Origin of the sequence: Pseudoduganella sp. OTU4001 (assembly GCF_038440195.1) — a bacterium.
In the GTDB taxonomy this organism is placed as follows: domain Bacteria; phylum Pseudomonadota; class Gammaproteobacteria; order Burkholderiales; family Burkholderiaceae_D; genus Rugamonas.
Genome location: NZ_JASATG010000001.1, coordinates 57,672 through 112,367, shown reverse-complemented (window position 1 = coordinate 112,367; position 54,696 = coordinate 57,672). Strand labels below are relative to the sequence as shown.

Genomic DNA, 54,696 nt, shown 5'->3' with positions numbered 1-54,696 from the left:
GCCTACCGCTCCGCCATGACGCCATGGCTGGCCACGCGCACAGCGCCGCCGGCCGCCGTGCCGGTGCAGCTGGAAGCCTTTACCGGCATCGGCGCCGCCACCTGGCAGGCCAACCTGAACATCCAGCCGGGCTACGTGCAGCGCAATATCGTGCCGGGCAATATGCTTGTGGGGCGCTACGACGCGCGCGTGCTGGCGCCGCAAGCGAGCCAGCTGGCGAGTGGCGGCGATCCCTCGCTGGCGGTGGTGAACCAGGCTTTTGTGAGCGGGGTGCGCAGTTATCTGAGCGATGTGCTGCACTACACGGCCGGGTCGGTCTACCAGCCTTTCAATGACTTGGTCGAGAGCTGGAATTTCAGCCACGACGGCAAGGCGGTGCCGGATACGGTGCCGGACCTGGCTTCCGCCATGACGCTGAATCCGGCGCTGAAAGTGCTGTCGCTAAGCGGTTATTACGACCTGGCGACGCCGTTCCACCAGACCGAGCTGGACCTGGCGCGCCTGGGCGCCAACCCGAATATCGTGGTCCGCAATTACCAGAGCGGGCATATGGGCTACCTTGATAACACGGCACGGCGTGCCGCGCGCACCGACCTGGGCGCGTTCTACCAGATGGGCAAGTAAGGGAGAAGTAAGGAGATGGAAATGAAATTTGCAATCGCAGCTTTCGCAGTGCTGGCGGCGACGGCCACCATGGCGCAGGCCGCGGAAGACGCGCCGCTGCTGCCGCGCACCGAGCCTTACGTGCCGAAGGCGCAGCGTATCCCGTCGCGCGAAGCGCCCGCCGCCGGAGCGGAGCTGCGCGCGCAGGCCATGGCCAGGCTGCGCGAGCGTTTCGACGCCGCCGACAGCGACCAGAGCGGGACGCTGACGCAGCAGGAAGCCGCCAAGGCGGGCCTGGGCTATGTTGAAAAGAATTTCGAGGAGATCGACCGCGCGCACAATGGCGCGGTCACGTTTGCGGACGTGCAGGCCTTCCTGCGCCGCCGCAAATAATCAGATCAGGCTTTCGAACACAATCTTCCACGACCCGCCTTCACGCGCCCAGTACTGGCGCTTGCGCTGGGTGGAGCGGGTCTTGCCGATCTTCGATTCCAGGGTGAAGGTGCTGACCAGCATATCGTCGCGGCTTGGGTAGCGGAAGATGGTCATTTCGCTGAGCGTGACGCTGAGGCCATTCACGCTGGCCAGCGGGCGCAGTTCCTTCTCGAACCAGGTCTTCAGGTTTTCACCTTCCGCCGATTTGAACTTGCCGGAGTAGTTCTTCAGCAGGCGCTGGTTGTCGGCGCTCACCAGGTCGGCGCGCCATGCTTCCACCAGGCGGGCCGCGGTATCGCGCTCCGCATCCCATTTGGCCTTGCTGACGAATTCCTGGTGGTCGGCGATCACCACCGGCGTTTTGCCGATGTCGACCGATTCTTCCAGGCGGCGCAAATCGTCGTTGGTCAGCACCACGCAGCCGTCGGAGGCCAGCGGCGGGCGGCTGTAATTGTCCGACGGCGTGCCGTGCAGGAAGATGCCGGAGCCGCTGCGGCCATTCAGGCGGTCCCACTCGTTCGGGTAATTGATGCGCAGCGCGCTGGCGCCGTAGAAGTCGGGCAGCTTGGCGCCGGAGACGCGGCCGGTAATGTAGTACACGCCGAGCGGGGTTTTCTGGTCGCCTTCACGGAACTTGTCGACGCCCAGCTTGCCCTGGGTGATGTAGTAGTCGGTGATCAGGCGCAGCTGGCCGTTGGCGTTCTGGTAGACGTAAAGGCGCGATTGCGTCGCATCGACCACCAGCACATGGCGCATATCGCCGCGCAGCTGCAGCACGGAGCGCGGCAGCAGGTCGGCGCCGGGGCGCGCCACCAGCGATTGCAGGCGCACGCGCGCTTCGTCGCGCAGGTCTTTCAGCTTGTCGGCCGGGGCGTTCAGGCCGGCGCCCATCTGGGTCACCGGTTTGGTGTGCATCAGCAGCAGGTCGCCGCGGATCATGTGGCCGACGCGGAAGTTGGGGTAGGCTTGCACCAGCGCATCGGCCTTGGCCATCGCTTCATTGAGCTGGCTGGCGCGCAGGTCCTTGTAGATCTCGAGCAGCATGATTTCCGCATCCTGCCGCGCGCGCGGGCTCTCGGCTGGATGGATGGACTTGGCCATGCCCGCCGGCGCCAGCAGGGCGCACGCTGCCAGCAGCGCGGCGGCTGCCCCGATACCGGCCCGTTTCGACTTCACCATCAGCTCCCCGACTGCTCTTGCTTGATCAGCCAATTCTTGCCTTGCTTCTCCAGCACCAGCGTTTTGCGGCTCGTGGTGCTGAGGCGGTCCGAGACATACTTCTGTCGGAATTTCACGGTCGCGGTATTGCCGTTGACCGTGATTTGCGGCGACTCGATGGTCACCTTGATATGGTCCTTGCCCTGGATACGGTTGGTGCGGTCCGCCTCCCAGGCCTTGCGGTTCTGGCCCTTCGGGGTCTGGAAATTGCTGCCGTATGCGTTCAGGTAGCCTTTCATGTCCTGCGAGCTCCAGGCTTTCGCCCAGGCGCTGACGGCTTTACTGACGTCGTCCGCAGCGTCGTCGGCTTTGATTTCTTTTTCGGCCTTCTTCGGCGGCTCAGCCTTTGGTTCAGGCTTCGGCTCGGTTTTTGCCAATTGTACCGCTGGCGCTGCCGGCTTGGCTGGCGCCTGCGCTGGTGCCGTGACGGGCGGCGCCACCTTAGCCGGCTGCGGCGCGGCCTGCGCGACGGCTGGCGCCGGAGCCGGCGCAGCTTGTGCCGGCGCGGCCGCTACCGCGACCGGCGCCGCGCCATTGCCGCCCTTAGGCGTCAGCGTGCGCACCATGGCCAGCTTCGACTTTGGCGGCGCCGGCTGGTTGGTGTCGAGCAGCTGCATCGCCTTATCATAGGACTGGCTGGCCAGCTTGGCATAGACGTCGCCCAGGTTTTCATGGGCGGTGGCGTAAGTCGGGTTGGTGCGGATAGCGCGTTCCAGCGAAACCCGCGCCTTGTCGTAATTCCCGGCTGCCGCATGCAAGACCGCCAGGTTGTTATAAGGCTCCGGCAACTCCGGATAATCTTCCGTCAGCTTTTGGAAAACATTAATTGCATCGGCGGTTTTGCCCTGTTCGGACAATATCATTCCTTTGAGAAATCTCAACTGGGCATCTTTCGGCCGTTGCGACAGAGCAACATCAACCTTCGCCAAAGCGGCGCCCAATTGACCGCCACGCATCATCTTATTGATGTCGGATACCTCGTCGGCATGCGCACTGCTCAACGCAATCAATAGCGCAGCCCCTAGCGCAAGGGCGGAACGAGAGGAAAATTGCAAAGCCTGCATTTATTGTTTTGCCGACGGGAAATAAAGCCACATTTTATCAAATATCAGGCGCGTGAATATACTGAAGGTATGGACTTGAACATTACGCAAGAGGCCGACGGATATACCGCCGAGGGCTTGCCGCTGAGTATTTTTACTCTTGGTAACAGGCACGGTATGACGGTAAAGATCAGCACGCGCGGCGGGGCGCTGCTGAGTGTGCATGTCCCGGATGCGCATGGCGTGCTCACCAATGTCCTGCACGGCGGGCTGGCAAACGGCGGCATCCACCTGCTACCGGCGCCGGGCCGCGCGCTGCATCGCCTGGCATGGCACGCGGTGCCGCTGGTGGAAGACGCCAGCGTCGGCGTACGGCTGGTGAGTCCCGGCGCGCCTGCCGTGGTGGCGATCTACCGCCTGGATGACGCCAATGCCCTGACCCTGCACTGCGAGGTGGCGCTGCAGGCGCCGGCGACGCTGTGCCTGCCGATCTGCTTCAACCCGGGCGAGCACCGGCTGCGGGTGTCCGGTGACGGCGAGCATCCGCGTTCGGTCAGCGAGCTGCCCGCGACGGCGCGCTACCTGGCCGGGGAGGACGGCCTGCGCGCTGTGCTGCTGCTGGCCGATGGCCTGGCAGGACGCCAGCTGGAACTGGCGGGCGACCTGGCCAGCCTGCGGGCCAGCACCAGCGAAATACCGGGTTGCCTGCTGCTGGAACCTGCACTGGCAGCGCCCGGCGGGGAAGTGGCATTCCGGTTCAGCGCCCAGGCTTAAGGTAAATACAATGTTAATATCGTGACTCCGCCATCACCGAGCCATGATTTATGAGTATTGTGTTCTCGAGCCTGAATCACGCCCAGCGCGTCCCGCTGGCTGCCGAAATCCATTCGCGCCCCTTCCTGGCGCTGGAGGCGCCAACCCTGTTGAGCCATTTCGCCATCATCGGCGAGCAGGAGCAGCAAGAGCTGCTGGCGGAGCTGTGCGGACATTTCGGCGTGAGCGCGCCGGGCCCGGGCGGAAAGTATTTCAGCCATGATTTCGGCCGCTTCCGCCTGAAGTGGGAGCTGCATACCGAATTCGCCACCTTCACCTTCGCCGAAAGCGTCGACAGCATGCCGCTGCCGGAGGAAGCCTTCGCCAGCATGCCCTCGCGTCATTTGCCGGAACAATGGCTGCTGCGTTTGCAGGGCAGGGTGCTGGTGGCCTCCCACGTGGTGCTGGCACGTCCCGGCGGCGCGCAAGCCGCTTTTGCCGCCAGCCTGCAGCGCATGTTCCAGGGCGCGCCGCTGGCTGGCAGCCAGGTGATGAACGGCGGCGAGCTGTGGACCGATTTCGCCATCCACGCCGATGGCTTCAGCCGCTTCGTGATCTGCGATACGGTGATGCATGAGCAGCAGGCCGGCCGCCTGGTGCAGCGCGTGCTGGAAATCGAAACCTACCGCATGATGGCGCTGCTGGCATTGCCGCTGGCGCAAGCCGCCGTGCCCGAATTGAATGCGGTGGAGTCGGAACTGGCCACCCTGGCCGGCGCGCTGGTGGAAGCCGATGGCAAGGTTGATGACGGTTCGACCGAGCAAAACCTGCTGGACCGCATTACCCATCTCGCGGCGCGCATCGAAAAAGTATCGGCCGACACCAGCTACCGCTTCGCCGCCGCCAAGGCCTATTTCAGCCTGGTCATCGCGCGCATCGACGAATTGCGCGAATTGCGCATCGAAGGCACGCCGACGGTGGAGGAGTTCATGGACCGCCGCCTGGCGCCCGCCATGAAGACCTGCGAGGCTGTGGCCGCACGCCAGCAGGCGCTGGCAGGCCGCATCGCCAACTGCAACGACCTGCTGCGCACCCGCGTCGGCATCGTACAGGAGGCGCAGAACCGCCAGATCCTGCAATCGATGAACGCCCGCGCCGCGCAGCAAGTGCGCCTGCAGCAGGCGGTGGAGGGCTTGTCGGTGGCGGCGATCTCGTATTACGTGATCGGCTTGATCGGCTATTCGGCCAAAGGCGCCAAGGTGCTGGGCTGGGTCGGCAATCCGGAACTGGTGATGGGCGTGCTGGTGCCGGTGGTGGCGGTGGCCGTTTGGATCGGCCTGCGCTGCATGCACAGGCGCCTGCACCACGGATGATGCGGCGCACGACCGCTATCGCAGCCGTGGCGGCGTGCGTGCTGGCCGGCATGCTGGCCGCTTGCGCGCCGATGCCGGCGCCCCGCGCCGCCGCCACGCCGGTGACGGTCGGCAGCTTGCGTTTCATCGGCGAGCAGCGCGTGCCGCACCGCGCGTCTTTCAGCGGCACTGAACTTGGCGGCTTCTCCGGCCTTGACTACGACGCCGCGCGCGGGGAATGGCTGATCGAAACCGATGACCGCTGCACACACAATCCCGCCCGCTTCTACGACGCCGCGCTGGATTTTGATGCGCAGTCGTTTGCAGCCGTACGCTTCCTTGGCGTGCACTACTTTCTGCATTCCGACGGCATGGACCTCGGCACCAGCGCGGCTGGCTGCCAGCGGGTAGACGTCGAATCAATCCGCATCGACCCGCAGGACGGCAGTATCTGGTACTCCAGCGAAGGCGACCGGCGCGACGGGCTTGATCCCTTCATCCGCCACGCCACGCGCGACGGCGCCTTCCTGTCCGAGCTGCCGCTGCCGGAAAACTTCCGCGTGCACAAGAACGAAGAACGCGGCTCGCGCTACAACGCCGCCTTCGAAGGCATCGCGTTCGCGCCGGATGGTCAGAGCCTGTGGGCCTCGCTCGAATGGCCGCTATATGAAGACGGCCCGATCCCGACGCCGCAGCACGGCGCCGTGGTGCGCATGACGCAGTTCCAGCGCGACGGCGCGGTGCTGCGCCAGTTCGCCTATCCGCTCGACGCCATCCCCGCCGAACCAGCGCCCGGCAAGGCCGCCGAAAACGGCGTGTCCGAGATCCTCGCCATGGGCAACGGCGAATTGCTGGTGCTGGAACGCGCCTCGGTGCAGGGCGCCGACGGCCGCCACACCAACTACATCCGCCTCTACGCCACCGACACGCGCGGCGCCAGCGACGTCAAATCGCTGCCCGGCCTCGCCGGCGCCCAGTACACGCCCGCCCGCAAACGACTGGTCCTCGACTTCGCCACCCTCGGCCGCCCGCGCATCGACAACCTCGAAGCCATGGCCTGGGGCCCGCGCCTGCCCAACGGCAACGCCACCCTGGTCCTCGCCAGCGACGACAACTACGGCAAGACCCAGGTCAGCCAGTTCTTGCTGTTCGAGGTGCTGCCCTGAGCAATCAAATCACACCGTAAAGGTGAAGCATGCCTAACAGTGCACCGAACACGGCAAGCGAAAGCCCCACGCTAGTACGGCGTGAGCGTTGTGCCAGGGAGGAGAGGCCTGCATGCAGACCCTCAGTCAGCTTGTTGATATCTGTTTGATGCTCTTCTGCTTGCAGCTGCAATTGCGAAGCAAGCTGGGACAGGCCTGATTCGAGGGCTGCGCTTCTGGATGCGTGGCGCGTTTCATTCTCTTGCAGTGCCGCCTTGCTCGATTGTGAGTGCTCTCGCAGTTCTTTCTCCAGCGCGTGAACCAGAGTGGTCGTATTGAGGCCCTGTCGCTCCAAAGTCCTGGTGCGCTCATCGACGTGTTGCACCATACTGTCTTTGGTCGCCTTGATTTCTTTGGCGATCTCAATCAGCTTTTGCGCGCCTTCGTCGGTCAAGCCCTTAAGTTCAAAGTACTCTTCGACCAGTTTCTTCAACTGGGCGGACTGCTCGGCCAGCGTGTGATGCTGCGCTTGCAGTATGGCTGCCTGTTCGGCGATGCCATCGGCCTGTTCCTTCAGCCTTTTCTGCTGCTCGTTCAGCTGTCCCTGCTGCTCTTGCAGCTTCTTTGATTGCATGATGCTGATCAGCATTAGCTGCCCAATGGTTTTGGAGAACTCGGCCTGGACTTCGGTCGACTCCATCTGCGCATCGCGCAGTTTGTCGTTATGCCACCACCGCGTGAGCCAATTCTTTTGCTCGTACTCCGACCTGAACTCTTTAAATTCGTCGAGCCGTTTGTAGTTTTCGCTGAATGAGCGGTAAATGCCGGCCAGGTCCAGCTGTTTCATGGACTCGTTGCTAATTTCAATGGTCGCAAGTTCGTGAATGATTTGAGACATGGGAATTTCGGTGTTTGATTTGGGTTATCCGAACAAGGCGTCCAGTTCGTCGGTTACTGCTTTCAAGCGCGTACGCTGCTTGCCAACGCAGTCCAGCATGGCTTGATGTGAATCGATGCAGCTGGCGGCACTAAGTGAGGCCGTCTCCAACTGGAACGAAATATTCAAAAAGCTTTCCTGCATTGCGCCGTATTCCGCTGCGCAGATTTCATATTGGCTTGAGTTGTCGAATTGATGTTGAAGCCACTGTTGCAGGCGCTCAGTGACCATTACCTGGGCGTTGGCATTCGCCTCCTGTGCGGCAAGCAGTTCGGTGCCGGTTGAACTGAGCCAATCGAACAGCCGGTCAAGGCCATAAATGAGCAGTGCGCCGGCGATGCCCGTCATGATCGCGGTCAATGCTGTGGCCAACACGTCCGCAATGGGCGCCAGGACAGGAATGCTCATGATGAATCCTTTGACGGATTCTTCCAGCAGCAAGCCTATACCCGTGGTAATTACCGTCGCGAAGACTTTGCTGACTTCGCGCGCGACTTCCAATGCGGGCATATCTTTCGGCGGATTCAGCAAGAGCTTGATCGCCTTCCAAAGGCTGCGCATGCTTTCGCGAATGATGGTGACGATCTTCTTTGATGTAGTGATCAAATTATTGATCAGGAATGTCAGCAAGTTGCTGACGAATCCCTGGATGCCACCCTCGATGGCGGCATCCAGGGCAGCTTTGAGCTTGCCGATCACGCGCGCCATTACCCGCTTAAGGCTTTCTACCAGCCTGTCAATCAGGTTGGAGGCAGAATGCTTTTCGTTCAACAGCAGCTTGACTTCTACGAAGCTGCCGTTGACAAATTCGTGCAATACAATGCCAAGCGCCTGGCGCAGGGCATTTGTTCCGGCCTCCTTTGCACCGGCCGAAAATAATTCACCAGCCAGCCTTTTATGCTGTTCACTCTGAAGGTAGTCACGTGCCTGTTTGTCGGCGGCTTTGATGCGCTCGATATCTTGTGGCGTCAAGCCGTGCTTTTTGACGAACTCCGGATCAGCCAGGCATTCATCCCAGGATTTTTCCCCCTTTGAGGTATTCAGCGAGGCCTCGATGAACGCCATGTTTTTGGGATCGTTGAGCATCTTCTTGCGCTCTTCTTCAGTGAAGCGCAGATGCATGGCTTTGTTCTGATGCGCCTCTTTCAGGGAAACAGTGTGGTCACCGTGGATTTCCCCTTTGGTCATTGGCTTCCCGGTGGCCGCACTTGCAACTTCACCGCCGGCATCGAGGGTTTTATTGATCTGGGTATGCGTCGCCCCACGGGCGCCTTTATCGTCCCAATGCTTTTGCCGGACTTGCTGGCTATAGTTTTCGTTCGCGAGTTCGAAATTTTTTTCGTGCAGTTCATCCGGGAACACACCCTGTTCGGCGTTATGGACGGTGGCCACATTGCCGCCGTCCTTGTCGTTGAACATGGCGGGCGTCAGGCCGAAAGGCCCGATGATCTGGCGTAGTACCTCCTGCTGGCAACTGTCCAATAGCTGTTGCAAGCGTTGATCACGAACGTTCACTGCGGCTCCCGAAATCGATGGTAAAAAGATTCTATGTGGAAAATATAATTTTATCAATGAAATGCCATATTATTCCATTTATTGGAATGGTCAATTGTCTTCGGTGTGGATTCTAATTATTGGAGACATGGATCACACTTTCATCACTACTTGAAAGGAGATCCAAATGAAGCTGTACTACCACCCAATTTCCGGCCACGCCCACCGCGCCCACCTGTTCCTGTCCCTGCTGGGGCTGGACTATGAGCTGGTTGAAGTGGACCTGATGAAGGCCGAGCAGAAGACCGAGGCCTTCCTGAAACTGAATCCTTTCGGCCAGGTGCCGGTGCTGGAGGATCACGGCATCGTGATCCCCGACTCCAACGCGATCCTGGTCTACCTGGCCACCCGCTATGGCGATTCGAACTGGCTGCCGAAAGACGCGGTAGGTGCGGCCAATGTGCAGCGCTGGCTGTCGGTGGCGGCGGGGGAGATCGCCAGCGGTCCGGCCACGGCGCGCATCATCAACCTGTTCAACAAATCGACCGACCCGGCCGACGCGATTGCGCGCGCCCACCGCATCCTGGCGCTGATCGACGGCACGCTGCATGGCCGCGAGTGGATCGCGGCAGGCTGGCCGACCATCGCCGACGTGGCGCTTTACAGCTATATCGCGCGCGCTCCGGAAGGCAATGTGGACCTGGCGGCTTACCGCAACGTGAACGCCTGGCTGGCGCGGGTTGAAGCACTGCCGCGCTTCCAGCCCTTCATCAAATCACCAGTCGGGTTGGCAGCATGAACGGGCCCTGGCACGCAGGCGAGATCGCGCTGCAGGACACGCTCGGCGTCGCGGCACGCATGGACGAAATCGGCCGCAAGGTGATCCGCAACTATATGCCGGACCAGCACCGCGACTTCTTCGCCCAGTTGCCGTTCGCGGTGTTCGGCAGTGTCGACAACGAGGGCCGGCCATGGGCCACGTTGCGTGCCGGGGAAGAGGGCTTCATGTATTCGCCGGACCCGCAACGGCTTGAGCTGGCGCTGCCGTCCGAGCCGGACGACCCTGCCCAGGAAGGCTTGCGCGACGGCGCCGCGGTCGGCATGCTCGGCATCGAACTGCACACACGCCGCCGCAACCGCTTGAACGGCCGCTTGCGCGCGCTGGGCGGCGCGCAGTTCGAAGTCAGCGTCGGCGAGTCGTTCGGCAACTGCCCGCAATACATCCACCAGCGCGATTACCATTTCGAGCGCATGCCGGGCGAGCCTTCGGGGCTGCCGGCGCGCAGTCTGCCGCAGCTGGATGCGCTGGCGCGCGACCTGATCGGACGGTCGGGTACCTTCTTCGTCGCTACTTATTCGGGCGAAGGGGAAGACATGCGGGTGGACGTGTCGCACCGCGGCGGTGCGCCCGGCTTTGTCCAGGTCAAGGCCGACGGCACGCTGCTGGTGCCCGATTACGAAGGCAACCGCTTCTTCTCCACGCTGGGAAATATCCTGCTGAACGGCCGCGCGGGGCTGGTGTTTCCGGACTTCGACAGCGGCGGCCTGCTGCAAATGAGCGGCACGGCGCGCGTTGTGCTGGACGGGCCGGATCAGCGGCACTGGGAGTTCACGCCGCGCGATATTGTGTGGCGAGAAGATGCATTGCCGCTGCGCTGGGCGCTGCAAGCGCGGTAACTCTGCTACCATGCCCTGCATGGACAGGGCTTCTCCCGCTTCGCCGGGCAGGACCAGGCTGGACGCATTCACTGCGGTGTATGAGCACAGCCCCTACCTGGCTTTCATGATGGATGCCGATGGCAATCTGCTTGCCGCGAACGCGCTCGCGCGCCGCCTGGACGAAGCGCTGGGCGCCGGCGGCAAGGCATTCGGCCTGTTCCGCAGTTGGGCCGCGACTGAGCTGCGCGACGACGCCATTCCCGAGGCAAAGCAACGCGGCGTTTGGCGCGGCGAGCTAGCGCTGCGTGAACAGGAGGGCGATGCCGTGCCGGTATCGCTGGCGATGGAATACTATGCTGGCCACGACGGCCAGCCGGAATGCTTCCGCTGCATCGTGTCGCCGTTGCCGGAAGCCGATTCCTACGGCTCGCGGCTGCGCTTCAAACGCCTGTTCGACCGCCATCCCCATCCCATGTGGGTGTACGACCTGGAGAGCTTGCGCTTCCTGGTCGTCAACCGCGCGGCGACCGAAGTGTACGGCTATACCGAAGAGGAATTCCTCGAGATGACGATCGAGGACATCCGACCGTCGCACGAGCTGGAGCAGCTGCGTGCCGATCTGGCGGCGACGCCTTCCGACGCTGCGCAGCAAACCAGCAACTGGATTCACCGCTGCAAGGACGGGCGCCTGATCCAGGTCGAAATCTCCTCGCACCCATTGATGCTGGCGGGCCACAAGGCGCGTTTTGTGTTCGCCCACGACGTGACGGACCGCGCCCGCATCGAAAAAGCGCTGCACGAGTCGCAGGAAATGACGCAGCTGGTGGTTGACCACATTCCGCACCAGATCTTCTGGAAAGACCTCGACCTGCTTTACCGTGGCTGTAACGATGTCTTCATACGCGCGGCCGGGTTGTCCAGCCAGGCCGAGGTAGTGGGTAAGAGCGATTTCGATTTCCCCTGGTCGCATAATGCGGAGCGCATCCGCGCCGACGATGCGCAGATCATCGCCAGCGGCGTACCGCTGCTGAACCGGGAAGACCATTTGCTGTTTGCAGACGGCAGCGTGCACTGGTTCCTGATCAACAAGCTGCCGCTGCACGACCTGGCCGGCAAGACCATCGGCCTGCTCGGCACCATCGAGGATGTGTCCGAGCGCAAGCAGGTCGAGCTGATGCTCCAGCTGCATAACCGTGCACTCGAATCGAGCGTCAATGCGATTGCCATCACCGCCATCCACGACGGCAGCGATGCCATCGACTACGCCAACCCGGCGCTGGCCGAACTGACCGGCCATCCCGCCGCCAGCCTGGCGGGGCACAGCCTGGAGTCGCTGCTGGCCGACCCGGAAGACGACGCGGCCCGCACCGCGCTGCATGAAGCCATGCACGCCCAGAGCGAAGTACAGCTGATGCTGAAGGGCCGCCATAGCGACGGCCGTACCTGGTGGGCGCAGCTGCATGTGGCGCCGGTGGGCGGCAGCGGGGGCTGGCACAGCCACCGCGTCTGCGTGCTGACCGACATGACGTCCACCATGGACTACCAGGCCCAGCTCGAGCACCAGGCCAACCACGATGCGCTGACCGGCCTGCCGAACCGCAACCTGTGCGGCGACCGGCTGGTGCAGGCCATCAGCTATGCCCAACGCTATGGCCACACGGTGTGGGTGGTGTACCTGGACCTGGATAACTTCAAGCTGGTCAACGACAATATGGGCCATGCCGCCGGCGACGAGCTGCTGCGCACAGTGGCCGGCCGCTTGCGCGACTGCGTGCGCGATACCGACACCGTGGCGCGCATGGGCGGTGACGAGTTTGTGCTGGTGCTGCTGGACGGCCAGGCTGCGACGCCGTCGCAGGCGGTGCTGCGCAAAATCCTGGACACCGTCGCCGCGCCGGTCCAGCTGGCGGGGCAGGAGCAGATGATCAGCTGCAGCATGGGCGTATCGCTGTATCCGGCCGATGGCAGCGATCCCCAGCTGCTGATGCGCTATGCCGATATCGCGATGTACCGCGCCAAGGAGAGTGGCCGCAACCAGGTGCAGTTCTATGAGCCGGCCATGCATGCGCGCATTGTCGAGCGGGCGTCGATCGAGAACGAACTGCGCGGCGCCCTGGCGCGCGGCGAAATGTTCCTGGTCTACCAGCCCAAGATGAACGTGGCCACCGGCGAGATTTCCGGCGTGGAAGCGCTGCTGCGCTGGCAGCATCCGACACTGGGCCTGGTGCCGCCGGGCCGCTTCATCGGCGTGGCGGAGGAGACCGGCCTGATTGTGGCGCTGGGGCGCTGGGTGATCCAGACGGCGTGCGCCCAGAACAAGGCCTGGCAGGACGCGGGCTTGCCGCCGCTGCGGGTGGCGGTCAACGTGTCGGCGCGCCAGTTCCGCGACAGGAACCTGGCCGACGATGTGGTGGCGGCCCTGCACAGCACCGGCCTTCAGGCCCAGTACCTGGAGCTGGAACTGACCGAAAGCATGATGATGCAGAACGCCGACGAGGCGGTGGCCACGGTGCAGCGCCTGAAGAAGGTCGGCGTCGGCCTCTCGATCGACGATTTCGGTACCGGCTATTCCAGCCTGGCCTACCTCAAGCTGTTCCCCATCGATTACCTGAAGATCGACCAGTCCTTCGTGCGCGATATGCTGGCCGACCCCACGGTGGCGGCTATCGTGCGCTCCGTGATCTCGCTGGGCCACAGCCTGGACTTCCGCATCATTGCCGAGGGCGTGGAGACGGAGGGCCAGCTGGCCTACCTGCAGCGCTACCAGTGCGACGAGGCGCAGGGCTACCATTTGAGCCGCCCGATTGCGGCCGAGGCGTTCGCGGCGCTGCTGGCGCAGGAGCAGCCGCGCAAGCCCGCGCTGGGCGAGAACGAACGGCGCAGCGGCACCTTGCTGCTGCTGGATGACGAGCCGAATGTGCTGTCTTCGCTGGTGCGCCTGCTAAGGCGCGACGGCTACCAGATCCTGCTCGCGCATAATGCGCAGGAAGCCTTTGCGCAGCTGGCTACGCATGAAGTGCAGGTGGTGGTGAGCGACCAGCGCATGCCGGAAATGAATGGCACCGAGTTCCTGAGCCGGGTGCGCAAGCTCTATCCCGATACGGTGCGCATCATCCTGTCAGGCTATGCGGAGCTGGAGTCGGTGCTGAGCGCCATCAACCGCGGGGAGATCTACCGCTTCTACACCAAGCCTTGGGACGACCAGGACTTGCGCGAAAACATCCGCGAAGCTTTCCGCTATTACGACATGGTGCACGCTAGCGCTGCTGCGACAGGGCGGTGAACGCATCCAGCAGGGTGCGGGCGCGGAAGGGCTTGAGCACCACCCGGTCCACACGGCGCTCGCGCAGGGCCGCCAGCAGGGTATCGTCGCAGTTGGCCGCCAACACGGCCAGCGGGATGTGGGCCTGGCTGGCGCTCTGGCCCAAGCGCACCTGGTCCAGCAGCGACAGGTCGAAGGCATCGCCGGCGTCGATGGCGATCAGCGCGCCGTCGAAAGCCTCCCGGGCCAGCATCTGCCGCGCCAGCGTGGTGCTGGCGGCTTCCTGCACGTCGGCCAGGCCGAGCGAGCGTGCGGTCAGGGCCACGGTCCGGCGCAGCATGCTTTCTGGCTCCACCAGCAGCATCCGCTTCAGTTCAGGCATGGCTGGCCTCCAGCTCCTGGGTCACAAGACTGCGCAGGGTGGACAGGATGGCCAGTTCCACATCGTCCATTTTGCGCGGGCGGGTATCGATGATGCACAAGGTGCCCAGGGCGTAGCCATTGGACAGGATCAGCGGGGCGCCGGCATAGAAACGGATATGCGGGGCACCGGTCACCAGCGGGTTGTCGGCGAAGCGCGGGTCGAGCAGGGCGTCTTCGACCACCATGATCTCGGCCCGCATGATGGCGTGGCCGCAGAAGGAGATGTCGCGCCCGGTCTGGCAGGTGTCGCCCAGGCCGAGTGCCGCCTTGAACCACTGGCGGTCGGTATCGAGCAGGGAGATCAGGGCGATAGGAACGTCAAATTCCTGGGCCGCAAATGCAACAATTTTGTCGAAGCGTTCCTCGGGCGGAGTATCGAGCACCAGCAGCGCGTACAGGGCTGCCAAGCGCTCCGCTTCATTCGATGGAGTAGGCGCGGGTGTCATAGTGATGGTTACTCTAGCACGCTTACACTTTTTTGCTGCCGTTCGCTTTGGATTTCTGGCAAGATTTAGCGCAACACAACAATAAAGAGGTTAGCTGATGGTGAAACTGTGGTTGAAACGCATAGTCCTGGGCTTGTTGGCGCTGCTGTTGCTGGCAGTGCTGGGCTTGTGGTTCTTCCTGCGCGGAAGCCTGGCCCAGCTGGACGGCAAGATCACCGCCGCCGGCCTGTCCGGCAGCGTGACCGTGGCGCGCGACGACCACGGCATTCCCTCCATCACCGGCAGCCACCGCAATGACGTGGCGTATGCCACCGGCTTTGTGCATGCCCAGGACCGTTTCTTCCAGATGGACCTGCTGCGCCGCATGCCGGCCGGCGAGCTGTCCGAACTGTTCGGCGAAAAGGCCCTGGAGACCGACCGTATCCACCGCCTACACCGTTTCCGCGCACGCGCCCAGCAAGCCATCCAGGCCATGCCGGCGGACGAGCGCAAGCTGCTGGAGCGCTACACGGCCGGCGTCAACGATGGCCTGAATGCGCTGGGCAGCCGTCCTTTCGAATATGGCCTGGTGGGCCTGCGCCCGCGCGCCTGGGCGCTGGAAGACTCGTTCCTGGTGGCCTGGGCCATGTACATCGATTTGCAGGTCACCGGCATTGGCCGCGAGCTGGCGCGCGGGTGGCTGAAAGAGCACGCGAGCCAGGAGCAGCTGGCCTTCCTGCTGCCGGAAACGTCGCAGTGGGATGCCCCGCTCGATGCGGCCAGCCCGGCAGCGCCCGACGCACCGATCCCGGCCCGCGCGCCGGACTGGTGGGGCAAGGAGATCGCCAAAGAGCCGGCCACCCTGGCATCGGCCGCCTTTGTGGACGGCGTGGGCAGCAATAACTGGGCGGTGGCGGGTAAGCGCAGCCGCAACGGCGGCGCCATCGTGTCGGACGATATGCACCTGGGCATCAAGCTGCCAAGTACCTGGTACCGCGTGCTGCTGCAAGTGCCTAGCGCGCATGGCGGCACGCGCCGCATTGTCGGCGTCAGCATCCCTGGCGTGCCGGCCGTGGTGGCGGGCAGCAACGGCCATGTGGCCTGGGGCTTCACCAACAGCTACGGCGACTATATCGACCTGGTGGAAGTGGGCGAGGTCAAGGACCGTCCGGGCCAGGTAAAGCTGCCGGGCGGCTGGGAGAAGCCGGTCACGCATGAAGAAACCATCCTGGTGAAAGGCCAGGCGGCGGTAAGCATGAAGGTGCGCGAGACCTCGCTGGGCCCGATCATGCAGTCGGGCGGCCGCGATTACGCGGTGCACTGGGTGGCGCACGACCCGAAAGCGGTCAACCTGGCGCTGCGCCATATGGAAGATGTGGACAGCGTGAAGGATGCGCTGGCGCTGGCGCCCAAGGTCGGCATGCCGGCACAGAACCTGGTGGTGGGCGACAGCAATGGCGATATCGGCTGGACCATTTCCGGCCCGCTGCCGCAGCGTCCTGCGACGCCGGCGGATGCCAGCTATCCCTTGTCGGCCAACGGCAGCACGCGCGGCTGGCAGGGGTTGCTGCCTGCGGCCGCCTATCCTTCGGTACGCAATCCGGCCGATGGCCAGCTGGTCACCGCCAACAGCCGCCAGCTGCTGGGCGCCGAGGCGGCCAAGCTGGGCGACGGCGGCTTTGACCTGGGCGCGCGCGCCAAGCAGGCCCGCGACGGCCTGGCGGCGCTGGGCGAGAAGACCGACGAGCAGGGCGTCTACAGCGTGATGCTGGACGACCGCGCCCTGTTCATCAGCCCCTGGCGCGACCGCGCGCTGGCCGTGCTGGATGCGGAAGCGCTGCAAGGCAAGCCGCAGCGCGCCGAGCTGGCGCGCCTGCTGAAAGATAATTGGAATGGCCGGGCCAGCGTGGATTCGGTGGCGTACCGCGCCAGCCGCGCCTTCATGTGGTCCTTGTACGAGCTGCTGTACGGCGGCGCCAATGTGGAACTGGCCAAGCTGAATAAGGATGCCAATATGCGCGCCGCATCGAGCCGCTGGCCGGTGGTGCTGGGCCGCCTGCTGGATGAACAGCCGGCCGGCTGGCTGCCGCATGCCTATGCCAGCTGGAAGGCGCTGCAACTGGCGGCGCTGGACCGCACCATCGAGCACCTGGCCAAGGATGGCAAGCCGCTGGCTTCGGCCACCTGGGGCGTGCGCAATACGGCCGCCATCGCGCATCCGATCGCGGGTGCGGTGCCGATGCTGAAAAAGTGGCTGAGCGTGCCGCCGGACCAACTGCCGGGCGATAGCAATATGCCGCGCGTGGCCGGTCCGGCCTTCGGCCAGTCGGAGCGCATGACGGTGACGCCGGGGCGCGAAGAGCAGGGCCTGTTCAATATGCCGGGCGGCCAGAGCGGCCATCCGCTGTCGCCATTCTTCCTGGCTGGGCATAGCGACTGGGTGGCCGGCAAGGCGACGCCATTACTGCCGGGTACCGCCACCCACACACTAACTTTCGTTAAGTAAGCTGCTTGCGGAAGAAGTCGACCGTGCGCTGCCAGGCCAGCTTGGCAGCCGCTTCGTCGTAGCGCGGCGTGGTGTCGTTGTTGAAGCCGTGCTCGACACCGGGATAGACGTAATACTCGAACTTCTTCCCAGCTTCTTTCAGCGCCGTTTCATAGGCTGGCCAGCCGTTGCGGATGCGGGTGTCGTTTTCCGCATCGTGGATCATCAGCGGCGCGCGGATATTCGGCACGTCGGCGGCCGGCGCCTGGGCGCCATAGAAGGCCACAGCCGCGTCCAGGTTCGGCATTTTGGTCGCCAGGTAGTTGGCCATGCCGCCGCCGTAGCAAAAGCCCACCACGCCGATCTTGCCATTGCCCTGTTCGTGCCCGTCCAGCATTTGCGCGGCGGCCAGGAAGTCGGCACGCGTCTTGGCCTGATTCAGCTTGCCAAACATCTCGCGCGCCTTGTCTTCGCTGCCGGGGTAGCCGCCCAGCGGGAACAGGGCGTCCGGCGCAAAGGCCAGGAAGCCTTCCAGCGCCAGGCGGCGCGTAATGTCCTCGATATGCGGGTTCAAGCCGCGGTTCTCATGCACCACCAGCACCGCAGGCAGCTTGCCGGACGGCTTGGCGGGCAGCGCCAGGTAGCCACGCAGCGTGCCGTAGCCTTGTGGCGAGGGATGCTCGATATAGCGGGTATTAATTCGCTTATCGTCCGCCGCCACCAGGGGCGCCGCGAAGCTCGGCGACAGCGTCGCCAGCAGGCCAGCGCCTGCGGCAGCAATGAATTCACGGCGTCCTATCTGTCCGTGTACGTACTTGTCGAACAGCTGCAATACCTGTGGGTCAAAGTCCCTGGCGGTCAAGCGCGTCATTGTGGGCTCTCCTGGTTGACGAAAATATGTGCGTTGCCAAGTGTACTCCGACTGGTTGCAAGCTTGTTTTTAGGTGTATATTGGGATTTCCCCAAGTCAGAAACCTTACTGATGAGGCATGCAATGATGAACGATTTTGCGGCCGCTTCCAGGGCCACCATGCAATTCCTGCGGCAGCGGCTAGGCTTCAAGCTGTGGATGGTCACCCGTACCGACGGCAATGACTGGATCGTGCTGTTCGCCGACGACAATGGATATGGCGTGAAGGCGGGCCAGGTTTATAGTTGGGCAGAGTCGCTCTGCTCGCGCATGGTCGAAGGGCAGGGGCCGCATATCGCGCCCGACGTGAAGCAGGTGCCCGGTTACGCCAGCGCACCCATACATGGCAAGATGGCGGTCGGCGCCTATGTCGGCGTGCCCTTGCGGCGTGCCGACGGCACCCTGTTCGGTACCCTGTGCGCCATCGACCCCGAGCCGCAGCCCGAGCGCATCCGCGAAGAGCAGGAAATGGTGGTGCTGATGGGCGAGCTGCTGGGCGGCCTGCTGGAAGCCGAGCTGTCCGGCACCGAGGCGGTACGCAAGGCCGAACGCACGGACGTGGACAGTACGCGCGACGAACTGACCGGCCTGTACAACCGCCGTGGCTGGGACATGCTGGTGGCGCGCGAGGAAGAGCGCTGCCGCCGTTATGGCCATCCGGCCTGCGTGGTGTCGCTCGACCTGGACGACCTCAAGTTTTACAACGACACCCAGGGTTATGCCTCGGGCGATGCGCTGCTGATCCGCTGCAGCAAGGCGCTCAAGGACGTGACGCGCGGTTCGGACGTGGTGGCGCGCATGGGCGGCGATGAATTTGCGATGCTGATGGTGGAGTGCGATTACTTCGACGCCCAGGCCATGCTGCTGCGGGTGCAGGAGACCCTGGCCGGCTACGATGTGCGGGCGTCGATCGGGATGGCGATGCGCAAGGCCGGCATCGACCTGGAGGAAGCCCTCGCTATTGCCGATGCCGAGATGTACCGTGCCAAGCGGTCACGCAAGGTTTTGAACTAAGTCTTTCCGGGCGGCGGACTGCGGTTCCGCCGCCTTGCCCAGCCCAAACAGTGGCCGCAGCAGCGGTATGCGGCGCACTACCTCGAATACCCCAAAGCTGATTGCCAGCGTTCCCAGCACGATCAGGAGGCCCTCTGCGAACGGCGCCACGCCAGCCGGTTTCATGGCCCACGCCAGGCAGATGATCAGCGTCTGGTGCAGGATGTAGACCGGGAACACGGCCTGCGTCAGGTAGCGGCGCTTGGCGCTGTCGAAGTTCAGGTGGCGGTAGCCGAAGCCGCACACGGCCAGGATGCCGCTCCATTGGCAAGTGGCGTACACGCAGCGGGCCAGCGGCAGCCAGGTTTGCTGGAAGGTTTCGTCCATCAGGTAGAAGCCGATGATGGTGGCCCAGCTGGTGAAGAATGCGCCCAGTGCTACGAAACGTACGCTGGCCAGGCGCTGCCAGAAGCCATCCTGGTGCGCCATTGCTGCGCCCAGCAGGAACATCGGCAGGCTGAGGGCATGGTTATGCCAGTCGGCGGTCAGGTTGTGGGTGTGCGGCCAGTGCGACAGCAGCAGGATGCGGCCCGCGGCCAGGAAGGCGATCGGCAGCACGAACAGCTTCCAGCCTTGCAGGTGGCGCAGCAGCCAGCTGCCGGCGGCCTGCACGCGGCTGCTGCCGATGGCGGCCAGGATCAGGGTGTAGATCCACAGGTAGGGCAGGAACCACAGGTGGTTCCAGGTTGGCAGATCGAGGCAGCCGTTCTTGTCGCAGAAGCCGTTGTAGCCGCTCACGTACAGCTTCATGAAGTCGAAGTAGCTGCCCTGGTAGGCGACGTCCGACACGACTTCGAAATACGCTTGCGGCGGCACGATGAAGAACATGCCGAAGATGAGCGGCAGCAGCAGGCGTTTGCTGCGTTCCCTGGCCAGGCCTTTGCCGCCCAGTTTTTGCAGCAGGAAGGCCGCCGCTGCGCCGCCGATCAGGAATAGCAGCGACATGCGCCATGGGTTGGACAGCAGCATGAACGGTTCCAGGATTTGGCTTGGGCTGGCAGTCTTGATGTGCCAGTCCCAGGTGACGTAGTACATGCCGGTGTGGTACAGCACCAGCAGGAAGAAGGCACAGATGCGAAGCCAGTCGAGGAAGTAGAGGCGCTTGGTTTGCATGATTCGTCTTGTCGTGGTTGTCGATGAATCAAGCTTAGAGGCGGCGCGCCTGGCGGTCGAGCCAAAGGTGGCGAACAGCAGTTGCGAGTGGCGAACGGCTGGCGCCTATTTTTCCAGGGCTGCGAGCACTTCGGATTTGAAGCTGCGGCCGAACGGTACGACGGCTCCGCTGCGCAGTACAAGCTGGCCTTGCTGGTCGATTTTTTCGACCAGCGACAGGCGCACTGCTGCGCGTCGATGGCAGCGCATAAAACCGCTGCCCAGGTTGGTCAGCAGGTCGGTCAGGGTCTGGCGCAACAGTGGGGCGCCGTCGGTGGTGTGCAGCACCACGTAGTTGTCGGCGGTTTCCACCCATTGGATGTCTTCGATCCGCACGACGCGTGTGATGCCGCGGTCGGTCACCAGCAGTTTCTGCAGCGGGGCGCCGGGTGGGACGGTTGGGGTGGCGGGCGCTCCTGCGGCCGGGGCGGCGCGTTCGGCAAGGCGCTGGCGCACGCGCTGCAGGGCGCGCTGCAAGCGGGCAGAGTCAAAAGGTTTGAGCAGATAGTCGATGGCGTTGGCGTCGAAGGCCTGCACCGCGTATTCGTCGAACGCGGTGGCGAAGACGACCAGCGGGGCGGGGGCGGGCAGGGACGCCGCGACCTCCAGCCCATCGACTTCCGGCATTTGCACATCGAGGAAGATGACCTCGGGGGAAAGGCTGACGACTTTCTCCAGCGCTTCTACGCCATCCTGTGCTTCCTCGATGGCGCTGACGTCGGGCTCCTGCGTCAGCATGCGGCGCAGCTTGTCGCGCGCAGGGCGCTCGTCGTCGACGATCAGGATAAACATGGCACCCTCATTTCCGCCCGCACACCGGCTGGCTCAAGCTGCACCAGCGCGAGGCTGGCCCCTTCGCCATGCAGCGCCGCCAGCCGCTCACGCAAATTGCGCACGCCAATCCCGCTCCGCCCTGCGCTGGCGGCACCGTCCGCGCCAGGCGTGGCGAGCCGGCCGGCGTCATCGCTGATGGCGAGCACAAGGCTGTCGTCTTCGCGCTTCGCACTGATGGCGATCTTTGTCACGCCGCGCCGCCGCTCGACGGTATGCTTGAACACGTTCTCCAGCAAGGGCTGCATGCTCATCACCGGCACCAGGCACTCGCCACAGGTGGCATCAATATCCCAATCCATCCGCACGCGGTCGACAAACCGCTCCTCCATCAGCCGCGCATAGCCGCGCAGCAGCCGCAATTCGGTCGACAAAGGCGCCTGCTGCTGGCCGCTGACATCCAGCGTCGCCCGCAGCACATCCGCCAGCTGCACCAGCGTGGCATCCGCCCGCTCCACATCCGAATGCATCAGCGAAGAAATCGTATTCAACGCATTGAACAGGAAATGCGGCTGCATCTGCTGCGTAAGCTGGTGCAGCTGCGCCGTACGCAATTGCGCATTGGCCTGCTCGGCGGCGCGGAACGACAGCACGCCAAACGTGATCAGCGTGAAAATCACCACAAAGATCGAAATCTTGATGTTCTCGTAGAGGAAAGTCTCGCCCCAGGCCTCATGTTCGTACTGCGCGCCGAGCAGCGTGTACACGCCATGCCGGATGCCGAACGCCAGAGGCGTGAACAGCACCCACCACATTGGCAGCCACAGCGCCTGCCGCGCAAACCAGCGCGACGGCGTGACCAGCAGGCCATCATGGCGGCGCGAACCGAGGCGCTGCACGGCCAGCAGCAAGGTGGCTACCGCCATCGAGGACGATTCCCAGAGCACCGGTTGCCATAGCGGACCATGATCGTTGCGCAGGAAATCCTGCACCGCGGTCGCCACCATCATGGCCCAGAACAGCAGCCATGCGGCGAGCAGGGAAAAGGCGGCGCGGCGGTTCATTTGGCCTGCTTCTGGTGGCGTGCTTCCACCAGGTCGATCTCGCGCACCAGCTTGCGCGCGGTCTCGTCGGAGATATGGTGATGGCGTGCCAGCTCAAAGATGGCATGGCGCTCCGCCTCCATGGCCGCCAGGCGCAGCTCACGCTCGGCGCGGTCAAGCTTACGGAAATGTTCCTTGCTCTGGTCCTCCGCCGACCACGCCACGTTCAGGCGGTGCTCATACAGCGCAATCACGCGTGCCGCAGCTTGCGGCAGCACATCCGGATGGTGGGAATGGGCCAGCGCCAGTTCGGCGCGTTCGATGGCGGCAATGGCGGCCGATGCCGCCTGGCGCCGCGCCATGTCTTCCTGCTGGCGGTCGGCCGGCTCCTCAGGGAAATGCATGCCGCCCAGCAGGCGCGGCAAACCGATACTGGCCGCCAGCAGCGACAGCAGGATTACCGAGCTGGCCAGCAGGATGGTCAGGTCGCGCGCCGGGAAAGGATCGCCATTCGGCAGCAGCAGCGGCAGCGTCAGCACACCAGCCAGCGTAATCGCCCCGCGCGCGCCCGCCAGCGCAGTCGCCAGCAGCAGGCGCCAATGCGGCTTGGCCCCCTTTGGACCGCCTGCGCGCCGCGTGCGGCGGAACAGCGTGACGCTCAAAGTAGCCCACACCCAGACAAAGCGCAGCGCAATCAGGCCAAAGCTGATGGCAAGGGCGTACAGCACTAGCCACCACGGATTAAGGTGGCCGCTCTGTTCCAGCGATTCGCTGGCGCCGCGGAGGATATCCGGCAGTTGTTCGCCAAGCAGTACGAACATCACGCCGTTCAGGGTGAACTGCACGGTATCCCACACGGCGGTGCGCTGGATGCGGGTCGCGGCCAATGCCTGGCCGCCCAGCTCCACATAGCTCATGGTGATGCCCGCCGCCACCGCCGCCAGGATGCCGGAAGCATGCATGCGCTCCGCCAGCAGGTAGGCGCCGAAAGGAATCAGCAAGCTGACGAGGATAGGCGACCCGGCCGGCTCGCCGTAGCGGGCGGTCAGGCGGCCCTGCAGCCAGGCCACACCAGCGGTGACCGCAACGCCCGAAATGATGCCTGCCGCAGCCAGCCAGAAGAAGGTCAGCGAAGCGCTGGTCAGCGAAAACGTGCCTGAAAGGGCGGCCGCCACCGCAAAGCGGAAGCATACCAGGCCACTGGCATCGTTCAGCAGGGCTTCGCCCTCCAGGATATGCATCAGCCGCTTGGGAATCGGCGCGCGCGAAGCGATGGAGCCGACCGCCACCGGATCGGTGGGCGACAGGATGGCCGCCAGCGCAAACGCCACCGGCAGCGGCATGGCCGGAATCATCCAGTGGATGAAATAGCCCGCGCCCAGCACCGTAAACACCACCAGGCCGAGCGCCAGCTCCAGGATCACCACGCGGTCGCGGAACAAGCCGGTATTCGGGATGCGCCAGCCATCCAGGAACAGCAGCGGCGGGATAAACAGCAGGAAGAACATTTCCGGATCGAGCTGGATGCCGTGGCCGGACCAGGCCGCAATCCCTGCGCCCAGGCCGATCTGCACAAGCGGGAGGGGGATGCCCGCCGGTAGCATCCGCTTAAAATAGGCGCTGCCGATGACGGCCAGCAGCATTGCCAGAACAATCTCGATGGAATCCATACAAAGATTATAGTGGCAATGTTATCCAAAAAAGAACTTGTCAGGTCTGACAGGTACTGTCATAATAGCGCCTCTTCTGCGGGAATAGCTCAGTTGGTAGAGCGCAACCTTGCCAAGGTTGAGGTCGAGAGTTCGAGACTCTTTTCCCGCTCCAGAATTCTAAAAAGGACGCCTACGGGCGTCCTTTTTTTTTGTTGTTTCTTCTCCTATTCACACTCGGATGTTAAAAAAAGGCCGGTATACTGGCGAAACATTCCATACCAAAGGGAATGCTAATTACAGTAGATTGGAGCGAATAGATGAATTCCGTTCAACAAGAAGTTGACGAGCGCAGTAACCTGACAAACTCCAACAAGTTCGAGTTGCTGCTGTTCCGCCTCGGCGTCGATGACACCAGCGGTAACTCTGAGCTGTACGGTATTAACGTCTTCAAGATCCGCGAGATCGTGGCGATGCCGACCGTGACCGCCGTAGCCGGTTCCGAGCCGCATATGCTGGGCGTGGTCAACCTGCGCGGACAGATTATTCCAGTGATGGATTTGCCAGGCATCGTCGGCGTCAAGCCAAAGACCGGCCTGAACATCATGCTGGTGACTGAGTTTGCCCGCACCACCCAGGCCTTCGCCGTGGAGTCGGTGGACGAAATCGTGCGCCTGGACTGGAGCCAGGTGCTGAGCGCCGAGGGCAGCCACGGCGGCGGCATGGTCACCTCCATCGCCCGCGTTGACGGCGACGTGCAGAACACCCGCCTGGCGCAGGTGCTGGACGTGGAAACCATCCTGCGCAACCTGACCCCAAGCGACGGCAAGGATATCGACGAAGCCACCATCGGCAAGCTGCCGCTGAAGCCAGGCACCTTCATCCTGGCGGCCGACGATTCCGTCGTGGCCCGCAACCTGATCGAGCGCGGCCTGGAAGCGATGCACGCGCCGTTCGTCATGCTGAAAACCGGTAAGGAAGCCTGGGATAAGCTGAACCACATCGCCGAAGGCTGCAAGGCCGAAGGCATCCCGGTGGAAGACCGCGTAGCCCTGGTGCTGACCGACCTGGAAATGCCGGAGATGGACGGCTTCACGCTGACCCGCCTGGTGAAGCAGGATGCCCGCTTCTCCAAGATCCCGGTGGTGATCCACTCTTCGCTGTCCGGCAAGACCAACGAAGACCACGTCAAAGGCGTTGGCGCCGATGCTTACGTGGCCAAGTTCGTCGCGGAAGAACTGGCGGAAACCATCCGCCGCGTCATGACTAAGTAATTGCCTTCAATTGCCGGCTGTGTAATCGCACATGGTCGGCAATAAAGCTCGAAATAAAGTAGTAGCCATGATCGTAGCCCGCATGCCGGCGCAGCTCCAAAGGCTGACCGGCGGCGCGGCACGCATCCTCGAATACCCCCGGATATAACTGCTCCTCCAGGAACTTGTCGGCCAGGCCCTGGTCGATCAATATTCCATTGGGGAAGGGCGCTTCATCCTGCGCCGCCATCAGCGCGCTGGCATCATGCGCCAGCCAGCTTGCCTGGTCCGGACCAAGATAACCATTGAATGCCTTGTGCCCCCACGGGCAGCGCGTCGGCGCGGCAATCGGCGCGAAGGCCGAGACGCTGCGGAACAGGTCCGGCCGGCGCAGGGCCAGCGTCAGCGCACCGTGCCCGCCCATCGAATGGCCGAAAATGCCGATGCGCTTTGCATCGACCGGCATTTCGTCAATCACCAGCTGGCGCAGTTCGTGGATATAGCTCTCCATGCGGTAATGGCGAGACCACGGTTCCTGTGTCGCATCGAGATAGAAGCCGGCGCCTTCGCCGAAATCCCAGCTTGCCGATTCGCCCTCAATGCCGGCGCCGCGTGGGCTGGTGTCTGGTGCGACAAGGATCAGTCCTTCCTCTGCCGCGTATTGCTGCGCACCGGCCTTGATGGCAAAAGTCTCTTCATTGCACGTAAGGCCCGCGAGATAGATCAGCGCCGGCAAGGGACCTTGCGCTGCCTGCGGCGGAATGTAAATGGAGAAGCGCATTGGCAAGCCAATCGCCTCCGACTCATGGCGGTAGAAACGCTGCACCCCGCCATGGCATACGTGTTCGCTGATCATGTCCATGCGAGGCATTGTAACCAAGTTTTGTGTGACGCGTTTTTCGCAATTGCAATATAGTACGGGCCGGAGGTACGTCTATGACCGATTTGCTAGTCATCTCGGACGAACTCGCCTGGCCCTGCGCCATGCTGCTGGCATGGCTCGCTGGTGAATTCGTCCACCGTTGGACATCGCTGCCGCGCATTAGTGTGTACGGCCTGGTGGGCTTCCTGCTGGCGCAGGCTACGCCTGATCTTCTCGTGCCGGATGGCAGCAGCCAGGTAACGCTGCTGGCCAACATCGCTTTCGGCTTGATCCTGTTTGAATTTGGTTACCGCATCAACCTGCGCTGGCTGCGCGTCAATCCCTGGATTGCGGTCAGCGGCCTGGCCGAATCCGCGCTGACATTCGGCGCGGTCTATCTGATCGCGCACTGGCAAGGCATGCCGCCGTTGACGGCGCTGCTGCTCGCATCGCTGGCCATGTCCACGTCGCCGGCCGGTGTGCTGCGCGTGATCAATGAGGAGCGCAGTTCGGGGCAAGTGACTGAGCGCGTGCTGCACCTGGTCGCCATGAATTGTGTGCTGGCGCTGTTCGTGTTCAAAGTGGTGGTGGGCTTCTGGGTATTCCAGACTTCCGGCAGCCTGACGCAGGCGGTGTCGCATAGCCTGATTGAACTGCTTGCGTCAGCCGTGCTGGGCGCGGTGGCGGGCATGGTGACGCCGGCGCTGCTGCGCAGTCTTGGCACGCTGACGCGCGACGGCACTGTGGCCTTTGCGATGGTGGTGGTGCTGCTGGTGTCGATCACCCAGGCGGCTGACCTGTCACCGGTGTTGGCCACGCTGACCTTCGGCCTGATGGCGCGCCACCGCCGCGTGACCTTCACGCGCACTCAGCGCAATTTCGGCGCGATTGGCGAATTGCTGACGGTGCTGCTGTTCGTGTTTGCCGTGTCCACGCTGGACTGGCAGCGCGTGATGTTCGGCGCCACGCTTGGCTTGCTGCTGCTGATGGTGCGCTTCGCCACCAAGACGATTGCGGTCGCGGTGTTCGCGCACGTTGCAGGCATTTCCTGGCGCAAGGGCGCATTGATTGGTGTGGCCTTGTCGCCGATGTCGGTATTCGCGATCCTGCTGCTGGAGCAGACGCGCTATATGGGCATTGTGCTCGTCGACGAACTTGCCGCGCTGGCTGCCATGACGCTGTTCATGGAGGTGCTGGGACCGATCATCACCCAGCGCGCGCTGATCCTGGCGCGCGAAACGGCGAAAGAGGAGGGCTGATATGCCGTTGGAAGAATTCAAATCGTCGCAACCGCTGACCATGGGTGTCGAGCTGGAGCTGCAACTGGTCAGCCTGTCCGACTTCGACCTGACCGCATCCAGCCCGGACTTGCTGCACCTGCTGCAGCGCAAGCCGTTCCCCGGCCACGTCACGCCCGAGATCACCGAAAGCATGATCGAGATTAATACCGACGTGCACACCAAGCACGGCGAGCTGCTGGCGCAACTGCACGAAACGCGCGATACCCTGGTGAAGGCCGCCGATACGCTGAACATCGGCATCTGCGGCGGCGGTACGCACCCGTTCCAGCGCTGGTCGGAGCGCAAGATCTTCTCCAAGCCGCGCTTCAAGGAAGTGTCGGCGCTATATGGCTACCTGGCCAAACAGTTCACCATCTTTGGCCAGCACGTCCACATCGGTTGCAACAGTGGTGACGATGCGCTCTACCTGCTGCATTCCCTGAGCCGCTACGTGCCGCACTTTATCGCCTTGTCCGCCTCGTCGCCGTACGTTCAGGGCAATGACACCCTGTTCAACTCCGCGCGCCTGAACAGCGTGTTCGCCTTCCCCATGAGCGGCCGCGCGCCCTTCATCCTCAAATGGGACCAGTTCGAGCACGAGTTCTTCTCCAAGATGGAGCACACCGGCGTGATCAAGTCGATGAAAGACTTCTATTGGGACATCCGCCCCAAACCGGAATACGGCACCATCGAACTGCGCGTGTGCGATACGCCGCTCACCGTGGAGCGCGCCGCCGCACTGGCCTGCTACCTGCAGGCCTTGTGTTCCTACCTGCTGGAGCGCAAAGAGGCGCCGCCGGAGGAAGACGACTACCTGGTCTACAACTACAACCGCTTTCAGGCCTGCCGCTTTGGCCTGGATGGCACCGTGGTGCATCCAAAGACCTACGAAAGCTTGTCCCTGCGGGAAGACATCCTCACCACGCTACGCCGCATGGATCTCCACGCCGAGGCGCTCGGGGGAAGCGCGGCGCTAAACCACCTGATGCAGGTCACGCACATGGGAAGCGACGCGCACTACCTGCGTGCGCAGTACGATACATCCGGCAGCGTAGAAGGCGTCGTGGACGCCGCAATCACTCGCTTCCGCGGGAATTAGTGTGCGCATGGCTGCTTGACTTTAGTCTCCTCCAAGTCACTATTCAAGGTATGCCACGAAATCAAGATATCCATTGGATAAGTATTGGCCATTGTTTGCTTCTTCGCGAATTGTCCCTTCCCACGGGTCCAGAAAGACTATGTTTCCTTTCTTCGTCGCTCGCGTAGCTACGACAAAATGTCCTCCGTTGCGATGCAACTTCCCGGCTACTTGTTGGTACCAACCAGTTCTGGTGCTGATAACGACCATTTTCTGGCGTCTTTTCCGCGCATTGGGCGCTGCGAAGTCCAGCGTATAATCAGGCACGCTCCCGCTTTGCATTCGGGATTTAACCAGTAAAAAGAAAACAGCTCATGAGCGATAACAGTGCCCTGGGGATTTACACCTTCGAAGGCGTTTTCGAAGGCAAGCCGGTTTATGAATACGCGTTTCCGCAAGAGCATGCGCTGCATAAGTGCATGCTGTTCTTACTGCAGGAAGGTGCAGATGCGCTGTGGGATTCTGCGATTATCGAGTGCGCCAAGTTTGGCTTCGAGAACGTGGCGATGGATACCTTCAGCGTGATGCAGGCGGACATGCTGGAGAAGCAGCCCTTCAAGGACCTGCACGCCCATATCGAGGAGGCGCTTACATTGGGCAGCTCGCTGGTTTTCTACGAGAAGCCCTGAGGCGTTAGGAATACAATGGCGTGTGCGGGAGGTGACACGTCATGAAACTCATCATCGCAGTAAGTAGCCTGGTGCTCAGCCAGGCTTCATTGGCGGGGGCGGATGCATTGCCACCGGCCGACCAGGCGGCGGCGTTCAAGGCTGCGGGATTCAGGCAGCAGGGCAAGCAGTGGAAGGCTTGCGAAGATCCGAGCTCTAGTTATGTGCCCGGTTCGATCGAGAAGGTTGAAGATCTTAACGGCGACGGTCGGCCGGAGGTGATCATCACTGAAGGCGGCAGCTTCTGCTTCGGCCATACGGGCGTTGGCTATACGCTTCTTAGCAAGCAGGCTGATGGCAAATGGAAGGTAATGTCGCGCGGCACAGGTATGCTGACCGTGCTGTCTACCAAGGGGAAGGATGGTTGGCCCGATCTCGAGATCGGCGGGCCGGGCTTCTGCTTCCCGGTTGAGCGCTGGAATGGCAGCGCGTACAAACTCCAACGGAAACAGTACGAGGGAAAGCCCTGCAAGGGGTGAACGTTTAAGCTAGCTCAATTGGCAGGAATGTCCCGCTCCGTGGCATGGCGTTTAGGCTTAACATGGGTACCCGTATGGAGAACGCCATGAAGTTTGAATCCAACCAACGTCAATTCCGCATGGATGAGACCGCTGACGACCGTGCAAAGCGGATTCGTCACCTCATTGAGCAGACGCGCAAGTATCGCAAGAAATTTCCTGCTGGCTTTAAGTTCGACCGGTACGAAGCTAATGAGCGCCGATAAAGTCTTTTTCGATACCAATATCTTGCTCTACCTGGGTTCATTAGAGGACCCCAAGACCCTGATTGCCTTAGAACTTCTTGAAGCAGGTGGAATAATAAGCGTAATGGCGGCTGTGATGTGTTGCTGACTGAGGACTTTCAACACGGGCAGCTGTTCGAGCGGCGCTTGCGGGTGTGTAATCCGTTTATGGGACTGGCTTAGAAGCGAGTTTCGCGGGCGGCGCGGAGGAAGCTGTCGAGGATGCCGGTGCAGTCGAGCAGTTCGACGCCGCCGGCGCGGTGGAACTCTGGGTGCCACTGCAGTCCCATCACGAACGGGGCGCGGCGGTAGCGGATCGCTTCGATCATATTGTCGGGGTAGGACAGCGCCTCGACCTGCATATCTTTCCCTAAGGTTTTCACCGCCTGGTGGTGGATGGAGTTGACCAGTGCGCGTGGCGGGCCTTGCACCATGCGCGGCAGCGAGGAGCCGGGCGGGAAGGTGATTTCGTGGCGATGCCGGTCGTAGTCGTCCGAGACGTGGGGATGGGCGTCCGGCACATCGCTGGCGATGTCCTGGTAAAGCGTGCCGCCGAACGCCACGTTCAGCAGCTGGCAGCCACGGCAGATGCCCAGCACCGGCTTGCCCGCTTCGACAAATTCATGCAGCAGTTCCAGCTCGTACATATCGCGCGCGCGGTCGCCGGCCCATTCGGGGCGGGTCGGCGTTTCGGCGTAGCTGTGCGGCGCGACGTCGGCGCCGCCTTGCAGCACCAGGCCGTCGAGGTGCCTGGCGTAGTCGCGCAGGCGGATGTTGGAGGGGTGCAGCAGGCCGGAGGTATTCACCGTCGGAATCATGAACACCAGCACATCGCGCGACATCACCCACTGCGCGACCGACTCTTCAAGATATTGCAGGTTCTTGCTGCGCAAGCCTGTGGCGCCGGGCTCGGGGTGGTAGATACGCGCGGAAACACCGATGTGCAATGGGCGCTGGATGATGTGGCGCGTGGCGGCAGCCGCCACGCGCCGGTAGCGCGCCAGCAGCACGCGGCCCCACAGGCTGAAAATGGTTTCGCCGGGGTCGAGGTAGCGTGGGGTGTCGTCCTTGCGGCGGTTGCGGCCGCGGTCATCTTCGCGGCGGTCGTGCTGGCGCGGATCTTTGTCGGTCATGCGCGGGCTGCCTCCTCGCCGCGAGTGTGTCACAGGCGGCGCTTAAAAGTCGCACGGCTCAGCGGCCGGTCAGCAGGCGCAGGACTTCGTCTTCCTCAACTTGAGGGAAGGCGCGGTAATGGCGGCTGACGGACATGAAGTTCATTGGCGCGGCCAGGTAGACTATTTCGTCGGCCAGCGGTGCGATCACGTCCAGCGAATCGGGTGCGGCGACGGGGACGGCTGCGATCAGGCGCTGCGGCTTGCGTGCGCGTACCGAGCGCAGGGCGGCGGCCATGGTGGAACCGGTGGCCAGGCCGTCGTCGACGATCACCACGATGCGGCCTTCCGGCTCGGCTGGCGGGCGTGCGGCGCCATAGCTGGCCCGGCGCCGCCGCATCAGCGACAGCTGCTCCTGCGTCTGCACTTCGACCCATTCCATGCTGGTGCGGGTGCGGTGAAAGTAGGGCGCCAGTTCGCGGTTGCCCATTTCGTCAACCGCGCCGACGGCCAGTTCGGGATCGATGGCGGAGGGGATTTTGCGGACCAGGACCACATCCAGCTCACCTTCCAGACGGTCGGCAAGAATGCGCCCGATCGGCACTGCGCCGCGCGGGATGGCCAGTATCAGGGGGTGTTTGCCGCGCAGGCCGGACAGCTTTTCGGCCAGCAGCTCAGCTGCTTGCGTGCGGTCCTTCAGGGGCAGATCGATGTCATCCATACGAGCCTCCACCACGCTGCCAATACGACAGCATAGCGCGGTAAGGCCCGTACGTTAAGCTTTGATGTCCAGCAGTGTGCCCAGGCGCTCGTCGGCAGCCTGTACGACTTTGGCGGACAGGTCGAAACCGGCTTTGTAGACCAGGGAATTGGTAATGGAGCTGGCCGGGTCGGTGCCGGACGGGGCGCTGCCGGCGTTGTCGGCGGCGGACAGGTCACGCGCGGCGCTGGAAATGGTGACGCTGGTGCCGCCCGGCGTTTCCTGGAAATTGGCTTGCTGCGGCTGGAAATTCTGCGTCGACAGGTTGGCGACGTTGTGCGCTTCCACGCCCAGCGCTTGCTGGTTGGACTGGAGGCCGGACAGGCCTGCCTGGAGTGCGGAGATAGCCATGGTCGTTGAATTTCCTTGAGGCAAGTGGCGCCAGTTTACCTGATTCCCGGTGGAAATGCCTATCCCTGCCCAAAAAATAAGCAGGCAGCGCAACACATGGTATGATGATGACCGCAATGATTACTGCGGGAGGCGTGCCATGAAGATCACCAAGGAAAAAGCTGCGGAAAACCGCCAAGTGCTGGTGGAGACGGCCTCGCGCCTGTTCCGCGAGAAGGGCATCGACGGCGTGGGTGTGGCTGAAATCAGCAAGGAGGCCGGGCTGACGCATGGCGCGCTATATGCCCATTTCCCCTCCAAGGATGCGCTGGCGGCGGAGGCCATGGAGTTCAGCAACCGTGCCGCCTTCGGCAAAGTCACCGAGCGGCCGGTGTCGCTGCCGGAGCTGATCGCCTATTACCTGGCGCCGGAACAGCGTGACAACCTGGCAACCGGCTGCCCGCTGGCGGCTGCCGCCAGTGAGCTGGCGCGCCAGGATGCTTCCGTCGGCGCGGGCTACACCTCGGGTTTCAAGCAGATGGTGGGCTATATCGAAAAGCAGCTTCCGCCCGGCCCTGGCCAGCGCGAGAAGGCGCAGGCGATCATGGCGGCCCTGATTGGCGGCGTGTCAGTGTCGCGCAATGTCTACAAATCCGACCCGAAACTTGCCAATGAAGTACTGGAATCGGTGCAAAACATGCTCCTTGAGCTGAGCTAATTGCTACGGTTAATGTTTTGGGATTGCTTTCCGGAACCGTGCGCATAAAAATCTAGGCTCTTGCCCATACGCACTTGTTCCGGAGCACATCATCAAAGCCTTCCTCGCCCGAGTTGCAGCTGTAGTGCTGACCTGCGCGAGTCTGCCGACCGTGCAGGCAGGGGAAGCTGCGCTCGATGCGCGCCTGAATGAGCAAATCATCATGGTTCCAGCCGGCCGCGCCCAGGACGTGCAGTTGGAAACCACTGTCTTCCGCCCGCCGGGCCCCGGCCCGTTCCCGCTGCTGATCGTCAACCACGGCAAAGCGCCGGGCAACCCCAAGCTGCAATCGCGCGACCGCTTCATCTACCTGGCGACCGCCTTTGTGCGCCGCGGCTATGCGGTGATGGTGCCGATGCGTACCGGCTTCGCCAACTCCACCGGAAAATTCGTCGAATACGGCTGCAATATGACGGCCAACGGCTACGAGCAGGCCGGCGATATCGCCGACGTGGTGCGTTTCGCACGCACCCAGGCCTGGGTCGATAGCGAGCGTATTGTGCTGGCCGGGCAGTCGTTTGGCGGCCTCGCCAGTGTGGCGGCGGCAACCCAGGAATTGCCCGGTGTGCGCGGCATCATGAATTTTGCGGGCGGCCTGAAAGTGCACGGCGACCTGTGCGACTGGCGCGGTGCACTGGTCAAAGCCTTCACCGAATATGGCCGCCGCAACAAGGTGCCGAGCATGTGGCTGTATGGCGCCAACGACAGCTACTTTGGCCCGGAGCTGGCGGCGCGCATGCATGCTGCCTTTACCGGTGCGGGCGGGCGCGCGCAGCTGGTGGCTTATGGCGCGTTCAAGAAGGATGCGCACGGCTTGCTCGGCAACCGCGATGGCGCCACCGTCTGGCTGCCGGAAGTGGAGCGCTTCCTCGGCAGCGTAGGGATGCCGACCCGCGAGGTGTATGCGCTGGCCGATCCGCCGGCACAGCGTGCGACGCATTACGCGGCACTGGAAGATGTGGAAGCAGTGCCTTATGTGCCCAAACGTGGCCGCGAGCAGTACCGTGAGTTCCTGACGAAGGCAACGCCGCGCGCGTTCGCGATTTCCAGCACCGGCTCCTGGGGCTGGGCGGAAGAGGGCGAAAACACCAACGAGAAGGCGTTGGCGGCATGCCAGGCTGCCAGCAAGGAACCCTGCCGGCTCTATTCCGTCGACAACGACATCGTCTGGCCCGAGCGCGGTACGGCCGGCCGCAACTGATCACGCCAGCGTCAGCCCCGCCAACAGCGTCAACACCGCACTCAGATAGCCGAGGGGCCGCTGCGCCCACAGCATGCGCTGCGCCATGAGGGCGCTGGGCCGGTGCAGGTGGACGAAGGCGTAGCTGGCCAGCAGGTTCTGCACGGCGACCCAGCCATGCAACAGGATGGCGGCGCCCAGCAGGGCAATGGCGCCGCCCCCGAAAGCACTGAACTCCACTGCGGCGACAATCACCGCGCCCTGGCCGATCCCCAACATCATTCCCAGCATCGCCACGCGCACCAGGCGCGGGTTGAAGTATTGGTGCTGCCATTGCGGCACCAGGCTCAGTGCGTGCAGGACGAGAATGATGGTCAGTGTGAATTGGTGCAGATCCAGCATGGACGCCAGGGACTGCAAATTTTCCACGGTTGGCCTCCGTGCTGTGGCATCCTTATGTTAAAAGTAACATAATCTGTCACAGCGGGACGCATGATAGGGTCAATCAAACGATGATTCCAATTGCAGTGCAGGGTGCCAGCCGGGAACGCAAACGCCAGGGGCCGAAAGGGCGGCGGGTCGATGTTGTTGCGATGCAGCAGGTGCTGGACTTGCTGGGCTCGGCGCCGCGACGGCGGGATATGCTGATCGAATTCCTGCACCTGATCCAGGATGAATACGGATGCCTCTCGACAGCGCACTTGGCGGCGCTGGCCGCCGAGCTGCGGCTGGCGCAGGCCGAGGTGTTCGAGGTCGCCTCCTTCTACCACCACTTCGACATCGTCCGCGAAGGCGAGCCGGCGCCACCCGTGCTGACGGTGCGCGTGTGCGATGGCCTGTCCTGCGAAATGGCCGGCGCGCAAGAGCTCCTGTCGCGCCTGCCGGCGTTGCTGGGACGCGAGATCCGCGTCCTCCCGGCGCCCTGCATCGGCCGCTGCGACCAGGCACCCGCTGCATTAGTCGGCCAGCGAGCGGTCGCCCAAGCCACCTGTGAAAGCATCACCACCACCGCTAACGGCCCAGCCCGTGTCCACCTTGGGGTCACACCCTTTGGTGGACACGAGCTCGAGCATGCGGTGCTGCGCGAGTGCCTGTCCGGCGTGCGGAGCGTGGAGGCGGTGATTGCGGAGCTGGAGGGTTCCGGACTGCGCGGGCTGGGCGGGGCTGGTTTCCCGGCGGGGCGCAAGTGGCGCATCGTACGCAATGAACCGGGGCCGCGGCTGATGGCGGTGAATATCGACGAAGGCGAGCCGGGCACCTTTAAGGACCGCTTCTATCTGGAGCGCGCCCCACAGCAATTCATCGAAGGCATGCTGATCGCGGCGTGGGCAGTGGGCATCGACGATATCTATATCTACCTGCGCGATGAGTACCACGATTGCCGCGAGTTGCTGCGGCGCGAGCTGGCGCGCTTGCCGGACGGCGGCCCCCGCATCCACCTGCGGCGCGGTGCCGGGGCTTATATCTGCGGCGAAGAGTCGGCCATGATCGAATCGATCGAAGGCAAGCGCGGGCTGCCGCGTCTAAGGCCGCCGTATGTCGCGCAGAAGGGGCTGTTCGGACGCCCAACGCTGGAACACAATTTCGAAACGCTGTACTGGGTGCCGGAGATTCTGGCGCGCGGCGCGGCATGGTTCACCAGCCATGGGCGCCATGGACGCAGCGGGCTGCGCTCGTTTTCCGTTTCCGGCCGCGTGAAGCAGCCTGGCGTCAAGCTGGCGCCAGCCGGCATCACCGTGCAGGAACTCATTGATGAATACTGCGGCGGCATGCTGGATGGGCACCAGCTGTATGCCTATCTGCCCGGCGGTGCATCGGGCGGCATCCTGCCCGCTAGCCTGAACAACATTCCGCTTGATTTCGATACTTTACAGCCGTACGGCTGCTTTATCGGTTCCGCTGCGGTCATTGTGCTGTCGCAGCACGATACCGCGCGCGGCGCCGCCAGCAATATGATGCGCTTCTTCCGGCATGAGTCGTGCGGCCAGTGCACGCCTTGCCGCGCTGGCACGGCCAAGGCGGTTGACCTGCTGGAGCAGCGCGTGTGGGATGCCGGCCTGCTCGGCGAGCTGTCGCAGGTCATGCGCGATGCATCGATCTGCGGTTTGGGCCAGGCCGCGCCGAATCCTTTTGACTGCGTGCTGAAATACTTCCCGCATGAGGTGTCGGAATGACGGGCTTTGAACTGAACGGCCGTTCGCTGCAGGCGGCGCCCGGCGAGACCCTGCTGCAGGCGGCGCGCCGTCATGGCGTCGATATCCCGCACCTGTGCTACACCGATGGCATGGCGCCAGCTGGCAACTGCCGCGCATGCATGGTCGAAATTGATGGCGAGCGCGTGCTGGCGCCATCCTGCTGCCGCTATCCCGCCGAAGGGATGAAGGTTTGCTCCGACAGCCCGCGCGCACTGGCCGCTCAGAAGATGGTGCTGGAGCTTTTGCTGGCCGATATGCCCGAGCAGGCGCACACGCGGCACAACGAGTTGGAGCAGTGGGCGGCGCGACTGGCGGTCGGCAAACCCCGCTTCGGCGCCCGCCCGCAGCCTGCGCAAGACCTGTCCCATGCCGCCATCGCGGTCAATCTTGATGCCTGCATCCAATGCACGCGATGCGTACGCGCTTGCCGTGACGAGCAAATGAATGATGTGATCGGACTGGCCTGGCGCGGCGAGGAAGCCCGCATTGTTTTCGACATGGCCGATCCGATGGGTGCTTCCACCTGCGTGGCTTGCGGCGAATGCGTGCAGGCTTGCCCGACCGGAGCCCTGATGCCGGCGCGCGATGCGGCGCTGACGGCGCCGGACAAGCGGGTGGACTCGGTGTGCCCATACTGCGGCGTGGGCTGCCAGCTCACTTACAACATCAAGGGCAACAAGATTCTCTACGTGGAGGGGCGCGCGGGCCCGGCCAACCAGGGCCGCCTGTGCGTGAAAGGCCGCTATGGTTTTGACTACGCCCATCACCCGCACCGCCTGACACGCCCGCTGGTGCGGCGCGCCGATGCACCGCCCAAATCGGGCGAGTTCACGATGGATCCGGAGCGCGTGTACGACGTCTTCCGCGAGGCGAGCTGGGAAGAGGCGCTGGCGCTGGCCGGCGGCAAACTGGCCGCCATCCGCGACCAGCATGGCGCGCGCGCGCTGGCGGGCTTTGGCTCGGCCAAGGGCAGCAATGAGGAGGCCTACCTGTTCCAGAAGCTGGTGCGCACCGGCTTTGGCAGCAATAACGTCGACCACTGCACGCGCCTGTGCCACGCTTCTTCGGTGGCGGCGCTGCTGGAGGGAATAGGCTCGGGCGCGGTATCGAATCCTGTCAAGGATGTGATGAAGGCGGAAGTGGTGATCCTGATCGGCGCCAATCCGACCGTCAACCACCCGGTGGCGGCGACCTGGATCAAGAATGCGGTACGCGAGGGCACGCGGCTGGTGGTGTGCGATCCGCGCGGTTCGGAGCTGGCGCGGGTGGCGCATCGCTTCCTGCAGTTCAAGCCGGATACCGATGTGGCGCTGCTGAACGCGATGATGCACGTGATCGTGCATGAAGGCCTGGTGGATAAGGATTTCATCGCCAGCCGCACCATCGGCTACGAAGAGCTGGCGGCCAACGTCGCCTATTACAGTCCGGAGGCGATGGCGCCGATCTGCGGCATCGAGGCGGAAACGATACGCGAAGTGGCCAGGCTGTATGCGACTTCGCGCGCGTCGATGATCCTGTGGGGCATGGGCATTTCGCAGCACATCCACGGCACCGACAATGCGCGCTGCCTGATTGCGCTGGCGCTGATGACGGGGCAGATCGGACGTCCCGGCACCGGCCTGCATCCGCTGCGCGGGCAGAACAATGTGCAGGGCGCGTCCGATGCGGGCCTGATCCCGATGATGTTCCCGGACTACCAGCGCGTGACCGACCCGGCCGCGCAGGTGCGCTTTGCCAGCGCCTGGGGCCTGGCGCCTGGCACGCTGGACGACAAGCCCGGCCTGACCGTGGTGGAGGTGATGGATGCGGCGGCGGCCGGGCAGGTGAAGGGCATGTATATCATGGGCGAAAATCCCGCCATGTCGGATCCGGATGCCAACCATGCGCGCGAGGCTCTGGCGGCACTGGAGCACCTGGTGGTGCAGGATATCTTCCTGACCGAGACGGCTTACCTGGCCGATGTGATCCTGCCGGCCAGCGCCTTCCCGGAAAAGACCGGCAGCTTTACCAATACCGACCGGCTGGTGCAGATCGGACGCCAGGCGCTGGAACCGCCGGGCGAGGCGCGGCAGGATTTGTGGATCATCCAGCAGATGGCGCAGCGCCTGGGCCTCGATTGGCAGTATGGCGGGGCGGCCGATGTCTTTGCTGAGATGCGGCGGGTGATGCCGAGCATTGCGGGGATCACCTGGGAGCGGCTGGAACGCGAACATGCGGTGACTTATCCCTGCCATGAAGAAGGCGATCCGGGCACGCTGGTCGTGTTCACGGAGAGCTTCCCGCGCGAGGGCGGCAGGGCGCGCTTTGTGCCGGCCGATATCATTCCCGCCGATGAACGGCCGGATGCCGAGTATCCGATGGTGCTGATCACCGGCCGCCAGCTGGAACACTGGCATACCGGCAGCATGACGCGCCGCACGGCGGTGCTGGATGCGATCGAGCCCGATCCGGTTGCCATGGTGCATCCGCTCGACCTGGAGGCGTTGGGCGGAAAACCGGGCGATGTGGTGACGATTGCTTCACGGCGCGGCCAGGTTGCGCTGTACGCGCGGGCGGACGACAGTTCGCCGCGCGGTGCGGTGTTCGTGCCTTTCTGTTACTACGAGGCGGCGATCAACAAGCTGACTAATGCTGCACTCGACCCATTTGGCAAGATCCCCGAATTCAAGTACTGTGCAATCAAGGTGGCGCTGGGCGGTCAGGTCGAAGCCCAGTCCAGTTTTGGCGGCGGCAAGGCGATGGAGGCGGCGGGCGCATGAGACTACCGGAGATGACACAGGCCAGCGTGCCGTTGACGCAGGAAGTGCAGGCTATCGATGAAAAGGGCCGTCGTTCGCTGATCCACATTCCTGCCGAGCGTGCGCTTACGGTGTATGTCGACAAGCGCGAACTGGTGACCCTGATGACTCTGGGCGGCGCGCCGGAAGCGCTGGTGCTTGGCTATTTGCGCAACCAGCGGCTGGTGCGTTCGGTGGGGGATGTGGCGTCGATCCATGTCGACTGGTCGGTCGGCGCGGCGGCGGTGATGACGCGCGGCGGGGTGGCGGATATCGAGGAGCGTACGGCGCGCAAGGTGGTCACCACGGGCTGCGGCCAGGGCTCGGTGTTCGGCAGCCTGATGGAGGAGGTGGACGATATCGTGCTGCCGCCGGATGCGCGGCTGCGGCAATCGGGCGTGTACCGGATTGTTGAAACCATCCGCACGTTGCAATCCATTTATAAGCAGGCCGGCTCGGTGCATGGCTGCGCGCTGTTCACGCGCGAGGGGGAGCTGCTGTATTTTGTGGAGGATGTGGGGCGCCACAATGCGGTCGATGCGATTGCCGGCAAGATGTGGCTGGACGGCGTGGAGGGCGGCGACAAGGTGTTCTACACCACGGGGAGGCTGACTTCCGAGATGGTGATCAAGGGGGCGCAGATGTCGATACCGTTCCTGCTTTCGCGCTCCGGCACCACGCAGATGGGGCATGGCGTAGCCACCCGCCTGGGCATGACGCTGCTGGCGCGCTGCACAGGGCGGCATTTCCTGCTCCTGACATCTCCAGAGCGGCTGATCCCTGAACCTGAACTCGCCGAAGTCGCGGCGGGAGCGTTGCGGTGATGGGATTGTGGGATGCGGTGGCGCGGGCGTTCGGGCTGCTGTTTGGCGGCGATCCGGTGTTATGGGGGATTGTATGGGTTTCTGTCAGCACCAGCGTGGCGGGGCTGATCCTGGCTACGCCGCTGGCGGTGCTGGGGGGATATGCGATTGCGATGTCGCAGTTCCGGGGGCGGCGGATTGTGATCTGGCTGGTGCAGGCGGCGTTGTCGCTGCCAACTGTGCTGATTGGACTGGTGCTGTATATGACGCTGTCGCGCCATGGGCCGATGGGGAGCTTGCAATGGCTTTTCTCGCAGCCAGGCATCATTGCGGGGCAGGTGCTGATTGCGCTGCCGGTGCTGCTGGCGTTCACGCTGGCGGCGGTGCAGGCGGCGGATCCGCGCCTGGCGGAGACGGCCATCGCGCATGGGGCTTCTTCGTGGCGGGTCATGGCGACGCTGCTTTATGAGGTGCGCTTTGGGGTGATGGCGGCGATTATCAGCGGCTTCGGGCGGGTGATCTCCGAAGTCGGCTGCGCGATGATGGTGGGCGGGAATATCGCCGGCGAGACGCGCACCATCACCACGGCGATCGCGCTGGAGACCAGCAAGGGCGAGTTCGCGCAGGGGATCGCGCTGGGCGTGGTGCTGGTGACGCTGGCGCTGGCGATGAACGGCGCGATGATGGTGCTGCAGGGCGATGCCCATGCCGCCAGGGGGAGGGGATGACGGCCATGCTGTCTATCGCGCGCCTGACCAAACGTTACGGTGAACACCTGTTGTTCGACTTGCAGGACTTCCGGCTGGAGGCGGCGCGCGCTTACGTGCTGACGGGGATGAACGGGGCGGGCAAGAGTACCTTGCTGCGGGTGCTGGCGGGCCTGGCGCCGGCGGACGCTGAGGGCGTGCAATTCGGCGGGCAGGCGGTGCACCTGGCGCCGTATCCGCCAGCGCTGCGGCGCGATATCGTTTATGTGCACCAGCATCCGGTCATGTTTTCGACCAGCGTGGCGGGCAATATCGCCTACGGCTTGCGGGCGCGCGGCATGCCGCGCGGCGAGGCTGCCGGCGTAGTGGAGCAGGCCATGTGCTGGGCCGGCGTGCAGCATCTGCGCGGCAGCGCTCCGGCCACGCTGTCGGGCGGCGAGAAGCAGCGGGTGGCGCTGGCGCGCGCCAAGGTCCTGCAGCCGCGTTTATTGTTGCTCGATGAACCGACCGCCAGCCTGGATGGCGAGGCGCGCGAGCAGGTGCTGGCGCTGATTCCTTCGCTGACCCAGGCCGGCAGCACCGTGGTCATGGCGTGCCACGACCGTGACCTGATCAACCTGCCCGATGTCCGGCGTTTGAAGCTGCGCGAGGGGCGCCTGGAGGAGAAGTAAATGAAGCGCTGGCTTTTGCTTACTTGCGTCCTTTGCGCCATCAATGCACAGGCGCAGCAGATTATCCGCCTGTCCACCACCACCAGCACGGAGAATTCCGGCTTGCTGGCTCATGTGCTGCCTGCCTTCGAGGCGCGCACCAACAGCAAGGTGCACGTCATTTCGGTCGGCACCGGCAAGGCACTGGAGCTGGCGAAGAATGGCGACGTGGACGTGACCCTGGTCCATGCGCGCGCGGCGGAGGATAAATTCGTCGCCGAGGGCTGGGGCGTCGACCGGCGCGATGTGATGTATAACGATTTCATCGTGGTCGGGCCGGCGGCCGATCCATCCGGCGTCAAGGGCGGCAAGGATGTGCTGGCGGCATTCCGCAAGCTGGCGGCCGGGCCGGCGCGCTTCATCTCGCGCGGCGACAATTCTGGCACCGACATCATGGAAAAGGCCTATTGGAAACAGGCCGGCGCGCAGCCTGTGGGAGCGCAGTATGTGTCGGCCGGGCTTGGAATGGGCGAGGTGCTGAATATGGCGGCTGAGATGGGCGCATATACGCTGACCGACCGTGCCACCTACGGGGCTTACCAGGCCCGCACCGGACTGGCAGTCATGGTGGAGGGCGACCAGCGCATGTTCAACCCTTATGGCATCATTGCGGCCAATCCGGCCAAACATGCTGGCGTGAATTACAAGGGTGCGCGCCAGCTGATCGAGTGGCTTACCTCGCCCGAGGGGCAGGCAAAGATCGCGCAGTTTCGGCCAGCGGGACAGCAGCTGTTCTTCCCCAATGCGGGCCAGTTAGCCGCGCAGTAACCAGGCCAGCAGGGCTTCGCCCACGGCTTCGGGCGCTTCCCGTTGCGGGAAGTGGCCGATTCCGGCCAGCAGCACGCGGTGGTAAGGGCCGCTGAACAGGTGCTCGCGGTGTTCCGAAGTCTGCGGACTGTTGGCGCCATCCTCGCTGCCGTGCAGGGTGAGTGTCGGGATGCTGATGACGGATTCGCGCCGCAGCCTGTCTTCCTGTATCGCGTAATGCGGGTCGGGGAAGGCCAGGCCCCAGCGGTGGCGGTAGGAGTGGATGGTGACGTCGATCCAGTCCGGATTGTCCCAGGCATGCATGGTGTCGTGGAAGACGCCCTCGCCGAAATGCCAGGAGGGCGACCAGGTGCGCCACAGCAGGTGGGCGAACTCGCGGCGCTCCTTGCGCAGGGCCTCTGCGCCGCGGTCGGTCGACATATACCATTGGTACCAGTAGTTGCGGGCCTGGTGCAGGCTGAGGGCCTGGCTCGGGTCATTGGTGCCCCAGCCGACGGAGAGCGCCATGCAGCGCATCACCCGTTCCGGCGCGAGCAGGGCGGCGTTATAGGCGGCGCGCGCGCCCCAATCGTGGCCGATTACATTGAACCGTTCGATGCCGAGCGCCGTGGCGAAATCGAGCAGGTCTTGCGTCAGGGCGCTCAGTTGGCCGCTGCGCGGGGTGGCGTGGTCCAGGAAGCGGGTTTCGCCGAAGCCGCGCAGGCTGGGCACGATCAGGCGGTAGCCGCCTTTGGCCAGCACCGGCAGCACGCCGTCCCAGGTATGCAAATCGTCCGGCCAGCCGTGCAGCAGGAAAATCGGCTCGCCTTGCATGTTGCCATGCTGGCGAAAGGCAATGCGCAAGCGGTCGGTGTTCACGAATTCCATGATTCCCCCATGCAGGCGAAGCGTGCCCTCGGGATTATATGCCTGCGTTATACTGCAATGCATGGAAAACCTGCATATCGTCTGCCCACACTGCGACGCGGTCAATCGCGTCCCCTCGGTGCGCCTGGAAGAAGGGCCTACCTGCGGCAAATGCCAGCGCGAGCTGTTCACCGGCCAGCCGACCGATTTGTCGACATCGCGCTTCCTCAAGCATATCGAGCGCAGCGATCTTCCGGTGCTGGTGGATTTCTGGGCGCCCTGGTGCGGCCCCTGTCGCACCATGGCGCCGTTCTACGAGCAGGCGACCAAAAAGCTGGAGCCATACTTCCGCGTGGTGAAGGTGAATACCGAGGCCGAGCAGCAACTGGCCGGCCGCTTCGCCATCCGCAGCATTCCTACCCTGGCACTGTTCAAGGGCGGGCGCGAAATGGCGCGCCAGCCGGGCGCCATGGATGCCAACAACATCATCGCCTGGGTACAACAGCAACTGCGCTGAGATAAATAAACATTTTCGTTTACTTATCCGTGGCGGCGGCCTATAGTGGAGGGCATGAACAATTTCCTCCTCATCGCGGCGACCTGCCTGCTTGGTTTGCTGTCCACCACGGGCGCTTCCTTGCCTTACCCGATCCTGCCGCCGCTGTTCGCGGCGGAGGCGCACAACTCCCTCAATAACTTCCTTGGCCTGCCGCCCAAGCTGCTGTTCGGCATTGCGTTGACGGTCAATCCGATCGGGCTGGTGATCGGCTCCGCCTTGCTGGGGCCCTTGTCGGACCGTTACGGACGCCGCCCGATCCTGCTGGCGACTGCACTCGGAGCTGCGGCCGGCCATGCGCTGACCGCGCTGGCGCTGGTGATGCAGTCCTTTCCGCTGTTTATCCTGGCGCGTTTCGGCACCGGGCTGCTGGAAGGGAATGGCGCGGTGGCGCGTGCGCTGGTGGCGGAAAAGCTGGAGGGGGCGCAGCGCCTGCGCGCACTGTCGCTGGTGAATGGCTCGCTGCATCTGGGCTGGCTGGTGGGGCCGGTGCTGGCGGGCTTCACCTTGGTGTATGGCATCACGGTGCCGTTCTGGGTGGCCGTGGCGGCGCTGGTGCTGGCGGCGGCGCTGGTGGCGTTCACCGTGCCGCGCGCGGCCAGGGCGCCAAGCGACGGCGCGTCCTGGTGGCAGGTGGCGCGCAGCCATCACGCCATGAATCTGCTGCGCTTCCCTGAACTGCGCACGCTGTTCATCGTGCAGTTGGCGCTGACCTGCGGGATTACGGGCTTTTACGAGTATTACCCCTTGTGGCTGGTGGAGCAGGGCGGCTACGATGCGCGCGGCATCGCCACCATCAATATGGCGATGTGCGCCATCATGACGCTGGCGGCGATCATCGCGGGCCGCCAGAGCCGGATGGAACCGCTGCACCGCGCCAGCTGGCTGGCATTCGGACTGGCTGCCAGCGTGGCCGGTGTCGCGCTTGGCAACCTGTGGGTGGGCATGGTGGCGATATGCCTGTTTGGCTTGCCGAATGCCTTCTATAACGCCACGGTGCAGTCGTGGGCGGCGGACCGTTTTGCGGCGCACGGCCAGGGCTCGGTCATGGGCCTGCTGTCGATGACCTTCTGCTTTGCGAACATCATCATGGCGGCCATCGGTTCGGTATTGACGCTGGTCGATACGCGCCTGATCCTGCTGCTGGGCGCGGTGCTGGCGGCATGGGCCGGGTGGCGTTTGCGCGGCTGGCGCAACGAACTGGCGCCGGCCCGGCGCGCGATGCCGGAGGGGGCCAGCGTATGAACACCGCCGACCAGATCCTGTTCCTGCTGAAGACGCGCGGTCCGCGCACTGCCCAGCAATTGGCTGAATTGCTTGACCTGACTTCGATGGGCGCGCGCCGCCATCTGGAAGCGGCGGAAGCGGCCGGCCTGGCGCGGCATGAAGACGTGGCGGAGAAAGTAGGCCGTCCGTCACGGCGCTGGCTGCTGACCGAAGCTGGCCACGCGCGCTTCCCGGATCGCCATGCGGACCTGACGCTGCAGCTGATTACCCAGGTGCGCAGCCTGTTCGGCGAGGAAGGCATGGACAAGCTGATCTCGGCGCGCGAGAAGGTGACCGAGGCTGCTTATCGCGACGCGGTGGGCGCGGCCGGCGGGCTGGCGCAGCGCGTCGAGGCCTTGGCGCTGGCGCGCGATGCCGAAGGCTATATGGCCGAAGTGGAGCAGGCCGAAGATGGTTCGCTGCTGCTGGTGGAGAACCATTGCCCGATCTGCGCCGCCGCGCGCGAGTGCCAGAACTTCTGCCGCTCCGAGCTGGAGGTATTCCAGCGCGTGCTCGGTCCCGGCGCCAGCGTCGAACGCGCCGAACACCTGCTGTCCGGCGCGCGGCGCTGCGCCTACCGTATCAAGCCGGTTTAGGCACGGACAGGGTGCGCTGCCATGCCATCACAAAGGCCAGGGCAATACCGATAAAGACCAGCAGGCGGAAATATTCCAGCTGCGCCAGCAGGGCCGCCTGCTGGTTCAGCGTCTGCGCCAGCTGGCTGAGCGCCAGTTGCGCGGCGGCTTGCGGCCCCTGGGCGGAACTGAACCAGCCGGTCAACTGCTCCAGCTGGCGACCCATTTCCGCATCGCCGCTGACAAAGCGGCGGTTCAGCACCGCATAGTGTTCCGCCGTGCGCCACTGCAGCAGCAGGTTGGCGCCGGCCACGCCGAGGGCGGTGCCGAACTGCGCCAGCATATTCTTGACCTGCTGCGCGTGGAAAAAGGCCACCGGGTCGTCCTGGAATTCGGTGAAACCGTGGATTGCCGTCGTCGCCAGGATCATCACGATGAACATGCCGAACAGGCCAATCGATGGCAGCACATGGCGCCACAGGTTGGCATCCAGCGTCAGGTTCGACAGCAGCCAGCCGAACAGCGCGAGCGCGATAAAGCCGGCAACATAGAATTTCTGCGGGCTGGGCGAGGTCTTGATAATGCGCAGCTTGATGAAGAACACGCCGATGCTGGCCGCCAGGCCAATGGCCTGGATCATGCCGGCGGTGTGCCAGGAGAATCCCAGCGCGCGCTGCATCAGCGCCGGCAGCATGGTGTTGTTCGCGCCCAGCACCATATAGCCGATGGTGAACACGCCCAGCGCCGCCATATAGCGCCGGCGTGCCAGCTGGCGCAGGCGCAGCAGCGGGCGTTCGTGGGAATGCTGGTGCCAGGTGAACCAGGCCAGCGCCGCAACGCCGGCCGCGCCCAGCGCGAGCAGGTAGGGCAGGCCGCTGAAGAAATCGTACAGGGCGCGCTGCGCCGCAAACAGGGCCAGGAAGCTGCCGATTGCCATCACCAGCAGTGGACCGAAGTGGGCCTGGGTGTGGCTGTCCTCCGGCAGCGGTTCGTCGGGCAGCGTGATGGCGGCCAGTAGCGCCGCCACCAGTGCCAGGGCGGCCAGCAGCACGAAAATGCCGTTCCACCAGTCGGCGCTGACGAATTCCGCCACCACCCACGGCGCGGCCGATACGGCGCTCGACAGGCCCACGGCGAAGGCGATGATGCCCTTGATGCGCGCCGGGCTGGGTGGGATCAGGTTGACCAGCATGCGGGCGCTGGTCATGAAGGCGGCGCCGCCCAGGCCCATCACCATGCGTCCCAGCAGGAATTGCTGGAAGCTGGTGGCCAGGGAGCTGATGCCGGCGCCGGTGATGAAGAAGGCGATCGAGAGCAGGATGAAACGGCGCCAGCCCAGGCGTTCGATAAACCAGCGCATCTTGGCGATGGCGGTGATCGCCACTGCGGCGTAGGCGGCGGTGACGATGCTGTACTCCTCTGGCGAGGCGTTGATCTGGCCGGAGATCGGCGTGGCGCCGAAGGCCAGCATGCCGGATTGCAGGAACTCGATCACTGTCAGCACGAAGATGGTCGACAGCAGGAGTTTCATGCGCGGGAATGGCGCCGGGGCGTTCATCACTGCACCCGCTGCGCGCCGACGCTGGCGGCGATGATGCGGGCGACCGCCTTGTCGGCGTCTTCCAGTTCATGCGCGAAGACGTCGGTCTGGTAGCCTTTGCGGCTGTCGATGGCGAGCGGGGCGGCCGGGCTGGCGGTATCCACCTGCACCCGCATCGACAGGCCGAGCTTGAGCGGATGCGCAGCCAGTTCTTTCGGGTCCAGCGCAATGCGCACCGGCACGCGCTGCACCACCTTGATCCAGTTGCCGCTGGCATTTTGTGCCGGCAGCAGGGCGAAGGCGCTGCCGGTGCCCGCCTCCTGCCCGACTACACGGCCTTTATAGCGTACGCTGCGGCCGTACACATCGGCCACCAGGTCCACGGACTGGCCGGCGTGGATATTGCGCAGCTGCGACTCCTTGAAATTGGCGCTGACCCACATCTGCTCCGGCGGCACGATGGACATGACAGCGCCGCCCGCATTGACGCGCTGGCCAATCTGCACATTGCGTTTGCTGATATGGCCGCTGACCGGCGCACGCACCGTGGTGCGGCTAGCGGCGACATAGGCGTCGCGCAGCGCGGCAACGGCGGCCTGCACGTCCGGATGGCTGGCAATGCTGGTCTGGTCCACCAGCGCTTGCGAGCTGGCCAGCTGCTGCTCGGCGACCGACATGGCCGCTTGCGCCGACTTGACCGCGTCTTCCGCATGGCGCAGGTCTTCGCCCGATACGGCGCCGCTGCTGGCCAGCTGCTGGCGGCGCGCCAGGTCGGACTGCACTTTGGCGAGGTCGGTGGCGCGCAGGGCGACATTGGCTTTCTGCTGGGTGGCGTTGGCGAACTGCACGCGGACCTGGCGCACCGCGCGCGCGAGCTGGGCCTCGGCGCGCGCCACCGCCAGCTGGGCGTCGACTTCATTCAGCTGCACCAGCGGCTGGCCGGCCTGCACGAAGTCGGTGTTGTCGGCGGCGATCAGGGTCACGCTGCCGCCCACTTGCGGTGTCACCTGCACGATATTGCCTTCGACATAGGCGTCCTCGGTGGATTCGCTGCGCGCTGCGCTGCCCATCATCCAGGCTGCACCAGCCAGGCCGGCAACGAGGACGGCTGCGGCGCCGGCGAAGATTTTCTTTTGCATAGTCATGTCGGTCACCTTTTAAAAACCGCCGCCGAGGGCGCGTACGAGATTCATGTCGAGGTCAAAGGCCCGCGCATCGAAGTCGATGCGGGTGCGCTGCTGCGCCAGCACCTGGCTTTCGGCCGCCAGCACCTGCAGGTAGTTGCCCAGGCCGGACTGGTAGCGCTGGACTGCCAGCTCGTAGGCCTGCTGCGCGGTGGCCAGGGCTTGCCCCTGATACGCCGAGCGCTCCTGCAGCCAGTGGATGGAAGTCAGCTGGCTCACCACATCGCGCAAGGCATCGACCAGGGTCTGGTTGTACTGTTCGACCGCCACGTCGTAGTCGGCATTGCGCAGGGCAAGGTTGTTGCGCAGGCGGCCGCCGTCGAAGATCGGCAGGGTCAGGCCGCCGCCCAGCGCGGAGACCTGGCTGCCGCCTTGCAGGAATTTGCCGAAGCCCAGGCTTTGCAGGCCGACCAGGCCGGCCAGGTTGAAGCTGGGGTAGAACTGCGCCTTGGCGGCCTTGATGTCCTGCAGCTGCGCTTCCACGCGCCAGCGCTGCGCCACCACGTCAGGACGGCGCGCCAGCAATTCGCTGGGCAGGCGGCTGGGCAGGCCGGCGGGGTGGACGGCCTGCAGCTGCGGGCGGGCGATGCCGGCGCCGCGGTCCGGGCCGGCGCCCAGCAGGGCGGCGAGCTGGGTGCGCAGCAGGGCCACTGCCTCCTGCGCTGCTGCGATCTGCTCGCGCGCCACGGGGATGGCGAGTTCGGCCTGCTTCAAGTCCACGCTGGAGTCCAGCTGCGCGGCGACGCGCTGACGCGTGAGCTCCAGCACATGTTCGCGCTGTTTGAGCACCGACTGCGCCAGGTCGAGCTGGGCATAGGCCTGGTACAAGCGCAGGTAGGTCTGGGTGACGCCGACTTCCAGCATCAGGCGGCTGGCCTGGGTGTCGACTTCGGCGGCGTTGCGGCGCCCGACTGCGGCGGCCACGGTAGCCTCGTTCTTGCCCCAGAAATCCAGCTCATACGAGAAATTCACGGTCGCTTCGTTGGCCCAGCGCCAGCTGCCGGCCAGCGGCTTGGGCACGGTGCTGTTTTCGCTGTACAGCTGGCGCGTGCTGCGGGCGGCGGCGCTGATTTGCGGCGACAGGGCGGCTTCGGCCAGACCCTCAGCGGCTTGCGCCTGGCGCAGGCGCGCTTCGGCAATGCGCACGCTGGGGCTGCCGGACAGCGCTTCCGCCACCAGCTGGTCAAGCTGGGCGTCGCCGTAACGCTTCCACCAGTCCGCAGCGGGCCAGGCAGCGGGAGTGACGCTGGCATTGGCCAGGGTGCCGCCGGCAGCCAGGCGGTCAGGCTGGCCCATGGCCGACTGTGGCCGCAAGCCGCCGTCGCTGGCGCAGCCTGCCAGCAGGGCGGCGGCGGCCACCAGGCTGGCGAGGGGGATGGTGGATTTCATAGGCGGGTCCTCGGAATATCTCTGCCTAGGCAGAATTAAGGGCAAAAAAATTTAGCCGTGCAGGGTGTTGGCGGTAATCCGCTGCAGCAGGTTCTGGAGCTGTTCTTCTTCTTGCGGGCTGAAGCCCTGCAGCATGCGCTCGTGGACTTTCTTCACCGCGGCCATCAGCTGCGGGTACAAGGCCTGGCCTTCGTCGGTCAGCTCCAGGTTCAGGGTGCGGCGGTCGGCCGGGCAGGGCACGCGGCGGATCAGGCCTTTTTCCTCGACCCGGTCCAGCAGACGCTTCATGGCGCCGGTGTCATAATCGAGGTAACGGGCGAAGTCGCTCAGGGTATTGGCGCGCTTGTGCGCGATGCCGGCCACCACGCGGAACTGGGCGCAGGTAATGCCCATCGGCTCCAGCTCGACTGCGAGGTCGTTGAATGCGGCATTGCGGGTTTGGCTCAGCAGATAGCCGAGAAAGCCGCCGCGCAGGGTGTTCCAGGATGCGTCGTTCATGGTGGTTTCCTTCATTTGTGAATCAATTATACTGCCTAGGCAGAGAAAATCAAGGAATTCTTAACTGGTGTAGAGTGGGCCAAACACCGAGGAGAGCGTGATGGATGATGAAATCAGGCGGAAATTTGTCACCGAAGTGTGGCAACGCTATGTGGAGGTGCAGAAGTGGGCCATCGCCAATTGGCCGGACCGCGAGCATCCGCTCAGCACTTCTGACTTTGTGGAAGGGCGTAAGGAAATCCTGGGACTGGGCCTGCCCGCCAGCTTGCGCCTGGGGCATGCCCCGCCCGAGCCCGCGCCGGAGCCGGAGCAGGGCGGCCCGCAATATCAGGAAGTGACGCCGGCGCCCTGGCCCTGAGCCAGATGGTAGGCCGCGTAGCTGACCACCAGGCAGGCCACCAGGCCGAAGGACAGGTGCAGCGCGCTGCCGAACAGCAGCGGCGCCACCAGGCCGGACACCAGCGCGAACAGCATCATCTGCAGGAACGATTGCATCGACGCCGCCAGGCCGCTGTGGTTGGGGAACAGGTTCATGCCGGCCAGGGTCAGCGGCGGCATCGCCAGCGCCAGCGAGAACGAATACAGGAATAGCGGCAGCACAGCCCACGGCACGGTCGCCGCGAAGAACCAGTTATAGGCCACATTCAGCACAGCGGAAACGGCCATCAGCGCGAAGCTGCCGCGGATCAGTTTTGCCGGCGCGACCTTGTGCGCCAGCTTGCCGCTGGCGGTTGCGCCCAGCACGTGGCCGCTGATCAGCGGGATGAACAGCCAGGCGAAGGCGGTTTCCGGCAGCTTCAGGATATGCATGATGAAATAGGCGGCCGAGCCGATATACAGCGCAAAGCCGCCAAAGGCCGCCCCCAGCGAAATCGACAGCAGCAGGAAGCAGCGGTGGCGCAGCACCATCCAGTAATTGCGGGCGATGGCGCCCAGGTGCAGCGGGTGGCGTTTTTCTACCGGCAGGCTTTCCGGCAGCCAGCGCCATACAGCGATCCACATCAGCACACCGAAGGCGGTCAGGAACCAGAAGATCGAGCGCCAGCCGAAAGAAACCTGCAGCCAGCCGCCCAGCACCGGCGCAATGGCAGGCGCCAGGCCGAACACCATCATGATGTTGCCGAGGATTTTCTGGGCTTCCATCCCTTCGAAGCGGTCCTGCACGATGGCGCGGCCGATCACCGAGCCGGCGCCGGAGGCCAGGCCTTGCAGGATACGCGCACCAAGCAGGAAGCCGAAGGAGCCGGCGATGGCGCCGCCCAATGAGGCCAGCACATACAGCACCAGCGACCACAGGATCACCGGCCGGCGGCCGAAACTGTCCGACAGGGTGCCGTAGAACAGCATCATGAAGGCAAAGGTGAACAGGAACAGGCTCAGGGTCTGCTGGATCGCCATCGGGCTGGCGCTGAAGGTCTCGGCGATCGCCGGGAAGGATGGCAGGTAGGTGTCGATCGCCAGCGGGCCGACCATGGTCAGGCCGGCGAGCAGCAGGGTAAGCAGGATGTTCTTCATGTGGGCGTCATTGTAAGGGAATTGCGGCAACACTGCTTATGCGCTGGAGGCATAAGCTTGTGCGAACAGTTTCTTTCGTTTTTCGGCGCGTGCTCGATATGCTTGTGCCTTATGGCTAACGATTCTTACGGCGCCGCGAGCGGCGCAGCACGCTGGGACCTGGACGATGTCGTCCGCCAGCTGCGCGTGTCGCGCGAAGCGACCCACAACATCCGTCACCAGGGGCGCGTACGCGAATTGCCGTCGCGCGCGGAGCTGGTGCAAATCCTGGAAGGGCTGGCGGCCGCGCTGTTTCCCACGCATTACGGCCGTCCGAACCTGACTGACGAAAGCATCGACTACTTTGTCGGCGATACGCTGAATACGACGCTGGACCGCCTGCACGAGCAGGTGCGGCGCGGGCTGCAGTTCGGGGAAAGCGAGGAGCGCGATGCGCTGGCGATCACACGCGCGTTCGCCGCCTCGCTGCCGCAGGTGCGCTCGCTGCTGGTGTCCGACGTGCAGGCCGCGTATGCGGGCGACCCGGCGGCGACCTCGATTGCCGAAATCATGCTGTGCTATCCGGGCATGCTGGCGATCCTGCACTACCGCCTGGCGCACAGCCTGCATCGCCTTGGCGCACCGTTCATTGCGCGCATCATCAGCGACATCGCGCATTCGCGTACCGGCATCGACATCCACCCGGCGGCGCAGATCGGCGCCAGCTTCTTCATCGACCATGGCAGCGGCGTGGTGATCGGCGAGACCACCATCATCGGCGAACGGGTGCGCCTGTACCAGCACGTCACGCTCGGTGCAAAACGCTTCCCGGCCGACGAATCGGGTAAGCTGATCAAAGGTACACCGCGCCATCCTATCGTGGAGGACGATGTGGTGATCTATGCCGGCGCCACCGTGCTGGGACGGATCACCATCGGCGCCGGGTCGACTATCGGCGGCAATACCTGGCTGACCCAGGGCGTACCCCCGAACAGCAATATCTCGCAGGCACAGTTGCGCAGCGATTGAGAGGCTTTTATCGAAAAAGTCGATTGGTTGCGCGCATATTATGCGTTTTACACTGATCGGTTGTCGTCGCATAATGGTCCATCAATCCCACTTGGAGCTCTGACAATGAAAAAGCTGATCGCCTTCGCCCTCGCCGCTGGTTTCTCCCTCGCCGCATCCGCCGCGCCGGAGACCTACAATATCGACCCGACCCACTCCTTCTCCCGCTTCGAATACAGCCACTTCGGCTATTCGACCCAGGTGAACAAGTTCAATAGCACCGTCGGCAAGATCCAGATCGACCGCGCAGCGAAGACCGGCTCGGTGGAAGTGACCATCGACCCGAAGTCGGTCAACACCGGCTATGACACCTTCAACGGCCACCTGCAGGGCCCGGACTTCTTCGATTCCGCCAAGTACCCGGCCATCACTTACAAGTCCACCAAGTTCAACTTCGTCGGCGACAAGCTGGTGTCGGTGGACGGCAGCCTGACCATCAAAGGCGTGACCAAGCCGGTCAAGCTGGAAGTGACTTCGTTCCATTGCATGCCGCACCCGATGCTTAAGAAGGACGCTTGCGGCGCCAACGCCAGCGCCAAGATCGTGCGTTCGGAATTCGGCGCCGGTAAATATGCCCCGCACGTCGGCGACGAAGTGACCCTGGGCTTCTCGATCGAAGCAATCAAGGAGTAAGGCCATGGCCCGCCCGCTCCTGGCCGCAGCCTTGATGGCTGCCTCGCTGTCGCATGCCTATGCGACGGACATGATCATCACCAATGGCAAAGTCGCCACGATGACGCGCGAAGGCAGCTTCGCGCAGGCAGTAGCCATCAAGGGCGGCATCATCACCGCAGTGGGCAGCAATGCCCAGGTGCTCAAGCTGAAGAAGCCCGGCACGCAGGTGATCGATGCCGGCGGGCGCACGGTCATACCGGGCCTGAACGACTCCCACGTCCACATCATCCGCGAAGGCCTGAACTACAACGCGGAGCTGCGCTGGGACGGCGTTACCTCGCTCAAGCGCGCCATGCAGATGCTGCGCGAGCAGGCGGCGCGCACGCCGGAGGGCGCGTGGATCAAAGTGGTGGGCGGCTTCAACGAATTCCAGTTCGAAGAGAAGCGCCTGCCGACCCTGGAAGAAATCAATGAAGCGGTGCCGGACAAGCCGGTCTTCATTCTTTACCTGTACGGCCTTGGCTACCTGAACCGCAAGGGTATTGAAGTCCTGGGCTATGACAAGGATACGAAGTACAAGGACGGCGTAGTGGAGCTGGGTGCGGACGGCAAGCCGACCGGCCTGCTGGTGGCCAAGCCGAATGCGATGGTGCTGTATTCCACGCTGGGCAAGACCGGCGCGCTGCCGCGCGAACAGCAGCTGAACTCCACCATCCATTACTACCGCGAGATGAACCGCCTGGGCGTGACCAGCGCCATCGATGCGGGCGGCGGCGGGCAGGCCTACCCGGACGACTATTCCATCAGCCTGGAGCTGGCCAAGGACGGCAAGCTGACCGTGCGCACCTCCTACTACCTGTTCGCGCAAAAGCCGGGCAAGGAGCTGGAGGATTACCAGCGCTGGCTGACGCTGACGAAGCCGGACCGCAACGACCATATGTTCTATGCGAACGGCTACAACACCGAAGGGGCAGGGGAGAACCTGGTCTGGAGCGCGGCCGATTTCGAGAACTTCCTGGAACCGCGGCCGGACATGCCGGCGCACATGGAAAGCGAACTGGAACCGGTGCTGCGGCTGCTGGTGAAAAACCGCTGGCCCTTCCGCATCCACGCGACCTATGGCGAATCGATTGAGCGCGACCTGGCGGTGATCGAGAAGGTGAACCGCGAACTGCCATTCAACGGCTTGCGCTGGTTCTTCGACCACGCCGAAACCATTACCGACGACCAGCTGGCGCGCGTGAAGAAGCTGGGCGGCGGCGTGGCGGTGCAGGACCGCATGTACTTCCAGGGAGAGCATTACTGGAAGCGCTACGGCGCGCAGACGCGCCAGATGCCGCCGATCCGCAAGATGCTGGAGATGAAGATCCCGGTCGGGCTGGGGACGGATGGCACGCGGGTGTCCAGCTACGGGCCGTGGCCGGCGATCTATTGGGCGGTGAGCGGCAAGACTGCCGGCGGACTGTCGATGTGGCAGGCGAAAGACCGCCTGACCCGCTACGAAGCGCTGAAGCTGATGACAGCGGGCAGCGCCTGGTTCAGCGGCGAGGAGAAGGTCAAAGGTCAGATCGCCAGCGGCCAGTATGCCGACCTGGTGGTGCTGCCGAAAGACTACTTCAGCATCCCGGAAGCCGACATCAAGACACTGGAGAGCGCGCTCACCGTGGTCAACGGCCGCATTGTCCACGCCGGACCCGACTTCGGCCGTTACGCCCCCGAAGCCCCGCCCATCCAGCCGGAGTGGAGCCCGGTGAAGCACTACGGCGGCTACCAGAACCGCTAACACAGCCGAGCTCGTGTCCACCTTGGGG

Annotated in this window: 53 protein-coding genes and 1 tRNA gene (1 of these 54 cut by a window edge); 32 read left to right on the top strand and 22 right to left on the bottom strand. The window is 63.9% G+C overall.

Translation table 11 applies throughout. The features are described from left to right. Both AAHE99_RS00470 and AAHE99_RS00465 read left to right on the top strand, forming a co-directional pair. Nucleotides 1–624 carry the 3' portion of a S10 family peptidase gene (locus AAHE99_RS00470; RefSeq protein WP_342113283.1) on the top strand. The gene continues 951 nt to the left of window position 1, outside the view, so 624 of the gene's 1,575 nt are visible here — the last part of the coding sequence; the start codon falls outside the window, past its left edge; it ends in the stop codon at nucleotides 622–624. Between the two features lie 21 nt (nucleotides 625–645). Then, the gene (locus tag AAHE99_RS00465; protein ID WP_342113281.1) at nucleotides 646–996 is read left to right on the top strand and encodes an EF-hand domain-containing protein; all 351 of its coding nucleotides are present in this window, start codon (nucleotides 646–648) and stop codon (nucleotides 994–996) included. Here AAHE99_RS00465 and AAHE99_RS00460 read toward each other — a convergent pair whose 3' ends face one another. Further along, entirely contained in the window at nucleotides 997–2,217 is a 1,221-nt protein-coding gene (locus tag AAHE99_RS00460) for a L,D-transpeptidase family protein (RefSeq protein ID WP_342113279.1), read from the bottom strand. After that, nucleotides 2,217–3,212, bottom strand: a complete 996-nt coding sequence (locus tag AAHE99_RS00455) for a L,D-transpeptidase Cds6 family protein (RefSeq protein ID WP_342113875.1) — start codon at nucleotides 3,210–3,212, stop codon at nucleotides 2,217–2,219. The genes AAHE99_RS00460 and AAHE99_RS00455 overlap by 1 nt, the downstream gene beginning before the upstream one ends. A 264-nt stretch (nucleotides 3,213–3,476) precedes the next feature. On the opposite strand from AAHE99_RS00455, the gene AAHE99_RS00450 reads away from it, so the two are divergent. Genes AAHE99_RS00450 through AAHE99_RS00440 form a run of 3 tightly spaced genes read left to right on the top strand, consistent with a single transcriptional unit; the run spans nucleotide 3,477 to nucleotide 6,570 of the window. Then, nucleotides 3,477–4,073 (top strand): hypothetical protein, encoded by a 597-nt coding sequence (locus AAHE99_RS00450; protein WP_342113276.1) that lies wholly within the window; start codon nucleotides 3,477–3,479, stop codon nucleotides 4,071–4,073. Nucleotides 4,074–4,123: 50 nt separating this feature from the next. Then, nucleotides 4,124–5,425: a DUF3422 family protein gene (locus tag AAHE99_RS00445; protein ID WP_342113274.1), complete on the top strand. Its 1,302-nt coding sequence runs from the start codon at nucleotides 4,124–4,126 to the stop codon at nucleotides 5,423–5,425. After that, nucleotides 5,422–6,570, top strand: a complete 1,149-nt coding sequence (locus tag AAHE99_RS00440; protein WP_342113272.1) for an esterase-like activity of phytase family protein — start codon at nucleotides 5,422–5,424, stop codon at nucleotides 6,568–6,570. The genes AAHE99_RS00445 and AAHE99_RS00440 overlap by 4 nt, the downstream gene beginning before the upstream one ends. A gap of 4 nt (nucleotides 6,571–6,574) precedes the next feature. Here the strand turns inward: AAHE99_RS00440 and AAHE99_RS00435 are convergent, their stop codons facing one another. After that, entirely contained in the window at nucleotides 6,575–7,447 is an 873-nt protein-coding gene (locus tag AAHE99_RS00435; RefSeq protein WP_342113270.1) for a hypothetical protein, read from the bottom strand. Nucleotides 7,448–7,471: 24 nt separating this feature from the next. Next, complete coding sequence (locus tag AAHE99_RS00430) at nucleotides 7,472–9,001, bottom strand: hypothetical protein (RefSeq protein WP_342113268.1); 1,530 nt, start codon at nucleotides 8,999–9,001, stop codon at nucleotides 7,472–7,474. A gap of 166 nt (nucleotides 9,002–9,167) precedes the next feature. Between AAHE99_RS00430 and AAHE99_RS00425 the strand changes: the two genes are divergently transcribed. From AAHE99_RS00425 to AAHE99_RS00415, 3 genes are read left to right on the top strand one after another with little or no spacing between them, the layout of a single operon-like run. Next, nucleotides 9,168–9,779, top strand: coding sequence for a glutathione S-transferase family protein (locus tag AAHE99_RS00425; RefSeq protein WP_342113266.1), 612 nt, complete (start codon nucleotides 9,168–9,170; stop codon nucleotides 9,777–9,779). Then, nucleotides 9,776–10,657 (top strand): pyridoxamine 5'-phosphate oxidase family protein, encoded by an 882-nt coding sequence (locus AAHE99_RS00420; protein WP_342113264.1) that lies wholly within the window; start codon nucleotides 9,776–9,778, stop codon nucleotides 10,655–10,657. The genes AAHE99_RS00425 and AAHE99_RS00420 overlap by 4 nt, the downstream gene beginning before the upstream one ends. 19 nt (nucleotides 10,658–10,676) lie before the next feature. Continuing rightward, on the top strand, nucleotides 10,677–13,922 hold the full coding sequence (locus AAHE99_RS00415; RefSeq protein ID WP_342113262.1) for an EAL domain-containing protein: 3,246 nt from the start codon (nucleotides 10,677–10,679) through the stop codon (nucleotides 13,920–13,922). Here AAHE99_RS00415 and AAHE99_RS00410 read toward each other — a convergent pair. After that, nucleotides 13,897–14,283, bottom strand: coding sequence for a response regulator (locus AAHE99_RS00410; protein WP_342113260.1), 387 nt, complete (start codon nucleotides 14,281–14,283; stop codon nucleotides 13,897–13,899). The genes AAHE99_RS00415 and AAHE99_RS00410 overlap by 26 nt on opposite strands. Continuing rightward, on the bottom strand, nucleotides 14,276–14,770 hold the full coding sequence (locus AAHE99_RS00405) for a GAF domain-containing protein (RefSeq protein ID WP_342113258.1): 495 nt from the start codon (nucleotides 14,768–14,770) through the stop codon (nucleotides 14,276–14,278). The genes AAHE99_RS00410 and AAHE99_RS00405 overlap by 8 nt, the downstream gene beginning before the upstream one ends. 97 nt (nucleotides 14,771–14,867) lie before the next feature. Between AAHE99_RS00405 and AAHE99_RS00400 the strand changes: the two genes are divergently transcribed. Further along, the gene (locus AAHE99_RS00400) at nucleotides 14,868–17,255 is read left to right on the top strand and encodes a penicillin acylase family protein (RefSeq protein ID WP_446728881.1); all 2,388 of its coding nucleotides are present in this window, start codon (nucleotides 14,868–14,870) and stop codon (nucleotides 17,253–17,255) included. On the opposite strand, the gene AAHE99_RS00395 is transcribed toward AAHE99_RS00400, so the two are convergent. Further along, a complete protein-coding gene (locus AAHE99_RS00395) occupies nucleotides 17,248–18,105 on the bottom strand; it encodes a dienelactone hydrolase family protein (protein WP_342113254.1) in 858 nt (285 codons plus the stop codon). The genes AAHE99_RS00400 and AAHE99_RS00395 overlap by 8 nt on opposite strands. A 123-nt stretch (nucleotides 18,106–18,228) precedes the next feature. On the opposite strand from AAHE99_RS00395, the gene AAHE99_RS00390 reads away from it, so the two are divergent. Beyond that, nucleotides 18,229–19,158 (top strand): sensor domain-containing diguanylate cyclase, encoded by a 930-nt coding sequence (locus AAHE99_RS00390; protein ID WP_342113253.1) that lies wholly within the window; start codon nucleotides 18,229–18,231, stop codon nucleotides 19,156–19,158. On the opposite strand, the gene AAHE99_RS00385 is transcribed toward AAHE99_RS00390, so the two are convergent. From AAHE99_RS00385 to AAHE99_RS00370, 4 genes are all read right to left on the bottom strand, one after another. Continuing rightward, entirely contained in the window at nucleotides 19,138–20,310 is a 1,173-nt protein-coding gene (locus AAHE99_RS00385; RefSeq protein ID WP_342113251.1) for an acyltransferase family protein, read from the bottom strand. The genes AAHE99_RS00390 and AAHE99_RS00385 overlap by 21 nt on opposite strands. Nucleotides 20,311–20,415: 105 nt before the next feature. After that, nucleotides 20,416–21,141, bottom strand: a complete 726-nt coding sequence (locus AAHE99_RS00380) for a LytR/AlgR family response regulator transcription factor (protein WP_342113249.1) — start codon at nucleotides 21,139–21,141, stop codon at nucleotides 20,416–20,418. After that, entirely contained in the window at nucleotides 21,129–22,184 is a 1,056-nt protein-coding gene (locus AAHE99_RS00375; protein ID WP_342113247.1) for a sensor histidine kinase, read from the bottom strand. The genes AAHE99_RS00380 and AAHE99_RS00375 overlap by 13 nt, the downstream gene beginning before the upstream one ends. Beyond that, nucleotides 22,181–23,833 (bottom strand): Na+/H+ antiporter, encoded by a 1,653-nt coding sequence (locus AAHE99_RS00370; protein ID WP_342113245.1) that lies wholly within the window; start codon nucleotides 23,831–23,833, stop codon nucleotides 22,181–22,183. Before AAHE99_RS00370 ends, AAHE99_RS00375 begins: the two co-directional genes overlap by 4 nt. A 78-nt stretch (nucleotides 23,834–23,911) precedes the next feature. On the opposite strand from AAHE99_RS00370, the gene AAHE99_RS00365 reads away from it, so the two are divergent. Beyond that, nucleotides 23,912–23,987: transfer RNA gene (locus AAHE99_RS00365), tRNA-Gly, on the top strand. A gap of 145 nt (nucleotides 23,988–24,132) precedes the next feature. After that, complete coding sequence (locus tag AAHE99_RS00360) at nucleotides 24,133–25,086, top strand: chemotaxis protein (RefSeq protein ID WP_342113243.1); 954 nt, start codon at nucleotides 24,133–24,135, stop codon at nucleotides 25,084–25,086. Here AAHE99_RS00360 and fghA read toward each other — a convergent pair. Next, nucleotides 25,079–25,927, bottom strand: coding sequence for an S-formylglutathione hydrolase (fghA, locus tag AAHE99_RS00355; protein ID WP_342113241.1), 849 nt, complete (start codon nucleotides 25,925–25,927; stop codon nucleotides 25,079–25,081). The genes AAHE99_RS00360 and fghA overlap by 8 nt on opposite strands. Before the next feature lie 74 nt (nucleotides 25,928–26,001). On the opposite strand from fghA, the gene AAHE99_RS00350 reads away from it, so the two are divergent. The 5 genes from AAHE99_RS00350 to AAHE99_RS00330 all read left to right on the top strand — a co-directional run bounded on the left by AAHE99_RS00350 (nucleotide 26,002) and on the right by AAHE99_RS00330 (nucleotide 29,737). Next, nucleotides 26,002–27,186: a cation:proton antiporter gene (locus tag AAHE99_RS00350; RefSeq protein ID WP_342113239.1), complete on the top strand. Its 1,185-nt coding sequence runs from the start codon at nucleotides 26,002–26,004 to the stop codon at nucleotides 27,184–27,186. Nucleotide 27,187: 1 nt separating this feature from the next. Further along, entirely contained in the window at nucleotides 27,188–28,306 is a 1,119-nt protein-coding gene (locus AAHE99_RS00345) for a YbdK family carboxylate-amine ligase (RefSeq protein WP_342113237.1), read from the top strand. 353 nt (nucleotides 28,307–28,659) lie between these two features. Beyond that, on the top strand, nucleotides 28,660–28,974 hold the full coding sequence (locus AAHE99_RS00340; protein ID WP_342113235.1) for a hypothetical protein: 315 nt from the start codon (nucleotides 28,660–28,662) through the stop codon (nucleotides 28,972–28,974). A gap of 41 nt (nucleotides 28,975–29,015) precedes the next feature. After that, on the top strand, nucleotides 29,016–29,492 hold the full coding sequence (locus tag AAHE99_RS00335; protein ID WP_342113234.1) for a hypothetical protein: 477 nt from the start codon (nucleotides 29,016–29,018) through the stop codon (nucleotides 29,490–29,492). A gap of 86 nt (nucleotides 29,493–29,578) precedes the next feature. Then, a complete protein-coding gene (locus AAHE99_RS00330; protein ID WP_342113233.1) occupies nucleotides 29,579–29,737 on the top strand; it encodes a hypothetical protein in 159 nt (52 codons plus the stop codon). Nucleotides 29,738–29,934: 197 nt separating this feature from the next. Here AAHE99_RS00330 and AAHE99_RS00325 read toward each other — a convergent pair whose 3' ends face one another. From AAHE99_RS00325 to AAHE99_RS00315, 3 genes are read right to left on the bottom strand one after another with little or no spacing between them, the layout of a single operon-like run. Then, nucleotides 29,935–30,888 carry a gamma-glutamyl-gamma-aminobutyrate hydrolase family protein gene (locus AAHE99_RS00325; protein ID WP_342113231.1) on the bottom strand — a complete coding sequence of 318 codons (954 nt, stop codon included), beginning with the start codon at nucleotides 30,886–30,888 and terminating at the stop codon, nucleotides 29,935–29,937. Nucleotides 30,889–30,946: 58 nt separating this feature from the next. Continuing rightward, nucleotides 30,947–31,588: a phosphoribosyltransferase gene (locus tag AAHE99_RS00320; RefSeq protein WP_342113229.1), complete on the bottom strand. Its 642-nt coding sequence runs from the start codon at nucleotides 31,586–31,588 to the stop codon at nucleotides 30,947–30,949. Nucleotides 31,589–31,642: 54 nt separating this feature from the next. Further along, nucleotides 31,643–31,978: a flagellar basal body rod C-terminal domain-containing protein gene (locus tag AAHE99_RS00315; RefSeq protein WP_342113227.1), complete on the bottom strand. Its 336-nt coding sequence runs from the start codon at nucleotides 31,976–31,978 to the stop codon at nucleotides 31,643–31,645. A 139-nt stretch (nucleotides 31,979–32,117) separates the two neighbouring features. On the opposite strand from AAHE99_RS00315, the gene AAHE99_RS00310 reads away from it, so the two are divergent. After that, nucleotides 32,118–32,675, top strand: a complete 558-nt coding sequence (locus tag AAHE99_RS00310; protein ID WP_342113226.1) for a TetR/AcrR family transcriptional regulator — start codon at nucleotides 32,118–32,120, stop codon at nucleotides 32,673–32,675. 202 nt (nucleotides 32,676–32,877) lie between these two features. Then, the gene (locus AAHE99_RS00305) at nucleotides 32,878–33,915 is read left to right on the top strand and encodes a dienelactone hydrolase family protein (RefSeq protein ID WP_446728882.1); all 1,038 of its coding nucleotides are present in this window, start codon (nucleotides 32,878–32,880) and stop codon (nucleotides 33,913–33,915) included. Here the strand turns inward: AAHE99_RS00305 and AAHE99_RS00300 are convergent, their stop codons facing one another. Beyond that, a complete protein-coding gene (locus AAHE99_RS00300; RefSeq protein ID WP_342113222.1) occupies nucleotides 33,916–34,323 on the bottom strand; it encodes a hypothetical protein in 408 nt (135 codons plus the stop codon). An 83-nt stretch (nucleotides 34,324–34,406) separates the two neighbouring features. On the opposite strand from AAHE99_RS00300, the gene AAHE99_RS00295 reads away from it, so the two are divergent. From AAHE99_RS00295 to AAHE99_RS00270, 6 genes are read left to right on the top strand one after another with little or no spacing between them, the layout of a single operon-like run. Continuing rightward, nucleotides 34,407–36,068 carry an NAD(P)H-dependent oxidoreductase subunit E gene (locus AAHE99_RS00295; RefSeq protein ID WP_342113220.1) on the top strand — a complete coding sequence of 554 codons (1,662 nt, stop codon included), beginning with the start codon at nucleotides 34,407–34,409 and terminating at the stop codon, nucleotides 36,066–36,068. After that, complete coding sequence (gene fdhF / locus AAHE99_RS00290) at nucleotides 36,065–38,848, top strand: formate dehydrogenase subunit alpha (RefSeq protein WP_342113219.1); 2,784 nt, start codon at nucleotides 36,065–36,067, stop codon at nucleotides 38,846–38,848. The genes AAHE99_RS00295 and fdhF overlap by 4 nt, the downstream gene beginning before the upstream one ends. Beyond that, nucleotides 38,845–39,690 (top strand): formate dehydrogenase accessory sulfurtransferase FdhD, encoded by an 846-nt coding sequence (locus AAHE99_RS00285; protein ID WP_342113217.1) that lies wholly within the window; start codon nucleotides 38,845–38,847, stop codon nucleotides 39,688–39,690. Before fdhF ends, AAHE99_RS00285 begins: the two co-directional genes overlap by 4 nt. Further along, nucleotides 39,690–40,397, top strand: a complete 708-nt coding sequence (locus tag AAHE99_RS00280) for an ABC transporter permease (RefSeq protein WP_342113873.1) — start codon at nucleotides 39,690–39,692, stop codon at nucleotides 40,395–40,397. Before AAHE99_RS00285 ends, AAHE99_RS00280 begins: the two co-directional genes overlap by 1 nt. Beyond that, nucleotides 40,394–41,047 carry an energy-coupling factor ABC transporter ATP-binding protein gene (locus tag AAHE99_RS00275; RefSeq protein ID WP_342113215.1) on the top strand — a complete coding sequence of 218 codons (654 nt, stop codon included), beginning with the start codon at nucleotides 40,394–40,396 and terminating at the stop codon, nucleotides 41,045–41,047. Before AAHE99_RS00280 ends, AAHE99_RS00275 begins: the two co-directional genes overlap by 4 nt. Continuing rightward, a complete protein-coding gene (locus tag AAHE99_RS00270; protein ID WP_342113212.1) occupies nucleotides 41,048–41,854 on the top strand; it encodes a substrate-binding domain-containing protein in 807 nt (268 codons plus the stop codon). Here the strand turns inward: AAHE99_RS00270 and AAHE99_RS00265 are convergent. Then, on the bottom strand, nucleotides 41,840–42,721 hold the full coding sequence (locus AAHE99_RS00265; RefSeq protein ID WP_342113210.1) for an alpha/beta fold hydrolase: 882 nt from the start codon (nucleotides 42,719–42,721) through the stop codon (nucleotides 41,840–41,842). The genes AAHE99_RS00270 and AAHE99_RS00265 overlap by 15 nt on opposite strands. A gap of 61 nt (nucleotides 42,722–42,782) precedes the next feature. Here AAHE99_RS00265 and trxC point away from each other — a divergent pair, with 61 nt between their 5' ends. From trxC to AAHE99_RS00250, 3 genes are read left to right on the top strand one after another with little or no spacing between them, the layout of a single operon-like run. Further along, nucleotides 42,783–43,217: a thioredoxin TrxC gene (gene trxC, locus AAHE99_RS00260; protein ID WP_342113208.1), complete on the top strand. Its 435-nt coding sequence runs from the start codon at nucleotides 42,783–42,785 to the stop codon at nucleotides 43,215–43,217. Between the two features lie 54 nt (nucleotides 43,218–43,271). After that, the gene (locus tag AAHE99_RS00255) at nucleotides 43,272–44,501 is read left to right on the top strand and encodes an MFS transporter (RefSeq protein ID WP_342113206.1); all 1,230 of its coding nucleotides are present in this window, start codon (nucleotides 43,272–43,274) and stop codon (nucleotides 44,499–44,501) included. Then, entirely contained in the window at nucleotides 44,498–45,118 is a 621-nt protein-coding gene (locus AAHE99_RS00250; RefSeq protein WP_342113204.1) for a helix-turn-helix transcriptional regulator, read from the top strand. Before AAHE99_RS00255 ends, AAHE99_RS00250 begins: the two co-directional genes overlap by 4 nt. Here the strand turns inward: AAHE99_RS00250 and AAHE99_RS00245 are convergent. From AAHE99_RS00245 to AAHE99_RS00230, 4 genes are read right to left on the bottom strand one after another with little or no spacing between them, the layout of a single operon-like run. Beyond that, the gene (locus AAHE99_RS00245) at nucleotides 45,105–46,628 is read right to left on the bottom strand and encodes an MFS transporter (RefSeq protein WP_342113202.1); all 1,524 of its coding nucleotides are present in this window, start codon (nucleotides 46,626–46,628) and stop codon (nucleotides 45,105–45,107) included. The two genes, AAHE99_RS00250 and AAHE99_RS00245, sit on opposite strands and share 14 nt — an antisense overlap. Nucleotides 46,629–46,654: 26 nt before the next feature. Beyond that, nucleotides 46,655–47,782, bottom strand: a complete 1,128-nt coding sequence (locus AAHE99_RS00240; protein ID WP_342113200.1) for an HlyD family efflux transporter periplasmic adaptor subunit — start codon at nucleotides 47,780–47,782, stop codon at nucleotides 46,655–46,657. A gap of 12 nt (nucleotides 47,783–47,794) precedes the next feature. Further along, complete coding sequence (locus AAHE99_RS00235; protein WP_342113198.1) at nucleotides 47,795–49,210, bottom strand: efflux transporter outer membrane subunit; 1,416 nt, start codon at nucleotides 49,208–49,210, stop codon at nucleotides 47,795–47,797. Between the two features lie 51 nt (nucleotides 49,211–49,261). Then, nucleotides 49,262–49,708: a MarR family winged helix-turn-helix transcriptional regulator gene (locus AAHE99_RS00230; protein WP_342113196.1), complete on the bottom strand. Its 447-nt coding sequence runs from the start codon at nucleotides 49,706–49,708 to the stop codon at nucleotides 49,262–49,264. Between the two features lie 100 nt (nucleotides 49,709–49,808). Here AAHE99_RS00230 and AAHE99_RS00225 point away from each other — a divergent pair, with 100 nt between their 5' ends. Then, a complete protein-coding gene (locus AAHE99_RS00225; protein ID WP_342113194.1) occupies nucleotides 49,809–50,066 on the top strand; it encodes a hypothetical protein in 258 nt (85 codons plus the stop codon). Here AAHE99_RS00225 and AAHE99_RS00220 read toward each other — a convergent pair. Beyond that, complete coding sequence (locus tag AAHE99_RS00220) at nucleotides 50,036–51,223, bottom strand: multidrug effflux MFS transporter (protein ID WP_342113192.1); 1,188 nt, start codon at nucleotides 51,221–51,223, stop codon at nucleotides 50,036–50,038. The genes AAHE99_RS00225 and AAHE99_RS00220 overlap by 31 nt on opposite strands. A 111-nt stretch (nucleotides 51,224–51,334) precedes the next feature. On the opposite strand from AAHE99_RS00220, the gene epsC reads away from it, so the two are divergent. The 3 genes from epsC (at nucleotide 51,335) to AAHE99_RS00205 (ending at nucleotide 54,668) form a co-directional block, all read left to right on the top strand. After that, nucleotides 51,335–52,231 carry a serine O-acetyltransferase EpsC gene (gene epsC / locus AAHE99_RS00215; protein WP_342113190.1) on the top strand — a complete coding sequence of 299 codons (897 nt, stop codon included), beginning with the start codon at nucleotides 51,335–51,337 and terminating at the stop codon, nucleotides 52,229–52,231. 105 nt (nucleotides 52,232–52,336) lie between these two features. Then, nucleotides 52,337–52,903 carry a YceI family protein gene (locus AAHE99_RS00210; RefSeq protein WP_342113188.1) on the top strand — a complete coding sequence of 189 codons (567 nt, stop codon included), beginning with the start codon at nucleotides 52,337–52,339 and terminating at the stop codon, nucleotides 52,901–52,903. Between the two features lie 4 nt (nucleotides 52,904–52,907). Beyond that, complete coding sequence (locus tag AAHE99_RS00205) at nucleotides 52,908–54,668, top strand: amidohydrolase (RefSeq protein ID WP_342113186.1); 1,761 nt, start codon at nucleotides 52,908–52,910, stop codon at nucleotides 54,666–54,668. The last annotated feature ends 28 nt before the right edge of the window (nucleotides 54,669–54,696 follow it).

Excerpts from the sequence above, each read along its gene's own strand:
- AAHE99_RS00465 (WP_342113281.1), top strand. The coding sequence starts at position 646 with ATGAAATTTGCAATCGCAGCTTTCGCAGTGCTGGCGGCGACGGCCACC.
- AAHE99_RS00460 (WP_342113279.1), bottom strand. The coding sequence starts at position 2,217 with ATGGTGAAGTCGAAACGGGCCGGTATCGGGGCAGCCGCCGCGCTGCTG.
- AAHE99_RS00455 (WP_342113875.1), bottom strand. The coding sequence starts at position 3,212 with ATGCGTGGCGGTCAATTGGGCGCCGCTTTGGCGAAGGTTGATGTTGCT.
- AAHE99_RS00450 (WP_342113276.1), top strand. The coding sequence starts at position 3,477 with ATGACGGTAAAGATCAGCACGCGCGGCGGGGCGCTGCTGAGTGTGCAT.
- AAHE99_RS00445 (WP_342113274.1), top strand. The coding sequence starts at position 4,124 with ATGAGTATTGTGTTCTCGAGCCTGAATCACGCCCAGCGCGTCCCGCTG.
- AAHE99_RS00440 (WP_342113272.1), top strand. The coding sequence starts at position 5,422 with ATGATGCGGCGCACGACCGCTATCGCAGCCGTGGCGGCGTGCGTGCTG.
- AAHE99_RS00435 (WP_342113270.1), bottom strand. The coding sequence starts at position 7,447 with ATGTCTCAAATCATTCACGAACTTGCGACCATTGAAATTAGCAACGAG.
- AAHE99_RS00425 (WP_342113266.1), top strand. The coding sequence starts at position 9,168 with ATGAAGCTGTACTACCACCCAATTTCCGGCCACGCCCACCGCGCCCAC.
- AAHE99_RS00420 (WP_342113264.1), top strand. The coding sequence starts at position 9,776 with ATGAACGGGCCCTGGCACGCAGGCGAGATCGCGCTGCAGGACACGCTC.
- AAHE99_RS00415 (WP_342113262.1), top strand. The coding sequence starts at position 10,677 with ATGGACAGGGCTTCTCCCGCTTCGCCGGGCAGGACCAGGCTGGACGCA.
- AAHE99_RS00410 (WP_342113260.1), bottom strand. The coding sequence starts at position 14,283 with ATGCCTGAACTGAAGCGGATGCTGCTGGTGGAGCCAGAAAGCATGCTG.
- AAHE99_RS00405 (WP_342113258.1), bottom strand. The coding sequence starts at position 14,770 with ATGACACCCGCGCCTACTCCATCGAATGAAGCGGAGCGCTTGGCAGCC.
- AAHE99_RS00400 (WP_446728881.1), top strand. The coding sequence starts at position 14,868 with ATGGTGAAACTGTGGTTGAAACGCATAGTCCTGGGCTTGTTGGCGCTG.
- AAHE99_RS00395 (WP_342113254.1), bottom strand. The coding sequence starts at position 18,105 with ATGACGCGCTTGACCGCCAGGGACTTTGACCCACAGGTATTGCAGCTG.
- AAHE99_RS00390 (WP_342113253.1), top strand. The coding sequence starts at position 18,229 with ATGATGAACGATTTTGCGGCCGCTTCCAGGGCCACCATGCAATTCCTG.
- AAHE99_RS00385 (WP_342113251.1), bottom strand. The coding sequence starts at position 20,310 with ATGCAAACCAAGCGCCTCTACTTCCTCGACTGGCTTCGCATCTGTGCC.
- AAHE99_RS00380 (WP_342113249.1), bottom strand. The coding sequence starts at position 21,141 with ATGTTTATCCTGATCGTCGACGACGAGCGCCCTGCGCGCGACAAGCTG.
- AAHE99_RS00375 (WP_342113247.1), bottom strand. The coding sequence starts at position 22,184 with ATGAACCGCCGCGCCGCCTTTTCCCTGCTCGCCGCATGGCTGCTGTTC.
- AAHE99_RS00370 (WP_342113245.1), bottom strand. The coding sequence starts at position 23,833 with ATGGATTCCATCGAGATTGTTCTGGCAATGCTGCTGGCCGTCATCGGC.
- AAHE99_RS00360 (WP_342113243.1), top strand. The coding sequence starts at position 24,133 with ATGAATTCCGTTCAACAAGAAGTTGACGAGCGCAGTAACCTGACAAAC.
- fghA (WP_342113241.1), bottom strand. The coding sequence starts at position 25,927 with ATGGACATGATCAGCGAACACGTATGCCATGGCGGGGTGCAGCGTTTC.
- AAHE99_RS00350 (WP_342113239.1), top strand. The coding sequence starts at position 26,002 with ATGACCGATTTGCTAGTCATCTCGGACGAACTCGCCTGGCCCTGCGCC.
- AAHE99_RS00345 (WP_342113237.1), top strand. The coding sequence starts at position 27,188 with ATGCCGTTGGAAGAATTCAAATCGTCGCAACCGCTGACCATGGGTGTC.
- AAHE99_RS00340 (WP_342113235.1), top strand. The coding sequence starts at position 28,660 with ATGAGCGATAACAGTGCCCTGGGGATTTACACCTTCGAAGGCGTTTTC.
- AAHE99_RS00335 (WP_342113234.1), top strand. The coding sequence starts at position 29,016 with ATGAAACTCATCATCGCAGTAAGTAGCCTGGTGCTCAGCCAGGCTTCA.
- AAHE99_RS00330 (WP_342113233.1), top strand. The coding sequence starts at position 29,579 with ATGAAGTTTGAATCCAACCAACGTCAATTCCGCATGGATGAGACCGCT.
- AAHE99_RS00325 (WP_342113231.1), bottom strand. The coding sequence starts at position 30,888 with ATGACCGACAAAGATCCGCGCCAGCACGACCGCCGCGAAGATGACCGC.
- AAHE99_RS00320 (WP_342113229.1), bottom strand. The coding sequence starts at position 31,588 with ATGGATGACATCGATCTGCCCCTGAAGGACCGCACGCAAGCAGCTGAG.
- AAHE99_RS00315 (WP_342113227.1), bottom strand. The coding sequence starts at position 31,978 with ATGGCTATCTCCGCACTCCAGGCAGGCCTGTCCGGCCTCCAGTCCAAC.
- AAHE99_RS00310 (WP_342113226.1), top strand. The coding sequence starts at position 32,118 with ATGAAGATCACCAAGGAAAAAGCTGCGGAAAACCGCCAAGTGCTGGTG.
- AAHE99_RS00305 (WP_446728882.1), top strand. The coding sequence starts at position 32,878 with ATGGTTCCAGCCGGCCGCGCCCAGGACGTGCAGTTGGAAACCACTGTC.
- AAHE99_RS00295 (WP_342113220.1), top strand. The coding sequence starts at position 34,407 with ATGATTCCAATTGCAGTGCAGGGTGCCAGCCGGGAACGCAAACGCCAG.
- fdhF (WP_342113219.1), top strand. The coding sequence starts at position 36,065 with ATGACGGGCTTTGAACTGAACGGCCGTTCGCTGCAGGCGGCGCCCGGC.
- AAHE99_RS00285 (WP_342113217.1), top strand. The coding sequence starts at position 38,845 with ATGAGACTACCGGAGATGACACAGGCCAGCGTGCCGTTGACGCAGGAA.
- AAHE99_RS00280 (WP_342113873.1), top strand. The coding sequence starts at position 39,690 with ATGGGATTGTGGGATGCGGTGGCGCGGGCGTTCGGGCTGCTGTTTGGC.
- AAHE99_RS00275 (WP_342113215.1), top strand. The coding sequence starts at position 40,394 with ATGACGGCCATGCTGTCTATCGCGCGCCTGACCAAACGTTACGGTGAA.
- AAHE99_RS00270 (WP_342113212.1), top strand. The coding sequence starts at position 41,048 with ATGAAGCGCTGGCTTTTGCTTACTTGCGTCCTTTGCGCCATCAATGCA.
- AAHE99_RS00265 (WP_342113210.1), bottom strand. The coding sequence starts at position 42,721 with ATGGAATTCGTGAACACCGACCGCTTGCGCATTGCCTTTCGCCAGCAT.
- trxC (WP_342113208.1), top strand. The coding sequence starts at position 42,783 with ATGGAAAACCTGCATATCGTCTGCCCACACTGCGACGCGGTCAATCGC.
- AAHE99_RS00255 (WP_342113206.1), top strand. The coding sequence starts at position 43,272 with ATGAACAATTTCCTCCTCATCGCGGCGACCTGCCTGCTTGGTTTGCTG.
- AAHE99_RS00250 (WP_342113204.1), top strand. The coding sequence starts at position 44,498 with ATGAACACCGCCGACCAGATCCTGTTCCTGCTGAAGACGCGCGGTCCG.
- AAHE99_RS00245 (WP_342113202.1), bottom strand. The coding sequence starts at position 46,628 with ATGAAACTCCTGCTGTCGACCATCTTCGTGCTGACAGTGATCGAGTTC.
- AAHE99_RS00240 (WP_342113200.1), bottom strand. The coding sequence starts at position 47,782 with ATGACTATGCAAAAGAAAATCTTCGCCGGCGCCGCAGCCGTCCTCGTT.
- AAHE99_RS00235 (WP_342113198.1), bottom strand. The coding sequence starts at position 49,210 with ATGAAATCCACCATCCCCCTCGCCAGCCTGGTGGCCGCCGCCGCCCTG.
- AAHE99_RS00230 (WP_342113196.1), bottom strand. The coding sequence starts at position 49,708 with ATGAACGACGCATCCTGGAACACCCTGCGCGGCGGCTTTCTCGGCTAT.
- AAHE99_RS00225 (WP_342113194.1), top strand. The coding sequence starts at position 49,809 with ATGGATGATGAAATCAGGCGGAAATTTGTCACCGAAGTGTGGCAACGC.
- AAHE99_RS00220 (WP_342113192.1), bottom strand. The coding sequence starts at position 51,223 with ATGAAGAACATCCTGCTTACCCTGCTGCTCGCCGGCCTGACCATGGTC.
- epsC (WP_342113190.1), top strand. The coding sequence starts at position 51,335 with ATGGCTAACGATTCTTACGGCGCCGCGAGCGGCGCAGCACGCTGGGAC.
- AAHE99_RS00210 (WP_342113188.1), top strand. The coding sequence starts at position 52,337 with ATGAAAAAGCTGATCGCCTTCGCCCTCGCCGCTGGTTTCTCCCTCGCC.
- AAHE99_RS00205 (WP_342113186.1), top strand. The coding sequence starts at position 52,908 with ATGGCCCGCCCGCTCCTGGCCGCAGCCTTGATGGCTGCCTCGCTGTCG.